A 48476-nucleotide genomic window follows, 5' to 3' on the forward strand; every position below is an offset into this window, starting at 1 on the left:
TTTTAGCTGATGCGCAGCGACTCAGTGCGCGCTGTCCTGCAGCCGCCCAGCCGCTGCCGGCACAATCGCGGTGTCGGCCAGTGCTTCTTCGGTGAGCTGTTCCTGGGTCAACTCTTCGAGCAGCGCCATGTCGCGGGCAATGACCTCGGGGAGATGCGCGCGCAGGAACTCGACCCACGTTTTTGTCTTGGCGTCGACGAATTTGCGCGACGGATACAGTGCGTAGACATTCGTCTTCTGCAACCTGTGCTGCGGCAGCACGCGGACGAGCGTCCCGTTGCGCAGTCCTTCAATGGCCGTATAGACCGGCAGCACACCAATCCCCATGCCTTCGCGTATCGCCACAGCCAGCGATTCCGCGATATTGACCTGCACCGGCCCGTCGACGTGCATCTCGATGCTGCCCTCGGGGCCTTCGAGCGTCCATTCTTGCGCAGGCAACGCGGGCGTCTTCAGGATCAGACACTCGTGATGCGGCAGATCGGCAGGCGTGCGCGGCGATCCATGCATATGCACATAAGCCGGCGACGCGCACAGGATGCTGTAGGTTGTCCCAAGCTGGTGCGAAACGAGGTCCGAATTCGGCAGCAACGACGCGGTGACCACCGATACATCGCTGCTGCCTTCGAACAAGTCGGGCATACGTTGCGAGAGCGTCAGCTCGACCGTGACCTCCGGATGCAACGCCCGGTAGCGCGAGATCGCAGGCAGTACGTATTGCTGCCCGATGCTCGCGAAACTGTGCATGCGCAGTGCGCCCGCGGGGCGCTCGTGGGCGCAGCTTGCTTCTTCTTCGGCGCTGTCGACGTCGGCGAGAATCTGCATGCAACGTTTCAGATAAAGCTCGCCCGCCGGCGTCAGCGCGAGACGGCGCGTCGAACGGTTGAGCAGCCGGGTGCGCAGATGCGCTTCCAGTTCCGACACGGCGCGCGACATGGCGCCCGTTGTCGAATCGAGCGACTGGGCTGCCGCGGTAAAGCTGCCTGCTTCCACGACGCGGGCAAACACCCGCATATTTTGTAGTGTATCCATCTAATCTTCTTGTTCGGCACGGAAACGATATTGTCCGCCTCGCAAGCCTCGTGATTGTTGAGTGATCTGGAACGGACGTTCCCCGTCCGTCCCGTTAATTCGCTGCGGTGACGCTCCTACAATCGGCGGCCTGGTAACAGACCGAGCGTAGTGCCATTCCCATGACCCGCCAGCACGCGATTCATCGAGCGTTCGACTCGCGTCGGCGCCAGGAGGCGCTCTGGCGTGCGAAAAAACAGGCAACCCGACGCGCGCTGCGCGACTGGTCCGCCACCGACGGCGCGGTCTGGCTGCATCTCTTCAAGACGGTCGCGGCCGCGTTGCTCGCGATGGGCATTGCGATGCGGCTCGACCTGCCGCAGCCACGCATTGCGATGACCACCGTGTTCGTGCTGATGCAGCCGCTCTCGGGCATGGTGTTCGCGAAGAGTGTGTACCGGATAGCCGGGACGGCGGTCGGCATGATCGCCGCGGTCGTGCTGGGTGGCGTATTCATCCAGCAGCCCGAGCTCTATCTCGCCGGGATGACGGGATGGGTGGCCGCTTGCACGGCGGCTGCCATGCGGAATCGGCATTTTCGCTGGTATGCATTCGTGCTGGCCGGCTACACCGCTGCGCTGATCGGCATTCCGCTCGTGCAGCAACCCAACGGGCTCTTCCTCGCCGCGCTCGGACGCGGTGCCGAAGTGGCAGTGGGCATACTCTGTTCGGGCATGGTGAGCGCCGTGATCGTGCCCCGGCAGACAGGCTCGCTGCTGGAGCGGACCTTACGCACACGGTTCGTGAATTTTACTGCGTTCGCCTCCGGTGTGCTGTCAGGCCGGCTGGAGCAGGGCGCGTTCGAGGGCCGCTTTGCGCGTCTTGTCGACGACGTGGCGGGCTTTGAGGCGACGCGCGCCTTCGCTTTCTTCGAAGATCCGGCGATGCGTTCGCGAAGTCCGCTTCTCGCGCGTCTGAACAGCGAATTCATGGACGTTTGCGCGCGTCTGCACGCGCTGCGTCAACTGCTCAAGCGTCTGCGCGGGAGCGATTCGGCCGTCGCGTCCCTGGCACCGTATTTCAGCGAACTGGCCGCATGGCTCGCGCAACGGCCGCGTTGCGGCGAATCCGATCGTGAATACGCACTGCGTCTCGCCGATGCCCTGGAGGCGTGGCAGCGCACGCTGCCGCGCCACGTGCGCGAGACCCGGCGACCGCTCGAAGCCGCCGCACCCGACCTGCTTCAGGACTTCGATACGTCCGCCGAGCTCGTCTGGCGCTTCACGTCGGAGGTCGTTCGATATAGCCGTACCTATGCGTCCGTGACGCAGCCGCAGCTCGTACAGGAGCGGCGCACGACCCGCTACGAGCCGCGCACGAGCTGGTATGTCGTGGCTTTCACGTTCGTGCGCACGGCAGTCGTGATGGCCGCGCTGGGCTGGTTCTGGATCGAGACCGACTGGCCGGGCGGCGGCATGGCGGTGATCGCGGCGGCGCTGGCCTGCGCGCTGACCTCGTCGACGCCGGGCGCCACGCGCATGGCCGCCCAGATGGCCGCCGGCGCGGCGTGTGCGACGCTCGCGGGCTACCTGTTCATGTGCTACGTCTACCCGAATATCGACGGGTTCCCGCTGCTCTGCGCCGTTCTCGCGCCGGTGCTGGCGCTCGGTGCCTTTCTCGCGACCCGTCCGCGCATTTCGGGCTTTGGTGTGGGCTTTTCGGTGTTCTTCTGCCTGCTGGCCGGCCCCGACAACGTGATCGCCTATGCGCCTGACCTCCTGATCAACAATGGCATTGCGGTCGTGGCGACGATGCTGGTCGCGGCGCTCGCCTTCGCGGTGGTGTTCCCGCCGCGCATGAAATGGCTCGTCGCGCATTTGTGCGCCGCGCTGCGCTACCAGGTCGTGACTGCGTGTCGCGGCGATCTGGCGGGACTCGGCGAACGCTTCCAGTCCGGCACGCACGATCTGATGCATCAGTTGCGCTTGCTGCTCAACGGCGACGCGCGGGCGCACCGGCGCGCGCTACGCTGGATGCTCGTCACGCTCGAAGTGGGCCATGCGGTCGTGGATCTGCGTCATGAGGCGCAGGCGGCCGCCTGGCTGGCCGATCTCGATGCGCGCTGGAATCCCTCGCTTGCTTGCGTGCAGGCCGACATCGCGCGGCTGTTCGAGCGGCCCGACGCGCAGCGGCTTGCGCAGGCGCTCGCTTCGGTGGGCGCGGCGATCGGGGTGGCGCAGGAAGCGCTCGATGTTGTCCACGAGGCGCGCGAGCGCCGCCATGAGGTCCAGCGGCTCCTTTCCCATCTGCATTTCATCCGCAGCGCGCTGCTGGACCGCGACGCGCCGCTTGGCACGTTTGTGCGCCACCGGGCGCGCGGTTCGGCTCGCTCTTCCGGCGGCCGCTGAACAGTGCGCGTTATCGAAGCAAAAGCAGGGGCAACAGCAGACAGGCAAGGCGATCTTGCCGCGCGCTGGAAAGATGCCTTCTACCGGAGCGCGTTAATCAAATCGGGCCCGAGCCATATAGTGAGGTCACTGCCCGGCAGTACCCGTTAGCCATGGAGAGTGAAATGGACGCCGTGAAGATCGCTGTTGTTGCCTGTTCGCTGTTCGCCGCCGCCGCTGCCTGGGCGCAGGGCGAGGCACCGGCCGGGACTGTCCCGCAGCAGGTCTCCCAGGCTGCCGTTTCTCGAGCCGACGAGGCAGGCGCCCAACACCACGTCGCGAAGCCGGGAAAGCAGGCCGAATGTGTCGGTCCCGTCGGCTTCTGCAACCTCTACTTCGGTAGCTGAGCCACGACAGAATATTTCTGGAGACACCGTGATGTACGAGGACCGTATTCGTTGTGCCGCCCTGCGCGGCAAGATCACCACGGCCGCCGAGGCGGCGCAGCTCGTGCGCAACGGCATGCGTGTCGGCGCGAGCGGCTTCACGCGAGCGGGCGACACGAAGGCCGTGCCGATCGCGCTGGCGCGCCGCGCACGCGAGGAGCAGGAGCCGCTGCGCATCACGCTGATGACGGGGGCTTCGCTCGGTCACGACGTCGATCGCGCGCTGACCGAAGCGGGCGTGCTCGAACGCCGTCTGCCGTTCCAGGTCGACACCACCTTGCGTCGCGCGATCAACCGCGGCGAGGTGATGTTCGTCGACCAGCATCTCTCCGAAACCGTCGAGATGCTGCGCGCCAACCTGCTCGGCAAGCTGGACCTCGCGATCATCGAGGCGGCCGCGATCACGGAGACGGGCGGCATCGTGCCCACCACGTCGGTGGGCAATTCCGCGAGCTTCGCGATCCTCGCCGAAAAGGTGATCGTCGAAATCAATCTCGCGCAGCCGCTCGCGCTCGAAGGCCTGCACGACGTCTGGATTCCGGGGCGCCGTCCGCATCGCGATCCGCTGCCTGTCGTGCGCCCGCAGGATCGCGTCGGCACGACGATCATCAACATTGCGCCCGAGAAGATCGCGGCCATCGTCATCACCAACGAAGCGGACAGCCCGTCCACCGTCCTGCCGGCCGACGACGAAACCGCGTGCATTGCCGGCCACCTGATCGAATTTCTCCAGCATGAAGTGGCGCACGGTCGCATGAGCGCGCAACTGCCGCCGCTGCAGGCCGGCATCGGCACGATTGCGAACGCGGTGCTTGCCGGCTTCGTGAACTCGCCGTTCGAAGCACTTACGATGTACTCCGAAGTACTCCAGGACTCGACCTTCGACCTCATCGACGCCGGCAAGATGGTGTTCGCATCGGGTGCTTCGATGACGCTCTCGGCGCAGCGCCAGGCCCAGGTGCTGGCCGAGCTCGACCGCTACCGCGACAAGCTCGTGCTGCGCCCGCAGGAGGTGAGCAACCACCCGGAAGTGATCCGGCGCCTCGGTCTGATCGCGTTGAACACGGCGCTCGAATGCGATATCTACGGCAACGTGAATTCGACGCACGTGGGCGGCACGCACATGATGAACGGCATTGGCGGTTCGGGCGATTTCGCGCGCAACGCCGCGTGCGCGATCTTCGCGACGAAGGCCATCGCGAAGGACGGCTGCATTTCGAGCATCGTGCCGATGGTGCCGCACGTGGACCATAACGAGCACGACGTCGACGTGATCGTGACCGAACAGGGCCTGGCCGACCTGCGGGGCCTCGCGCCGCGCGAGCGCGCCACGCTCATCATCGAGCGCTGCGCGCATCCGCTCTATCGCGACCTGCTGCGCGACTACTACAAGGATGCGCTGAAGCACGGCGGCCAGACGCCGCACGATCTTGCGAAGGCGTACGGGATGCATCTGCGCTTCAGCGAGACCGGTTCGATGTTGCCCGAGGGCACGGGGGGCCTCGTCGCCAACGCCTGAATTCCTGGCGGACATGAAAAAACGGGAGTGCCGGCAACGGCACTCCCGTTTGGTTCGTGTGGAACGCTCAGCCGGTTCCGTGCGTCTGCTACGCGCGTCTGAATAGCCGGATGACGAACAGCAGAATGACCGCGCCCACGACGGCCGTGATGATCGAGCTGATCCAGCCGCCGCCCACCGAGATGTGGAGGATCCCGGCCAGCCAGCCGCCGATGAACGCGCCCACGATCCCGACGATGATATCGACGATCAGCCCGAAGCCGCCGCCCTTGACGAGCACGCCGGCAAGCCAGCCTGCGATTGCGCCGATGATGAGCCAGGCGATGATGCCGTGTTCCATATTGAGCACTCCCCTTGTTGGTGTGAAAAATCCACGGTGATGTGCAGCTTAGACCAAGGGCGGGATCGCGTCCATGTTGCGCGGCCAGAATTGACACTTATTAAACGGTGCCGGGCATCGTTCAAGCATATGCAACAAAATAGAATGGCAATTGAAAGGATCGGCGTGCGCTAGCGCGTCATTCGGGGGCGACCTCGGTATCCACGGCCGTCCAGCTCACGCTCGAGACGCCTTTTTCCATGCTGAGGCGGCTCGCCATCAGTTCGAGCTTTGACTGGAATTTCGGGTGCGTGCGTAGCGTGGCCGTGACCCGCAGGCGCTCGGGCTGGTCGGGCACGTCTTCGCTCATGAGGCTCTGGAACGAGAGCGGCGTCGAATACATGGAATTGGAAAGCACGGTGCGGATGTGGATCTCGTCCTCTTCGCGGCAGACCACCGTGAGCACGTATTCGCGCACGAGATCGGCGGCGCCCACCGGCGTGGCGTTGATGATGCGGCTCACCTCGCGCAGCACGGTATTGATGAGCAGCACGGCCGCCGTGCCCGCCGCCGCCGGGCCGTAGTGGCCCGCGCCCGAGAGCACCCCGACGGCCGCCGAGCACCAGAGCGTTGCCGCCGTGTTGATGCCCTGGATCGAACCCTTGTCCCGCATGATCACGCCGCCGCCCAGGAAGCCGACGCCCGAGACCACATAGGCCGCGATCTGCGTGATGCCGGACGTGCCGTTGCCGGTGAGCACGCCGAGCGTGACGAAGAGGCACGCGCCGGTCGCGACGAGGACGATCGTGCGCAGGCCGGCCGTGCGCTGGCGAATCTGGCGCTCCAGCCCGATGGCGACGCCGCAGGAAAACGCCATGAGAAGGCGCAGAACGAATTCGAGAGTCATCGTTTTGTCATGTAAGCGCCATCGCCGGCGCCGGAAGCGTCGCGCGGCAACGCAATGCGGTACGCCGGTTGCGCCCAGGATCATACGCGGCGCGGCGCGCCCCGCCAAGCTGTCCGCGCCGTCATTTGCAGGTCAGCATCGGGCCACGGCTTCTCCTTCACACTGGCGCCATTGGCGTTTTTGCAATCGGGCAGGACGGCAGGACGAACAGGAGTCAGGGATGGATACGCTGCGCAACATGCGGATCTTCGTAAGGGTCGTGGAGTCGGGCAGCTTCACGCGCGCGGCCGCGAGCGAAGCGATGACGACGGCGCAGGTCTCGCGCGCCGTCACCGACCTCGAAGCGCGCCTGCGCGCGCGGCTTTTGAACCGCACCACGCGGCGCATGGCGTTGACCGAGGCCGGAGAGCGTTATCTCGAGAACTGCAAGCGCATTCTCGCCGACATCGAGCAGGCCGAAGCCGAGGCCGCCGCGGCCCAGGCGAACCCGTCGGGCAAGCTGCGCGTCTACGGCGGCACGAGCTTCGGCCAGCACTACGTGATGCCGCTGATCGCGCGCTACCAGCAGCATCAGCCCGAGGTCGCGGTCGATCTGACCATCGCCCAGCAGATGCCGGACATCATCGAGGAGGGCTTCGACGTGGCCGTGGTGGTGGCCGCCGAGCTCGAGGACTCCGCGCTGATTTCCCAGCATCTCGGCAGCACGGTGGCGATTCTGTGCGCCTCGCCCGAGTATCTTCATGCGCGCGGCGTGCCGCAGTCGCTCGACGAACTCGAAGGCCACACCTGCCTGCATCTCACCGATGCGAGCCTGCCGGCGGGCCAGTGGGCTTCCGTGGGGCCGCACGGCGCGACGCCGCTCCAGGTGAACAACCCCGAGGCGCTCGCCCTCGCGATCCGCGAGGGCATGGGTATCGGTCCGCTGCCGGTGCCCGTGGCGCTGCCCGGTCTCGCCGACGGGTCGCTCGTGCGCGTGCTGCCCAGGCACTGGCTGGAAGGTTTGAACATCTACGCCCTCTATGCGTCGCGCCGCTATCTGGATGCCAAGATCCGCACCTTCGTCGACTTTCTGCGCGAGAGGGTGCCGCGCATGCTCGCCGAGCAGGAAGCCGCGCTCATGGCCTATGGCGGGCAGCGGCCGCGTCGTGGTCCCTCGCAGCCGGCGCGCGCGCGCGAGCCGGCGCTCGCGCGCGACGCGGACCGGCTGCGGCTCGTCAACTGAGGTAGCGTCAAGGCCTGGCGCGCTTGATGCTGCGGCGGTTTATGCCGCGCGGAACACGGGAGACCGCGTATTTGCTGCGGTGCAGCTTCGGAGCGTGCGCAGTGCAATTCTTGCGTGTTCCGAAAATCGTTGCCGTGGATTATTTCCAGCCTGACAATTTTGCCATCCTGGCGCCAGCAACGCGCCACTGCCGTTGCCTATCATGCGGCACCGTCCCAAAAATGCGTTTCGGGTAAGCCATGCCTGCCCGTCAGCCCTATTGCTTGCCTGAAACAGTCACATGTGGATTGTCAATCTCGCGCTGAAGCGGCCTTACACGTTCATCGTGATGGCCATCCTGATCGTGCTGGCCACGCCGTTCGCCCTCATGAGGATGGCGACCGACGTGCTGCCGAACATCAATATCCCCGTGATCAGCATCATCTGGTCGTACACGGGGCTTTCCGCCAAGGACGTGGCCGACCGCATCACGTCGGTCAACGAGCGCGGCCTGACCACGACCGTCAGCAACATCGAGCATATCGAGTCGCAGTCGCTGCCGGGCATTGCCGTCATCAAGCTGTTCCTGCAGCCGGGCGCGAACCAGCAGACGGCGATCGCGCAGGCGGTGGCCTTCGAACAGGCCACGCTCAAGCAGATGCCGCCCGGCGCCACGCCGCCGCTCGTCATCAGCTACTCGGCGTCGAGCATCCCGGTGATCCAGCTCGGCCTGTCGAGCAACACGATGAGCGAGCAGGCGATCGCGGACATCGCGATGAACTTCCTGCGTCCGCAGATCATCACGATTCCGGGCGCGCAGGTTCCGTATCCTTACGGCGGCAAGACCCGCGTGATCTCCGTCGACATCGACACGCGCGCGATCATCGCGAAGGGCCTCACGCCCTCCGATATCGTCAACGCCGTCAATGCGCAGAACCTGATCCTGCCAACCGGCACCGCGAAGCTGGGGCAGACCGAGTACGAGGTGGACACCAACGCCTCGCCCGAGACGATCGCGGGCCTGAACCACATTCCCGTGCAGACGGTCAACGGCGCCACCACCTATCTCGGCGACGTGGCCCACGTGCGCGACGGTTTCTCGCCGCAGACCAACGTGGTGCGCCAGGACGGCGTGCGCGGCGTGCTGGTTTCGGTGCTCAAGAACGGCGACGCCTCCACGCTGCAGGTGGTGAGCAGTCTGAAGGCGCTGCTGCCGAGAGTGCGCGACACGCTGCCCCCCGCGCTCGTCGTCAAGCCGCTGTTCGACCAGTCGATCTTCGTGGCGGCGGCGGTGCAGGGCGTGATGCGCGAGGCGCTGATCGCGGCCGCGCTCACGGCCGTGATGATCCTGATCTTTCTCGGCAACTGGCGCAGCACGCTCATCATCGCGGTGTCGATTCCGCTCTCGATTCTCGCGTCGATCCTCGCGCTCTTCGCGCTGGGCGAAACCATCAACATCATGACGCTCGGCGGCCTCGCGCTGGCGGTGGGGATACTCGTCGACGACGCTACCGTGACGATCGAGAACATCGAACGTCACCTGCATCTCGGTGCGAACCTCCACGACGGCATCCTGGAGGGCGCGGGCGAGATCGCGGTGCCGGCGCTCGTTTCCACGATGTGTATCTGTATCGTGTTCGTGCCGATGTTCTTCCTCACCGGCGTGGCGCGCTTCCTGTTCGTGCCGCTCGCGGAAGCCGTGGTGTTCGCGATGATCGCGTCGTACATCCTCTCTCGTACCCTGGTGCCGACGCTCGCGATGCTGCTCTTCACGCACGGCGGTCCCGACGTGGGCCACGCGCACGCGGGCGCCTCGCGCTCGTGGTTCGGGCGCTTTCATGAGCGCTTCAATCACGGCTTCGAGCGTGTGCGCGCCAATTACATCGCACTGCTGAGCCTGCTGCTCGCAAGGCGGCGCGTGTTCGGCACCAGCTTCCTCGCGTTCTGCCTCGTTTCGCTCGGCCTGGTGTTCTTCCTCGGCCGCGACTTCTTCCCGACCGTCGATGCGGGCAACATCCGCCTGCACATGCGTGCGCCCACGGGCTACCGGATCGAAGAAACGGCGCGTCTTGCCGACGAAGTGGAGAAGACCATCCGCGAGGTCGTGCCGCCGGACCAGCTCGAAACGATCGTGGATAACCTCGGCCTGCCGTACAGCGGTATCAATCTCTCGTACAGCAATGCGGGGACGATGGGCACGCTCGACGGCGAAATCCAGATCGCGCTCAAGCCCGATCACGACCCCTCGCGCATCTATATCGACAAGCTGCGCGAGTTGCTGCCGCAGCGCTATCCGGGCGTGGAGTTCTTCTTCCAGCCCGCGGACATCATTACGCAGATCCTGAACTTCGGGCAGCCCGCGGCGATCGACGTGCAGGTGGTGGGCACGAATCTCGGCCAGAACATGGCGCTTGCGAGCGAGCTGCTCAAGGCGGTGCGCCAGATGCCGGGCGCCGTCGATTCGCGCATCGAGCAACGCAACGACGAGCCGGCGCTCACGCTCGCGATGAACCGCACGCGCATGCAGCAGCTCAACCTGAGCCCGGCGAACGTCGCGCAGGACGTGCTCGTCGCGCTGGCCGGCAGCACGCAAACGGCGCCGGCGTTCTGGGTGAGCCCGCAGAACGGTGTGGAGTATCCGCTTACCGTGCAGACGCCGCAGTATCGCGAAGCATCGGTGAACGAAGTGATGGGCACGCCGGTCTCGGTGCGCCCGGGCGAGCCGCTGCAGCTCGTGAGCAACCTCGTGCAGCTGCAGCCGCACGTCGGTCCCGCCATCGTCACGCACTACAACATCCGCCCCGTGATCGACCTGCTCGTGAGCGTGGAGGGCAGCGATCTCGGCAGCGTGGGCTCGCATATCGACGATCTCATCAAGTCCGTGCAGGCGCACGCGCCGCGCGGCACGACCATCACCATGCGCGGCCAGATCACCACCATGCGCACCTCGTACGTGGGGCTGGGCGTGGGCATTGCGATGGCCATCGTGCTCGTCTATCTGCTGATCGTCGTGAATTTCCAGTCGTGGGCCGACCCGCTCATCATCATCAGCGCCTTGCCGGCGGCTCTCGCGGGCATTGCGTGGATGCTGTTCATCACCGGTACGCACCTGAGCGTGCCGGCGCTCACCGGGGCTATCATGACCGTGGGCGTGGCGACGGCCAACAGTATTCTCGTCGTGGCGTTCGCGCGTCAGCGGCTGGCCGCGGGCGTGACGCCGCTCGCGGCCGCGCTCGAAGCCGGCGCGACGCGGATTCGCCCCGTGCTCATGACGGCGTTCGCGATGATGATCGGCATGGTGCCGATGGCGCTCGGTCTCGGCGAAGGCGCGGAACAGAACGCCCCGCTAGGCCGCGCCGTGATCGGCGGTCTGCTCTTTGCTACGGTATCTACATTGCTGTTCGTGCCGCTGATGTTTGCGACGGTGCATGGCCGGCTTGCGCAGCGCGCAGAGCAAAAGCGCGAACGTGAAGCACGGCGCGGCAGACATTGATTCGGACAACATGCAATCCGGTTACGCTCAATCTGGTCGATGACATGAACGAACCCCATCATCACTCATCCCTCGACATTGCCGTCGGCGGCGCCCAGCACGGCATGGATCTGCCCGCGCGCCATCAGGCGGGCCGGCGGGCGCGGCTCGCCGCGATCATCGTCGCGCTGCTGCTCGCGGCAGGCGCTGCGCGCACGATCGTCTCGAACATCGAGAACTCGCATCGTCTCGCGGAGGTCACGAAGCAGAACGCGAAGCAGTACGTGAGCGTCGTGAATCCGGTGCCGGCCGGTGCGAGCGGCAGCATCGTCCTGCCGGGCACGCTGCGCGGCTTTATCGAGTCGCCGATCTACTCGCGCGCGAACGGCTATGTGTCGCATTGGTATGTCGATATCGGCGCCCACGTGCAGCAGGGCCAGTTGCTGGCCGAGATCGACACGCCCGAGATCGATCAGGAATTCCAGCAGGCGCAGGCGCAGCGCACCCAGGCCGAAGCGACGCTCGCGCTCGCGAAGACCTCGCTCGATCGCGCGCAGGGGCTGCGCCAGCGCGATGCGGTTTCGCAGCAGGAGCTGGACGACCGCCAGGGCGCGTACAACCAGGACGTGGCGAACCTCGCGGCCGCCGAAGCGAACATGCGCAGGCTCACCGAAACGAAGGGCTTCCAGCGCATCGTCGCGCCCTTCACGGGCGTCATTACGCAGCGCAATATCGATATCGGCGACCTCGTGAATGCGGGCAACGGCGGCACGGGCCGCGCGCTCTTTGCGATCGCGCAGTCGGATCCGCTGCGGCTCTATGTGGACGTGCCGCAGACCTACGCGCAGCAGATCGTGGTGGGCGAGCCCGTGAGCGTGACACAGCAGGAAATGCCGGGCGTGACGTTCGAAGGCAAGGTGACGAATACCTCGGGCGCGATCAACACGGGCACGCGCACGCTGCAGGTGGAGATCATGATGCCGAACCACGACGGCAGGCTGCTGCCCGGCACCTACGTGCAGGCCTCGCTGAACACCGACGCGGCCGGCATGCTCACGGTGCCCGGCAATACGCTGCTGTTCCGCGCCGAGGGGCCGCGCCTTGCCGTGGTGGGTGCGGACAACAAGGTGCGACTGAAGCCCGTCGAGATCACCCAGGATCTCGGGCAGACACTCTTGATCGGTCACGGGCTCGAGCGCTCGGATCGCGTCGTGCTGAACCCGAGCGATTCGATTGCCAACGGCGACGACGTGACGGTCGTGACCCCGGGCGCGGGCGGAGCCCATGGCGCGAGCGGCGCGGGCGCGAAGCGGAGCGCGACGTGAGCATGAGGCGCAATGCGAAGCCGCGCCATGCCGCGGCGGCGCTGGCGGCGCTCGGAACCGCGTGCCTGGCGGCCTGCACGGTCGGCCCGGACTACCATGCGCCGCAAACGGCCAGCCCGGCTGCCTGGACCATGGACCCGGCCGATTCGTACTGGCACGCCGCGCAGCCCTCGCATGCAGCGCTCGATCCGCAATGGTGGAAGGTGTTCGACAACGCCGAGCTGAACGGGCTCGAAGATCAGGCGCTGGCGGAAAACCAGACGCTGCGCGTGGCCGTGGCGCACTACGAGCAGGCAAGCGCGACACTGGCTTCGGTGTCCTCGCAACAGGCGCCGCAGGTCACGCTCGACGCGAGCGCGGCGCGCGAGCGCATTTCGGCGAACCGCCCGCTGACCAACTATACGGTGCCGAACACCTCGACGGTGCAGAACGATCTCGGGATCGGCCCCGCCGTCAGCTACGAGCTGGACCTGTTCGGCCGCATCCGCCGCATGGTCGAGTCGGCGCAGGCCTCGACGGAGCAGGCCGGCGACGATCTCGCGAACGCGCGTCTCGTGCTCACGGCCCAGCTCGCGACGAGCTATTTCTCGCTGCGCGAACTCGACGACGAGATCGACGTGGTGAACCGGTCGGTCGTGCTGCAGCAGAAGGCGCTCGACTTCGTCAATTCGCAGCACGATCTCGGCGCGGTGTCGGGGCTCAACGTGGCGCAGCAGAAGGCGCAGCTCGACGCGACGAAAACCCAGGCGCAGTTGCTCGTGAACCAGCGTCAGCAGCTCCAGAATGCGATTGCGGTGCTGGTGGGCAAGCCCGCGCCCGAGTTTTCGATCGCTGCCGCCGTCACGCCGCTGCCGGTGCCGGCGCTCCCCACGGGTCTGCCGAGCGAACTGATGCAGCGCCGGCCCGACGTCGCATCGGCCGAGCGCGCGATGGCTGCCGCCAACGCGCAGATCGGCGTGGCGCGCTCGGCGTACTACCCGGACATCACGCTCTCGCCCACGCTGGGCTGGGAGTCCACGCGCTTCAGCACGCTTTTCACGGCACCGAGCCTCATGTGGTCGCTCGGTGCGGGCGCGAGCGAGGTGCTGTTCGACGGCGGCAAGCGCGCCGCCGGTGTGAAATTCGCGCAGGCGGGCTACGAGTCGGCCGAGGCTTCCTACCGGCAGACCGTGCTGACCGCGTTCCAGGAGGTGCAGAATGCGGTGACGGGCCTTTCCGTGCTGGAGCGTGCCTCGGACGAGGGCCAGGCGGCCGTGGACGACGCGCGCAACGCGTACGATCTCGCGAACGACCGCTATCAGGGCGGCCTCGTGGCGTTCCTCGACGTGCTCACCGCCGAGCAGCAGCTGCTTGCCAGCGAGCGCACGGAGGTGCAGATTCACGGTCAGCAGGTGGCGACCGTGGTCTATCTGGCGAAGGCGCTGGGCGGCGGCTGGAGCGCGGACGAGCGCGAGCTGGCCTGCAGCGCGGGCACGTGCCGCGAAATGCCGGCGGCGGGCAAGGGTTAAAATCCCGCTCGCACGAAAGGGAGAGAGAAGGGGGATGCGGGCATGAAAGTCCTGGTGATCGAAGACGAACGCAAGGTCGTGGACTACCTGCGCAGCGGGCTGACCGAGCAGGGGTGGATCGTCGACGTCGCGATGGACGGCGAAGAGGGCGCGTGGATGGCCACGGAGTACGACTTCGACGTGATCGTGCTCGACGTGATGCTGCCCAAGCTCGACGGCTTCGGCGTGCTGCGCGCGGTGCGCGCGAAGAAGGGCACGCCCGTCATCATGCTGACCGCGCGCGACCGCGTGGACGACCGCGTGCACGGCCTGCGCGACGGCGCCGACGACTATCTGACGAAGCCTTTCTCGTTCCTCGAACTGGTCGAGCGGCTGCGCGCGCTCACGCGGCGCGCCCGCGCGCAGGAATCCACGCTGATCACGGTGGGCGACCTGCAGGTGGACCTCATCAGCCGCCGCGCGACGCGCGACGGCGTGCGGCTCGATCTCACGGCCAAGGAGTTCCAGCTGCTCTCCGTGCTCGCGCGGCGGCGCGGCGAGATCCTTTCGAAGACGCTCATCACCGAGCTCGTCTGGGACGTGAACTTCGAAAGCAACGCGAACGTCGTCGAAACGGCCATCAAGCGCCTGCGCGCCAAGCTCGACGGCCCGCACGCGGCCAAGCTGCTGCACACCATCCGCGGCATGGGCTATGTGCTCGAAGTGCGCGAGGACGGGGGCCAGCCGTCATGAAACACTCGATCTCGCTGCGGCTTTCGGCCATGTTCGCGGCGGTGTCGCTCGTGGTGTTCACGCTCACCGGCACGGGGCTCTTCCTGCTGATGAAGACCCAGCTTCTCGACGACCTGCGCGCGACGGTCGACGCGCGCGCGCACATTGCCCTGCTGATCGTTTCGCACGCTTCCGACGCGCAGAAGTGGGCCCTGGTGCAGGAGAAGCTGCGCGACCTCTCGCCGGCGGACAGCAGCATGCACTACAACGTGGAAGGCCCCGACCCGCGCTTTCGCTTCGGCGCGCCCATCGTGGGCACGGTCAGCGACACGCTCGATGCGCATCACCGGCTCGTGCGCCCGCCCGGCGGCGACTACGACGTCGCCATCACCACGCTCCTCGTGCCCGCGAGCGGCGACCGCCCGGAGGTGACGCTCGTCGTCGCGAGCGACTGCAAACGCACCGAGCAGCTGCTGCAACGCTTCGGCATCGTCATTGCCGTGCTGGTTGCGGCCTCCACCATCGCGGTCGCGCTCTTGAGCCGCGCCGTCACGCGTTTCGGTCTCGCTCCGCTCACGCGCCTGTCGCGCGAGGCGGCGCAGCTGAGTCCTTCGAATCGCCGGCAGCGGCTGCACGACGACGAGCTGCCCGAGGAACTGCACGAACTGGCCACGTCGTTCAACGGCGCGCTCGAACGGCTCGACAAGGCCTACGAACGGCTCGAATCGTTCAACGCCGACGTTGCGCACGAACTGCGCACGCCGGTCAGCATCCTGATCGGCCAGACCCAGGTGGCGCTCACGCGCGATCGTTCGGTGGAGCAGCTGCGCCTGACGCTGCAATCGAATCTTGAGGAGTTCGAACGTCTGCGCGTGATCGTCAACGACATGCTGTTCCTCTCGCGCAGCGATCGCGGCGAGCGGGCGACGGACCTGACCGAAGTTTCGCTGCGCGCCGAGCTCCAGCGCATGCTGGAGTTCCTGGAGATGCCGCTCGAAGACGCGCAGTTGCGCGTCGAGATGCACGGCGAGGCGCGGGCGTGGGTCAACACGTCGCTGATCGGCCGCGCCGTGAGCAACCTTTTCGTCAACGCGATCCAGCATTCGACGGCCGGCACCACGTTGCGGGCGACGATCGCGCCGCAGGACGGCCATGTCGAGATCGCCGTCTCGAATGCGGGCGAGCCGCTCGATCCTGTGGTGCGCGAGCATATCTTCGACCGCTTCTATCGGCTTCAGGAGGCGCGCTCGAACAGCCACGAGAATCACGGCCTCGGGCTCTCGATCGTCAAGGCGGTGGCGGAGATGCACGGCGGCACGGTGTTCGTGCGCAGCGCCGGCGGCGTCAATACGTTCGGCTTTTCGGTGGCGGTCGACGGCGAGCGCGCCGGCGCCCCGGTCGTGACGGAAGCCGCGCAAACCGGCCGCGCGGGCTTGCCGCTGCACGTCTCTTCATAAGCCGCTGTCGCCGCTTTCCTTTTTCTCTCCGGTGGCGGCGCGGTCCATCTGGTCGCGCCGCAGCAGATCCCAGCAGCTGATGAACAGCGCGGCGACAAGCGGCCCGATCACGAAGCCGTTGATGCCGATGAGCGAGATGCCGCCCAGCGTCGAAATCAGCACGACCCAGTCGGGCAGCCGCGTGTCCTTGCCCACCAGCACGGGGCGCAGCACGTTGTCCACGGTGCCGATCACGACGGAGCCGAACACCGCGAGGCCGATGCCCTTGGCGAGCGCGCCGGTCGAGAGGAAGTAGACGGCCACGGGCCCCCAGACGAGTGCGGCGCCCACGGCGGGCAGGAGCGAGAGCAGCATCATCACGAAGCCCCACAGCAGCGCGCCCTGGATGCCCAGCACCGCGAGCGCGATGCCGCCGAGCGTTCCCTGAACGAAGGCCACGGCCAGATTGCCCTTGACGGTCGCGCGGATCACGGTGGTGAACTTGCGCACGAGGTGCTGCTTGTGCGCTTCGTCGAGCGGGATCGCGCTGCGGATCAGCGCCGAGATCTCGCGGCCGTCGCGCACGAGGAAGTAGAGCAGGTAGAGCATCACGCAGAAGCTGATGACGAGCTGCATGGTGATCTGGCCCACGCTCAGCGCGCGGGTCGCCACGAACTGGCTGATCTGCGCTGCGCCCGCCGAGAGGCGGGCCTGGAGCCCGGTGAGGTCCATGAGGTCGTAGCGCGCGAGCAGGTTTTGCAGCGAGGCGGGCAGCGCATGGACGATCCGGCTGAAGAACGCGCCGATGTCGAGACTGCCCGACTTGATCTGGCTATAGGCGTAGGCCACCTGCTGGATCAGCGTGCCCGCCACGAGCGTGAGCGGCAGGATCACGATCACGACACAGATCGTCAGCGTGATCAGCGCAGCGAGATTGCGGCGGCGGCCGAGCCGCGCGACGAAGTAGCGCTGCACGGGCTGGAAGATCAGCGCGAGGATGGCGGCCCACAGCACGGTGCTGAAGAACGGCGCCAGGATGAAGCAGAGCGCGACGGAAACCGCGAGCAGCAGCAGGTAGAACGCCGTCTGGTGAAGCGTCTTGTTGCCGTCCATGTTGCCTTACTCCGCGCCCACGAGCCGCACGCGCGTGATCTCCGAGGGCGCGCCGAGCCGCTTGGGCGGCCCCCAGTAGCCCGTGCCGCGGCTCGTATAGACCCACAGGCTGCCGAGCCGCGCGAGCCCCGCCGTGAACGGCTGCTGCAGCCGCACGAGGAAATTCCACGGAAAGATCTGGCCGCCGTGCGTGTGGCCGGAAAGCTGCAGCGTGTAGCCCGCGTCGGCGGCGGCGTGCGCCGTGCGCGGCTGGTGCGCGAGCAGCACGCGCGTTTCGACGTCCGCGGGCGCGCCGGCCAGGGCCGCCGCCGGGTCGCTGCGCTGGGCGGGGTCGAAATGCCCCGCGGTGTAGTCGGTCACGCCCGCGAGCACGAGGCGCGCCTCGCGATGCTCGATTACCACGTGCTGGTTCATCAGCACCGTGAGGCCGATGCGGCGGAATTCGGCCACCCAGGCGTCGGCGCCCGAATAGTACTCGTGGTTGCCCGTCACCGCGTAGACGCCGTGGCGCGCCGCCAGCGTGCCGAGCGGCGCCGTGTGGCGCGCGAGCTGCGCGACGCTGCCGTCCACCACGTCGCCCGTGATCGCCACGACGTCGGGTTCGAGCCGGTTCACGGCGCGCACGATGGCCTCGACATAGTCGTGCTTGATCGTCGGCCCGACATGGATATCGCTCAACTGGACGATCGTGAAGCCGTCGAGGGCGTCGGGCAGGCCGCGGATCGGCACGTCCACCGTGCGCACCGGCGCGCGCCGCCGCGCATTGAAGAAGCCGATGGCGCTCGAGAGCAGCGCGAGCCCGATCACGGCCGCCGCGCTGCCGGTGCGCCAGGCCGCCAGATTCACGGCGCGCGGCCAGATCGCCTCGACGGTCATCAACGAGGCCAGCACGAGATCGCGCGCGATCGTGAGCATCAGGAGCGACGAGAAGAAGCCCATGGCCAGCATGCCCACCCACGCGAGGCGGTCGGCGAGCGGCTGGCGCCGGATGGTGCGCGCGAGCATGCCGGGCGGGATCACGAGGCACGAGAGCACGAGCCACAGCGCCGCCAGCCACTTGCCGGCGGCCGGCGCCGGCAGGTCCGGGATCAGCCGGAAGCCGACATAGACGTGCAGCAGCACGCCGATGGCGATTAAGCGCACGAAAAAGGACAGTCGGGGCATGGCGGGCCAGTGAGAGCGAAGGGCAAGCCGGCAGGGGCGCGGGGCGCTTCGGCTGCGAAGCATTTTACCGGCAAGCGCTGGCAGCGTGCCGCGCGCGGATGATGCGCCCCTTTTTTGATGGGCCGCCGGCTCGTGCGCGGTCCCCTCAAGTTTTTTGCCCCGAGGCCGTAAAGCACGGGGTTGTTGCGCACTGTCGACGCATCCTTTTCAAGCCGGATATGCCGAATACCACGCCGGGTTCCGATCGGACCAAGATGCATGAAAGAGGCCTGGCCGGATTCGTGCAATGGCTGCGCGGCTCGCTGCACGCGGGCCCGAACGCGATCGTCGTGGGGGGCGTGGTCGCCGCGCTCACGCTTGCCGTGCTGTGCGCCGTCGCCCTCTACCAGAGCCGCACGGACGCGCTGGAGCACGCCCGGGAAAGCTCGCACAGCATCGCGCTCGCGGCCCAGCGCGATATCGAGCGCAATTTCGAAATCTACGCCCTGTCGCTGCGGGCGGTCGCCGACGGCATCACCCAGCCCGACATCATGGCGCTGCCCCCGCATCTGCGCCGCATGGTGCTGTTCGATCGCGCCGCCACCGCCGACTATCAGGGCGGCCTGTACGTGCTCGACGCGTCCGGCAATATCGTCGTCGATTCGGAAAGCGACGTGCCGCACAAGGAAAACTTCGCGGACCGCCCCTGGTTCACGGTGCATCGCGACCGTGCCGATGCCGGGCTGTTCATCAGCGATCCTTACGTTCCGCGCATGGGCGGGGGCTTGCGCATGGCGCTCAGCGTGCGTCTGTCGCACCCCGACGGCTCCTTTGCGGGCGTCGCCGTCATGGCGATCCGGCTCGAATACTTCCAGCGGCTTTTCGAGGGCCTCGCGGTGGGCCCGCATGGCGCGATGTCGCTCGTCGGCACGGACGGCGTCATGATCATGCGCGAGCCGTTCGAGCCGGGCATTCCGGGGCGCAGCGTCGTCGCGATCAGTACGTTCCGTCACCTCGCCAACGCGCCCGAAGGGTACTTCTCGGCGAAGTCGGTTGTCGACGGCGTGCGGCGGCATTGCTACTTCCGCCGCTTTGCGCACCTGCCGTTCATCATCGTGGTGGCCGAAGCGGACCCGGACATCTTCGGACCGTGGCGGCAGCGGGCCGACAAGCTCGCCTCGGTGATGGCGCTCTTCGCGCTCGTGCTCATCGGCCTGTCCGTTCAGCTCAGCGCGCAACTGCGTCGGCGCATGCGGGCGGAGTCGGAGCTGAGGCTGCTCGCGAGAACCGACGGGCTCACGGGACTCGCGAACCGGCGCCGGCTCGACGAAACGCTCGAGCACGAGTGGCGCCGGGCGCGGCGAACCCGGCGCAGCCTGGCGATTCTCTTCATCGACGTCGACTGCTTCAAGGCTTTTAACGACCGCTACGGCCATCAGGCCGGGGACGATGCGCTCGCCACCGTGGCCCGCTGCATTGCGGCCTGCCTGCGCCAGCCGGCCGACACGGCGGCGCGCTACGGCGGCGAGGAATTCCTCACGGTATTGCCGGAGACTTCGGAGTCCGATGCAGTGGCGCTTGCCGGGCGTATTCGCGAAGCGGTCTGGGATCTCGCCATCGAGCATGCGGCAAGCCCGTTCGGGCGTATCACGGTGAGCATCGGCATCGCCAGTTCGCAGTCCGGAGCGGTCGGGAGCCGCGACGAACTCATTCGCATGGCCGACGAAGCCCTGTACCGGGCCAAGGCCGCGGGGCGCAACGGCATCGTCGCCGGGCCGCGCGGCGGCGCATTCCGCCACGGTCTGAGCGGCGCGCGAGGCTGCGGAGAGTCGCGTGAACCACGTTCGGCTATACTGCTTCGATGGACACGAAACCGACCTCGCTGAACCTGCGTCGCTGGTGGCTCGCCTGAACCAGGCGGCCCGTTTCTCCATGCACTTTCAAAACGTGATGCCGCCAGTCCTGGCGGCATTTTCGCATCTGCGCTCGTGGCTGGTGGCATCGAACCGATGGGACGACCCACCATGACACCTGCGAATCCCCCCGTTATCCTCACCGGCGACCGGCCCACCGGCCCGCTCCATCTTGGCCACTACATCGGCTCGCTGTGCGCGCGGGTTCGATTGCAGCACGAGGCCCGGCAGTTCCTGCTGCTGGCGGACACCCAGGCGCTGACCGACAACGTGGGGCGGCACCAGCGCGTTACCGCGAACGTCATCGAGGTCGCGATCGACTACCTGGCGGTCGGCATCGATCCGGCGAAATCGACGATCTGCATCCAGTCGCAGGTGCCGGAGCTGGCCGAGCTCTCGCAGTGCCTGCTCAACCTCGTGACGGTCGCGCGCCTCGAACGCAATCCCACCATCAAGGAGGAAATCCGCCTGCGCGGCTTCGAGCGCGACATCCCGGCGGGCTTCCTGACCTATCCCGTGAGCCAGGCGGCCGACATCACGGCGTTCAAGGCCACGCACGTACCGGTTGGCGCCGACCAACTGCCGATGGTCGAGCAGACCAACGAACTCGTGCGCCGCTTCAATCTCACGGTGGAGCGGCCGGTTCTGGTCGAGTGCGAGGCGGTGCTGTCGACCGTTCCGCGGCTGCCCGGCATCGACGGCAAGGCCAAGATGAGCAAGTCGCTCGGCAATGCGATCGCGCTGGGCGCCACGCCCGACGAGATCGCGAAGGCGGTCAACGACATGTACACCGATCCGGGCCATCTCCGGGTGAGCGACCCCGGCCAGGTGGAGGGCAACGTCGTGTTCGCGTTTCTCGACGCGTTCGAGCCCGACGCCGGCAAGGTGGCCGAGCTGAAAGACCACTATCGCCGCGGCGGCCTTGGCGACGCCGTGGTCAAGCGGATGCTGAACGAGCGGCTGCAGGCGCTGCTCGGGCCGATCCGCGCGCGGCGCCGCGAACTCGAGGCGGACCGGGCCGAGGTGCTGGCGCTTCTGCGGCGCGGCACGCTGCGCGCGCGCGAGGTGGCGGGCGAGACCGTGTCCGAGGTGAAGCGCGCGCTGGGCCTCGATTACTTCGCGAGTCCGGCATGAGCGGATCTGGTGTAATAATGGCCGCCACTTTTCCCCATCGTTGAGCGCACACCCGATGTCCCGCTACGATCGCCTTTCCGTCGCGTTGCTGCGAAGCCTGCTTTGGTGCCTGTTGTGGCCGGCAAGCTTTGCCTCGGCGCATCCGCACGTGTGGATCGCGTATACGGCGAGCATCCGGATGGAAAACACCTCGATCGTCGCGCTCGACGAAACCTGGCGCTTTACGGAAGGCTTTCCCGTGCAGCTCGCCGGTATCGATCAGTTGCCGGCGAACGGTCCGCTGAATGCGGCGCAAACGCAGCAGTTTCACGATCAGGCGTTCGTCTCGCTGGCCCATGCTTTCTATTTCACGCATCTTTTCGTCGACGGCAATCCTCAGGCCTTCGGTGAGCCGACCGACTTCAAGGTGTCGGTTGCGGACGGCAAGATCACGTACGCATTCCGGCTGCCGCTCGCCGCGCCCGTGGAGATACGCGGCAAGCAGGTCGAGCTTGGCGTGTGGGACCCTTCGTACTATGTGGACTACGAAGCGCAGTCCGACGGCGCCGTGGCGTTCGCCGCCGGCGCGCCCGCGAGCTGCTCGGTGCGCACGGTCGTCGACAAGGCGCACCCGATCTTCAACGGCTTCGTCTTGCCGCATGCGAGTGCGTTGACATGTTAGCTCGCGTGTTTTTGCGCTGCCGCTGCCGCTGCCGCTGCGCGTTCGCTTCGTGGTTCGCTGCCGTGCTGACCCTCGCGCTCGTGACGGTGTGCGCCGGCGCGCAAGCCCAGACCGTGGATGTGTTCGGCCAGCCGGTGGCGGCGTCGGCTGCCGCGGCTTCTGCCCCGGCCAGCGCGGCCGGCGTGGCCGCGCCGCCGGCTTGGTGGATACGCGACATGCCGGATTTCGTTCGAACCGGCGTGGGCGCCTGGCTGCGCGTGCAGGCGGACTGGAACGCGCGAATCGAGGGCTTCCTCGCGCAGTGGCCGCATGGCGCGTCGCTGGCCGCATGGGCCACGTTGGTCGCCGTGTCGTTCGGCTACGGCGTCCTTCATGCGTTCGGCCCCGGTCACGGCAAGGTCGTGGTGGGAACGTGGCTCGCGTCTCGCCGCGCGCGCGTGACGGACGCCGTGTTGCTGGGCAGCTGGACCGCCATTGTTCAGGCGTTCAGCGCGATCGGGATCGTGCTTGGCGCCGCCGCGTTTGCGCACGCGGGCCTGATGAGTGTGATGCCGCATGCCGCGTCCATGGAAACCATCAGCTATCTGCTGCTTTGCGTCACGAGTGCCTGGGCGATCCGCTCGAGGCGGGCGCGTGACCAATGCTGCGAGGAGCCGCCGGTCGTGAGGTTTCCGCGCGCCGGAGAGGAAGCGAACAATGGCCGGCCGGCCCAGGGTGCGTATCTGCGCGAGCGTCTCGCGAGCGCGGCGCAAACGGGTGGGGGCAATATGAGTCCGGCGTTCCGCACGGCAGCGGACGTTCGCTCGTTGCAGAAGGCGCCGGCACGCTCGCGGCTCAGGCAGATCGCTCCGCTCGGGCTGGCCGCCGGCGTGCGGCCCTGCATCGGCGCCATCTTCGCGCTCGTCACCTCCATGGCGGTCGGGGCGCTCGCGGCCGGCATCGTCGCGACGTTCGCGATGGCCGCGGGCGTGGCGACGACGGTCGTGCTGACGGGGCTCGGCAGCATCGGCGCGAACCGCACGCTGGCGCGCCTCGCATTGCGTTTGCGCCTGCGCCCGGCTCGCCTGGGGCGCATCGTTTCGATCGGCGCGATTGCCGTGATCCTGCTGATCTCCGCGCTGCAGCTCGCGCTGCTGCTCGGCGGGGTGACGACGGCGTCCTTGTCGTAAGCCGCGGATCTTCGTCATGCCGTAAACGGCACGCGGCGGCCGGGCAGGGCGCCCCGGCCGCCGCGCCGACTGCGGACTAAATTAGTGCTTCAGGCAGGTATCCGCGTTCTTCCACGTGCAGGTGTCGAGCCCGGTATGGATGACCGGCTTCACCGCCTTGCCCTCGGCGAGGTCGCGCATGATCATCGCGGCCTGGTAGCCCATTTCCTCAGGCCGCTGACCCACGAGGATGTTGACCTTGTGGTCCTTCAGGGCCTGCAGCTCAGGTCCGAGCGTATCCGCCGAAACGATGACGAACTGGCCGCTCTTGATCTTGTCCATGATCGGCCCGACCACCTGCGAATAGGCTTCCGGCGCGAAGAGCGGCCAGCCGCCCTCCAGCACGAAGGCGTCGAGCCCGGTGGGATTCGCCGTGAGCGTGTCCTGCATCATCTGGTTCGCCTTGGCGGCGTCGTCGTTCACGTAGAGCGGGCAGGCGCTGATTTCATGCCAGCCGTTCTCGCCCGCGAGCTTTTCTATGCCCTTCTTGCCGGAGAGCGCATCGCGCGTGCCCTGGGCGCGCTGGTTGATGTTCTCGGCCGCGGGATTGCCCATCACGAGGCAGATATTGCCGCCCTTGGGCATCAGCAACTTGAGCTGCTCGCCCAGCTTGAAGCCCAGCTCGTAGTTGTCGGTGCCCACGTAGCTCTTGCGCAGCGCAGCGTCCTTCGGCAGCAGGTCGGCATCCGTCGTGATGACCGGGACCGAGCCGTTGTGATGTCGCAGGACTTCCGCCACGGCCGGCGCGTTCGAGGGCGAAATCGCCATCGCCGCGACGCCCTTGGTCAGCAGGTCGTCGATGATCTGCACTTCCGCGCTTTCGTCAGCCGCCGTCGCCGGGCCCGTGTAGTAGCAGTTGAAGCCTTGCTTGTGGAGCTCCTTGTTCGCCCGCTCGCACCCCTGGCGCATGAGGTCGAAGTAGGGGTTGTCGAGCCCCTTCACCACCAGCGCCAGCGTTTTGTCTGCCGAGAAGGCGGGACTACTCAGCATTGCCAGCCCGCCGATTGCAGCAAGACACCACATCCATGCCTTTCTCATTGTCGCCTCCTGTGTTGCGCCGGGTCTACGGCGCCCATGTCCCACACACCACCTCGTCAACATCGTATGAAAAGCCCGCTTTTGCCCACCTGCGCGTTCGGGCCTGCCCGCAGCGCCGCGCGATGCCGCCGGATGGCGTCCGGCCGTCGCGCGCGGTGTCCTGCGTCCCCCTTACCCACGGCGCCGTCATGGCGCCCGGATACGTTCAACCTCGCTGCCGGTCCCCGCTGAACCGGTTGAGCAGCACCGCGACGATGATGAAGCTGCCGACCACCGTGCCCTGCCAGAACGAGTCGACGCCGAGCAGGATCAGGCTGTTGCGGATGACCTCGATGAGCGCCGCGCCCACGACCGTGCCGAAGGCGCTGCCGACGCCGCCTGCGAGATTGCTGCCGCCGATCACGGTCGCCGCGATCACGCGCAGTTCGTCGCCCGTGCCGAGGCCGGTGGTCACCGCGCCGAGCCAGCCGACTTCGAGAATGGCCGCGACGCCCGCCATGAGGCCGCCCAGCACGTAGACGGAGCAGATGATGCGGCGCACCGGCACGCCCGCGAGGTTGGCCGCCTGGCGGTTGCCGCCGACCGCGAACACGTAGCGGCCCCAGCGCGACCAGCGGAAGGCGAACCAGAAGGCGATGGCGAGCACGACGAGGAACCACACGGGATTGGCGACGCCGAGCGTCTTGCCGCCGCCGAGCGCGAGCAGCTGGCTGCCGTCCGGGCCGAACTCGAAAATGGTGCGGCTGCGCGAGATCACGAGCGCGAGGCTGCGGCCGATGCTCAGCATGCCGAGCGTCACGACGAAGGGCTGCATGTCGAGATACGCGATCAGCACGCCGTTCACGAGCCCGACGAGCCCGGCGGTCAACAGCGCCATGCCGATGCCGGCCCAGATGGAGTAGCCGGCGTTCATGACCACCGAGAGCACGATGCCGCTCACACCGATCGTCGAGCCGACGGAAATGTCGATGCCGCCCGTCACGATCACGGCCATCATGCCGAGCGCGACGATGGCGACGAAGGCGAAGTTGCGCGTGACGTTGAAGAGGTTCTGCGAGGTCGCGAAGCTCGACGTCACGAACGACAGCACGACGCAGCCGATGATGGTGGCGAGCACCACCCAGAATACCTGGCTTGCGACGAGCCCGCTCCACGGCGTATGGGTCTTCGTTGCCTGCGGGTCGTCGAGCAATGTCGGCGTGGGGGTCGGCCTTCCAGGCGGCTCGTTCAATTCTTGGCTCCCGTGCATGTCCGGCTCAGGCGGCGGCGATGGCGCCGGTGATGAGGCCCGTCACTTCTTCCGGTGAGGACGCCTCCGTGCTCTTGTCCGCGACCTTGCGCCCGCGCCGCATGACGATCACGCGGTGGGCGACGGAGAAGACGTCGGGCATGCGGTGGCTGATCAGAATGACGGCGATGCCGTGATCGGACAGCCGCTTGATGAGTTCGAGCACCTCCGCCACCTGGCGCACGCTGATCGCGGCCGTCGGTTCGTCCATGATGACGAGGCGCGCCTCGGAAAGGCGCGTGCGGGCGATCGCCACCGCCTGCCGCTGGCCGCCCGACATCTGCCGCACGAGATCGTGCGGGCGTGTTTCGGATTTGAGTTCCTTGAAGAGTTCGCCGGCGCGCCGGAACATGGTTGCATGGTCGAGAACGCGAAACGGCCCGAAACCGATCCGCGGTTCGCGGCCGAGAAAGACGTTCGCGGCTGCCGTGAGGTTGTCGCAGAGCGCGAGATCCTGATAGACGACCTCGATCCCGCGGGCGCGCGCATCGACCGGTTTGCTGAAATGGACTGGCTTGCCGTCGATGAGCATTTCGCCATGCGACGGCGGGAAGTTGCCGGCGATCACCTTGGCCAGCGTGGATTTTCCGGCCCCATTGTCGCCCATGAGCCCGACCACCTGGCCCGGCTCCAGACTGAGCGTCACGTCGGTCAGGGCGTGAATGGCGCCGAAGTACCTTGAAACGCCTCTGAGCTCCAATAGACTCATGAACGGTCGCGCTCGCTCCGATAGAGGGATTCGCCGCCCCCGCAGAGCGACGAGTAGATAGTCAAACTAAATGATTTTTAGAGCACGATCGCCATTTATGCAAGGCCGTTTAGGCAGTCATTTTCATGGCCGTTTTTTACATCTGCTTTATCGGGCGCGCGGAGAGGGAAGGGCTTCGGAAGAGCGCCGTCCGAAGCGGACGCTCCATTACAATGGCCTTTTGAACGCCCTCTTCGCTACATCACCGCATCGAAAGGTCCACATCTATGACGCGCCGCAAAACGACTGAAAAAGTGACGAGAGCGGATTTGCGGGAGCTTTCGGAATTCCGTTATCGACTGCGTCGATTCTTGCGCTATTCGGAAGAAATCGTCCATGCCGAAGGCGTCACGCCGCTGCAATACATGCTGATGCTGCATACGCGCGCCTTCCCCGACCGCGACTGGGCCACGGTGGGCGAACTGGCGGAACGCCTGCAGGCGTCCTCGCACGGGACCGTCGCGCTCGTCACGCGCTGCGAGGTGGCCGGGCTCGTCAGCCGGGTGCCGGGTTTGCATGACCGGCGACAGGTCCAGGTGCACCTCACGCCCGAGGGCGAGCGGTGCCTCGCGAAACTGGCCGCGCTGCACAAGTCGGAGGTTCAGGCCTTCGGCTGGGCGTTTCGCGAGGAGCACGGCGACCGGGGACGGCAGGCCGCGGATTAAGCGCCTGCCGGTTCCCGAGGGCCCGCGTTACGGCTGCGGCTGATAAACGAGGTCGGCGCGCCGGTTCTGCGCCCACGATGCTTCGTCGTGCCCGAGGGCGACGGGCTTTTCCTTCCCCAGGCTGACCGCTTCGATCTGCGAGTCGGGCACGCCGAGCGTTTCGAGTTCGTGCAGCACGGCTTGCGAGCGGCGCTCGCCGAGCGCGAGGTTGTACTCGTCCGAACCGCGCTCGTCGGTGTTGCCCTGGATGAGCACGTGCTGGCCCGGATGGTGCCGCAGGTAGTCGGCGTGGGCGCGCAGCAGCGACTGGTAATCGCTCTTCACCGTATAGCTGTCGAAATCGAAATAGATGTTGCGCTTCGCGAGCGGGCTGTTGGGATTGTTGAGCTCGTCGACGGCGGGCGTGGTCGGCTCGCCGACCGGTTGCGAGGCCGCCGTGTTCGCCGCCGTGTTCGTGTTCGCCGTGCCGGTGGCGGGGGGCGCCGATGCCGAGTGGCATCCGGCAAGGAGCGCTGCCAGCAGCAGGGCGGCGCAGGATCGATGCAGGTTCATGACGGTTCCCGGGAAAGAGGCTGAGCGCGGGCACTCCAGTCGCACGATGCAGTCTAGCGAGCAATGCCGCACGATGCCTCGGTAATTTCCCGCGCCGTTAAAGTCCGCGAATTTAAGTTTCATTTAAGCCTGCCCGCATAAATTGGCCGACATGTCATGTCGTGATCGTTCTTTGCAACGGGCTTTCGTTCGCAGCGGGAGGCGATTGCGTGTGACCGTTGTGCCTCAGCTATGACGGACAGAACGTCCGGTTGCCGTTGACAGCGACGGCGGCAACTTTCCCTCACCCAGCGTTACTGCTGGGTTTTTTTTCGGGTGTTCGATATGCGTGTCTGCGCGCGCCGTTCGCCGAAGTGCTGCACGCCATGCGGATAGCGCGCTTTCTCGTCGGGAAGCCGGGGTCGAGGTCTACGGGGTTGAGATGAGTCTTGCAGACAAGATGGAACGGCGCCTGCTGGGCACGGCGCGCATTCTGTGTATCGTCGCGCTGGTCGCCGCAGTGATGGGCATGATAGCGGTCATGTTCGCGCTTGCGGCGCCTGCGGGGACCGGCGTGATCGCCGACCCGCCCGTCGCGGCCAGCGACGTGCTGGGCGCGATCCCGGGCTCGGAGGCGGCCAACGACGCGCTGTCGAATGGCGCGGCGCCCGCGCTCGATGTGGCGGGCGCTGCCGGACTCGTGGTGCCGGCGGCGCTTCGCGCGGTGCTGAATCAGGACACCGCAAGCCGGACCGTGCTCGACGGCTGGCTGGGAAGCGTGCCGCCCTCGGACCGGCAGCCGTTTCTGGACGAGCTATCCGACGTGATCGTGCGCGCCAACCAGCACGCGGCGGCGTGGGAATGGGACGATCGGGAGCGCTATGTGGCGGCTGCGATGAGCCAGTACGCTCATATGAAGATCGAGCGTGTCACGCTGGCCGCCAACACCATCGAGGTCGAGAACGAGAGAAGCGGGCAATTCAGGTCGTCGCTCGGCACACTGCTGGCGCTTGCGGGCTTTCTCACGGTGCTGATCCTTCTGATGGCGATCGAGCGTAACACGCGGGGTTGGCGCGAGCAGAAGCCGGGCTGAGGCATCGAACTCACCGAAATTATGCGGTTCTCCTATTGGTAAAAACCACAAGTCTTTTGCAGTGAGAGGAAAGTTGCGTCGGCATCGTTTGCCTTCGCGTGGCAACGCGTTTCCTCTGCGCCTGGCGTTGCGTTTCGCGATTTCGAGAACGTTGACGACAATGCATTCGTCGCCCATATTGTTGCGATTGCGCGAACGCGCCGGCTTCGCGGCGCGTTGAATGCACAGAACGACAACAAACTCGACCCAGGAGACACAGATGCACGGCAGGCAACTGGCGGTATGCGCGCTGTTTGCGGCGGCGGGATTGGCGGCAGGCAGCGCGGGCGCCGCAACGGACATCACGATCGCACACGTCTACGACGACAGCGGGCCGCTCTCGGTATACGGCAAGCAGACCGACACGGGGCTCATGCTGGGTATCGAGTATGAGACGCAGGGCACGATGAGCGTGAACGGTCACAAGCTCGTCGTGATTCGCAAGGATACCCAGGGAAAGCCCGATATCGCTCGCGCGCAGCTCGAGGCGGCATACAGCGACGACCACGCCGACATCGCCGTCGGTGCGACCGGCTCCGGCGAGGCGCTGGCGATGGAGCCGATTGCCCAGCAGTACCAGAAGGTCCTGCTCGTCGACTCGGCCGTGGCCGATTCGGTCACCGGCAAGAACTGGAACCGCTATGTGTTCCGCTCGGCCCGCAATTCCTCGCAGGACGCGATTGCGAATGCACGGGCGCTCGACCAGCCGGGCGTGGAAATCGCAACGCTGGCCCAGGACTATGCGTTCGGGCGTGACGGCATCAAGGCGTTCAAGGGCGCGCTGAAGAACGCCAAGGTGGTGCACGAAGAGTACCTGCCGCTGAATACGACCGACTTCACGGCCGCGGCCCAGCACCTGTTCGATGCGCTGAGGGGGCAGCCTGGCCGCAAGATCATCTTCATTCTGTGGGCCGGGCAGGGCAATCCGTTCAAGATTGCCGATCTCGATCCGCAGCGCTACGGCATCCAGATCGCGACGGGCGGCAATATCCTGCCGGCGCTCGCGGCGTACAAGCGCTTCCCGGGCATGGAAGGCGCAACGTATTACTACTACGGCATCCCGAAGAACAAGGCCAACGACTGGCTGGTCTCCACCTATCAGACGCGCTACAAGGAGCCGCCCGACTTCTTTACCGTCTGCGGCGTGGCGGCCGGCATCGCGCTCGTCGACGCCCTGAAGAAAACCGGCGGCGACCCGAATGCCGACAGGCTGATCGGCGCCATGGAAGGCATGTCGTTCGAGACGCCGAAGGGGACGATGACGTTCCGCAAGCAGGACCACCAGGCCATGCAGTCCATGTATCACTTCAAGATCGCCGTCGATCCGAAGCTGACGTGGGCCGTGCCGGAGCTCGTCAACGAGATCAAGGCCGACGACATGGACGTGCCCATCGAGAACCATCAGTGAGCTCGCCTGGGGGGACGCCCGGCAGTACGCTCGAAACGCGCGAGCTGACGATCCGCTTTGGCGGCCATGTGGCCGTTAATGCGGTGTCCTGCATGTTCAGGGCGGGCGAGCTGACGTGCATCGTCGGCCCCAATGGGGCCGGCAAGACGACCTTCTTCAACCTGATCTCGGGGCAACTGGAGCCGAGCGCGGGGCAGGTGCTGCTCGACGGTCACGACGTCACGCATCTCTCGGTGCCGGCGAAGACGCGACGCGGCATCGGCCGGGCCTTCCAGCTCACCAACCTGTTTCCGCGGCTCTCGGTGTTCGAGAACGTGCGGCTTGCCGTGCAGGCGCGCCGGCACACGGCGTTCGATCTGCTCTCGGTGTGGAGTGCGCATCGCGCGCTGCGCGAGCAGGCCGAAGCCTGCCTCGAACGCGTGGCGCTGGCGGAAAAGCGGCATCTCCCGGCGGCTTCGCTGCCGCATGGCGATCAGCGCAAGCTGGAGGTGGCGATGATGCTCGCACTCGAACCCGGCATCTTCATGTTCGACGAACCCACGGCCGGCATGAGCGTCGACGAGGTGCCGGTGATCCTCGACCTGATTCACGAGATCAAGCGTGACAGCAGCAAGATCGTGCTGCTCGTCGAGCACAAGATGGACGTGGTGCGCTCGCTGGCCGACCGCATCATCGTGCTGCACAACGGCACGCTCGTGGCCGACGGCGATCCGGCCGAGGCGATGGCCTCGCCGGTCGTGCAGCAGGCCTATCTGGGCGTCGCGTCCTGACCTGAAGGCCTGCCATGACCGAGAACCCCATCCTGCGGCTGCATGACGTCGAGACCCACATCGGCCCCTACCACATCCTGCACGGCGTGAGCTTCGAGGTGCCGCGCGGCGGCGTGACGATGCTGCTGGGCCGCAACGGCGCCGGCAAGACCACGACGCTGCGCACCATCATGGGCATGTGGCGGGCGAGCGCGGGCACCCTCGAATTCGACGGCGTGCCGATCGCGAAACAGCGCACGGCGGATATCGCGCGCGCCGGCATTGCCTACGTGCCCGAAAACATGGGCGTGTTCGCAGACCTCACCGTTGCCGAGAACATGAGGCTCGCCGCGCGCAGCGGTGATCCGGACACCGAACGGCTCGACTGGGTGTTCCGCATGTTCCCGGCGCTCAAGACGTTCTGGCGCCAGCGCGCGGGCGTGCTGTCGGGCGGCCAGAAGCAGATGCTTTCGGTGGCGCGGGCGATCATCGAGCCGCGCGAGCTGCTGATCATCGACGAGCCGACCAAGGGTCTCGCGCCCGCGATCATCCAGAACATGATCGAGGTGTTCCTCGAGCTGCGGCAGACCGCGATCTCGATCCTGCTGGTCGAACAGAATTTTCATATGGCGCGTTCGGTGGGCGACACGGTCGCGGTCATGGACGACGGGCGCGTCGTCCATCGCGGAACGATGGCCGGCCTGGCCGCGGACGAAGCGCTGCAGCAACGTCTGCTGGGGCTGTCGCTCGCGGCGCACCAGTGATCCGCAACGATTTGCGGCGGCTCGGATAAAGAGGAGACCCAAACACGTGGGCACCGTTACCCCGAAGTCTCAGGCAGGCAACGCGGCCGCGCCTGCTGCCTTGCCTCGAGCGCGGCCCGACTGGACACCGCTTGCGCTGGTGCCGCTCGTGATCGTGCTCGCGTACCCGCTCGTCGGCAGCGGCTCGACCTGGTTCACGCTGAGCGTGGCGGGACTGGCGATGGGCATGATCATCTTCGTCGTCGCCTCGGGCCTCACGCTCGTGTTCGGCCTCATGGACGTCCTCAACTTCGGCCATGGGGCTTTCGTGGCGCTCGGCGCCTATGTTGGCGCATCGGTCATGCTGCCGCTGGCCGCGTGGAGCACCGCGGACAGCATTGGCCTGAATCTCGGCGTGCTCGGTCTTGCGGCCCTCGCGGCGATGGCGGCAGGGGCCGCTATCGGCTTCGTGTTCGAGCGCCTGGCGGTGCGGCCGGTCTACGGCCAGCACCTCAAGCAGATTCTTGTCACGATGGGCGGCATGATCGTTGCGCAGGAAGCGATCAAGGTGATCTGGGGCGGACAGGACATTGCACTCGCAGTGCCGGCTCACCTCGAAGGCTCCGTTCTGCTGGGCGGCGCGGCGATCGAAAAGTACCGTCTGCTTGCCATGGCGCTGGGGCTGGCGGTATTCGTGGCGATGCTGCTCGTGCTGAGCCGCACGCGCATTGGCTTGCTGATCCGCGCGGGCGTGGAGAGCCGCGAAATGGTCGAAGCGCTCGGCTACCGGATCAATCGCGTGTTCATCGGCGTATTCGTGGTTGGCGCGGCGCTTGCCGGACTCGGCGGCGCGCTCTGGGGGCTTTACCAGCAGAATGTTTCGGTCACGATCGGCGCCCAGCTCAATGTGCTGATCTTCATGGTCGTCATCATCGGCGGGCTCGGCTCGACCACCGGCTGCTTCATCGGCGCCTTGCTGATCGGGCTGATGGAAAACTACACGAGCTTCCTCTTCCCCCAGGTGGCGATGTTCTCCGATATTGCCCTGATGATGCTGATCCTGCTCTGGCGCCCGCAGGGGCTTTACCCTGTGGCCCGGCGCTGAATGCGGAGCGTAACGTTCATGAACCGACTGCTTTCCGCCGACCTGCCTGGCAGCCGCACGCTATCCGGCCTCGTGGCGGCGCTGCTGTTTGCGCTGGCCTTCGCGCCGTTTCTGTTCTCGGGCGCGCGCGCCGTCGATACGGCGGCGAAGATCTGCATCTTCGTCGTGCTGGCGGCGAGCTACGATCTGTTGCTCGGCTACACCGGCATTGTTTCGTTCGCCCATACGATGTTCTTCGGCATCGGCAGCTATGGCGTGGCGATTGCGATGTCGCGTTTCGAGCCCGGTTGGGCGTCGCTCCTCCTCGGCACCTGTGCCGCGCTTGCCGTTTCTCTGGTGCTGGCTGTGCTGATCGCAGTGTTTTCGCTGCGGGTGCGTGCGATCTTCTTCGCGATGATCACGCTTGCGGTGGCCACGGCATTTGGCGGTCTCGTCTCGCGCCTGTCCGACTGGACCGGCGGAGAGGATGGTCTGACCTTCAGCGTGCCGAGGTGGCTCAGTCCGGCCTTTTCATTCGGCGAGAGGCGCTGGTTCGGCGTGCATCCCGATGGACGGCTGCTGGCGTATTACTTCGTGTTCGCCATCGCGCTGGTGCTGTTCCTCGTGTTGCTGCGCGTCGTCAATTCGCCGTTCGGGCGCGTTTTGCAGGCGATACGCGAGAACGCGTTCCGTGCCGAAGCGATCGGCTACCGCACCTTCGTCTATCGCGCCGTCGCCACTGTGCTCTCGGCCCTGTTCGCCACGCTGGCCGGTGCCCTGATGGCGCTCTGGCTAGGCTACAACGGTCCCGATACGTCGCTGTCGCTCAACGTCATGATCAATATCCTGCTCATGGTGGTGATAGGCGGCATGGGCACGCTGTATGGCGCGGCAGTCGGCGCAGCGCTGTTCGTCGTCACGCAGACCTATCTGCAAGACCTGATGCGCTTTGCGAGCCATGCCGTATTGGCCGTTCCGGTCCTGTCACGCCTCTTCGATCCGGAGCGCTGGCTGTTGTGGCTCGGACTGTTGTTCATTCTGTGTGTCTATTACTTTCCGCAAGGCATCGTCGGGCGCTTGCGCGAGACCCGTCGCCAGCCGCACGGTACGTAGTCCGTAGCATATCGACGATCCGCTCCCGACTCGTCGAACGCGCGAGGCAATTGGAACTGCTCCGCCGGACGCCTGGATATCATGCAAAGGCGGGGTGGGGCAGCCTCGGGGGCGCTCCGCCACTGCATGCTATAGTGCGTGGACCCTCCACCGCCAGATCAATGCCCATGACCTGCGACGCGTGCACCGGAATGCAGGAGAGTCCCGATCCGACCGGCCATGACGGGCTGGTCGAAGCGCGCAACCCGGTGCGCATGCGCCGGCTTGGACGGCCCGCCGTCATGGTGCGGCATTACCGGTGCGGCCACTGCGGTACCCGTTGGCTATCTGAAAGCGACCCGCTCGGTCCCGGCAAGGTGGAGTGGGTTTGTCTGCATCACTCCTCGAACGTTCTCTTTCCGGTGTCGGCTCTGAACCCGGGGGCGGCCCATGCGTCGAAGCAGGGCGCTGCCGGGGGTGCCTCGGCGACGTCGAACACGCCGCCGCGGCATAAATTCAGTTAGCGGCTTGCTTCGCGATAGCCAATTCAACGCCAATTCAAGGCCACTTCGGGACCATTTCAGGGCCAGTTGCTGCGGCATCTGAGCACCTTATTGTCCGGCCGGTGCTGCCTTCCTGAATTAAACATCATTGCGCTTGCGGCGCTTTCAGGCGCTTTTGTGCAAATCGCGCTAAAGAATTTATCCCGCGGATGGGATTTTGATAATCCGTGGCGCCGGCGCTTTTGTGGATTGTAATCGCTTTGATATTGTCTGATTAATTGACCGAGAAAATCTCTATTAAAACGGGAAGCGGCTTCGCGGAAGGGCTGCGGGGAGGGCGGATATCCGGCTGCACGCGCGGTGACGAGGGATCGGGATTGATGGACTATTTAATCTGGAGAATAAGACATTACCGGTCGCGGTAAGGGAATTAACAACATTTGACGCTTCGGGGGTATGTATTTGGCATTGTTTGTAGATGCGTAAAAATTATTGTCGATAGAATCGCATCTCGAAATCATCAGAAACTTGCTGTCGACGGTTCGAGTATTCGTTCGCAATTTCGATTGCTTCTTCGTCGAAATTCGCGTTTTCCGATGAGCAGGGTCAACCCGACTTGGTTAGTAGTATGAACAAATCATATAAATCGATCTGGAACGAGGCACTCGGGGCTTGGGTAGCAGCATCGGAACTCGACTCCGGCCGAGGCAAGCCGAGCAAGTCGCGGGTGCTCCACGCGGCAGTCGGCGCCGCCGTGCTCGCGGCGAGTATCGCATCGACGCCCGGCGCGCACGCGCAGTACTCGCCATCGGGCAGTAACGGTTCGGCATCGGGTGCGGGATCGATTGCGATCGGCGGCGGCAGCAGCAACGGATCGACCTACACGTCCACCGCGAGCGGCACCGACGCTGTTGCGATCGGGGCGGGCGCTGCCGCAACGGCCAATCTCGCGACGGCGATCGGCGCGTTCTCGACCGCATCGCAGGCGTCCGCGCAGGCCATTGGCTTCAACGCCGTCGCTTCCGGCAGCAGTTCGAGCGCTATCGGTATCACCGCCTACGCGGGGAGCACGGCTGCGACGGCAGTCGGCTACGGAGCCAGCGCTTCGAACACGTACACCACTTCGGTCGGCACCAAGGCAACCGCGAGCGGCAGTAATTCGGCCGCCATCGGCTATGCGGCAACGTCGTCGGCGAGCAATGCCGTGGCGATTGGCAATGGTGCCGTCGCGAGCGTGACGGGATCGATCGCGCTGGGATCCGGCGCCACGACGACCGGCACCGCGAACACGGCAACGGGCGGCACCGGCACGGTCGGCAGCAGCACCATTGGTGGCACCACGGTTGGCAGCTATGCCGGTACCAGTTCGGCCGCTGGCGTCGTTAGCGTGGGCTCGCCGGGCAACGAGCGCCGGATTCAGAACGTCGCGGCAGGCCTCGTTAGCGCGTCCAGCACCGACGCGGTCAACGGCAGCCAGCTTTATTCGGTTGCCAGCACAACCTTGTCGAGCCTTGGCAGCCTGTCGACGTCGGCATCGACCGGCATCAGCTCGTTGTCGACAGGCTTGAGCACGACCATCAGCACGGTGGGCAGTCTGTCGAGCTCGGCATCGACGGGCATTAGTTCGTTGTCGACGGGGCTGAGCTCGCTTTCGACTTCGACCTCGACGACGGCCAGCTCGCTTTCAACGGGCCTGAGCACGACCAGAAGCACGGTGAGTAGCCTGTCGAGCTCGACATCGGCCGGCATTGGCTCGCTGTCCACGGGCCTCGGCTCGCTGTCGACCGGTCTGAGCACGACGAACAGTTCGGTGGTCAGCCTGTCGACTTCGGCTTCGACGGGAATCGCCTCGCTGTCGACCTCGACGTCGACTGCGATTACCGCGGCAAAGACGCACTATTTCAGTGTCAACGACAACGGTACGCAGCAAGGCAACTACAACGATGACGGTGCGACCGGCGTCAACGCGCTTGCCGCCGGCACCAATGCGTCGGCATCCGGCAATGGCAGCGTGGCGGTTGGCGATGGCGCCGCCGTTGGCGGCAACGGTGCCGTTGCCATGGGCCAGAACGCCAGTGCCAGCGCGACCGGTGCCATGGCACTCGGCGCGGGCTCGACGGCCAACGTGGCCGGCTCCGTTGCACTCGGATCGGCTGCGGCAACGACCGGAACCGCCAACCCGGCAACTGGCGGCACTGGAATGGTCAGTAGTACTACTATTAGCGGTACTACATTCGGCACCTATGCCGGAACCAGCTCGGCGGCGGGTGTCGTCAGCGTCGGTACGCCTGGCAATGAGCGCAGGATTCAGAACGTAGCAGCCGGCCTCGTTAGCGCGACCAGCACCGATGCGGTCAACGGCAGCCAGCTCTACACCGTCGCCAGCACGACTTTGTCGGGCATCGCCAGTTTGTCGACATCGGCTTCGACCGGAATCGGCTCGCTGTCGACAGGCGTGTCGTCGCTGTCCACGGGGCTCTCTACAACCAATAGCACGGTGACGTCCCTGTCCAGTACGGTTTCGTCTGCGTCGGGCGCCATTTCTTCGCTGTCCACTTCGGCGTCGACGACGGCGAGCTCGCTGTCGACGGGTATGAGCTCGTTGTCCACGTCCACGTCGACGACGGCCAGCTCGCTGTCAACCGGCCTGAGCACGACGAACAGTACGGTAAGTAGCCTATCGACCTCAGTGTCCACGGGCCTCAGCTCGTTGTCCACGTCCACGTCCACGACGGCAAGTTCGCTCTCAACCGGTCTGAGCACGACGAATAGCGCGGTGAGCAGCTTGTCCACGTCGGCTTCGACCGGACTAGGCTCATTGTCGACCGGCCTGAGCACGACCAATAGCAAGGTAAGCAGCCTGTCCACGTCGGCCTCGACCGGCCTCAGCTCGCTCTCGACCGGCCTGAGCACCACGGGCAGCGCCGTAAGCAGCCTGTCCACCTCAACCTCGACAAGCCTCAGCTCGCTGTCCACGTCCACATCAACAACGGCAAGCTCGCTCTCAACCGGCCTGAGCACCACCAACGCGAACGTAACCAGCCTGTCGACGTCGGTATCGACCGGCATGACCTCGCTGTCGACGGGCGTGGCCAACTCGGTGCAATACGACAATGCGGCGCACACGAGCGTGACACTGGGCGGCGTCGGCTCGACCACCCCCGTGACACTCACCAACGTCGCCGCCGGCGCAAATCCGACCGATGCGGTCAACTTCGGACAACTGACCTCACTGTCCACGTCGACGGTTTCCGGCATCGCTTCGCTGTCGACAGGCCTGAGCACGACCAACAGCAATGTCGCCTCGCTTTCCACGGGACTGACCACCACCAACAGCAACGTCGCCTCCCTGTCGACGAGTCTGAATACGACCAACACCAATGTTGCTTCGCTGTCCACCGGCCTGAACACGACCGCGAGCAACGTAACCGCACTGTCGACAGGAATCGCCAACGGCACAGTCGGCCTCGTGCAGCAGGTGGGCGGGGCGCCCGGCAACGGCGCGATCACGGTCGGCGCCAGCACGGGCGGAACGACGGTCAATTTCGCCGGCACCGACGGCAACCGCCAGTTGACCGGCGTCGCCGCCGGCACCGCGGCAACGGATGCGGTGAACGTCAGCCAGTTGAATGCCGTTGCCTCGGTGGCCGGCAACGCGGTCCAGTACGACAACGCGGCGCACACGAGCGTCACGCTTGGCGGTGTCGGCGCGGCCACCGAGGTGGCGCTGACCAACGTCGCCGCGGGCGCGGTGACGGCAACCAGCACCGCGGCCATCAACGGCAGCCAGTTGTACGCCCTCGAATCGGAGATCGGCGCCATCACTGTTCAGGTATCCGGAGCAACTGGAACGACGGGCTCGGGAAGCTCGACGAGCTCGAAGTACGTGGCGGTGAATTCGACGGCAGGCGCGGCAAGTGCCACGGGCACCGAGGCGGTGGCGATAGGCGGAGCGTCGAGCGCAAGCGGCAACTACGGCGTCGCAATCGGCTCGGCGGCACAGGCGGGCGGCGTGAACTCCACGGCGATCGGTGCGAATGCGGTGGTGTCGGCCACGAACTCCGTGGCGATCGGAGCAGGTTCGGTCGCCAGCGAGGCCAATACGGTTTCGGTCGGCTCGCCGGGCAACGAGAGAACCATCTCGAACGTCGCGCCGGGCGTGAACCCGACCGATGCGGTAAACGTTGCGCAATTGCAAAGCGTTCAGCAAACTATCAACCAGGTTGCGCAGACCGCCTACTCGGGCGTCGCCATGGCGGGCGCGCTGGCCGCGCTGCCGCAGGTGGAGCAGGGCAAGTCGTTCCAGCTCGGCGCCGGCGTCGGCAACTACGGGGGATACACCGCGCTGGCCATTGGCGGTAGTGCCCGGATCACCGAGAACACGATCGTGAAGATGGGGGCCAGCACCACCAGCGGCGGCAACCATGTACTGGTTAATGCTGGCGTGGGCTACTCGTGGTAACGCGCGCTGCGGCGGCATAGCCGCGATGCGGGTAGCCGTTTGATCGACTGGTGAAGAAAGCATGCATATCGGAATTTCTGTCGTGACCCACGAGGGCCAGAATATCTGGGAAAACGGCCTCGGACAGAACATCGTTTTTCTTGCCGGCCTGTTTCAGCGGCTGCCGTTCGTGGCGTCGGTCGCGCTGATCGACGTTGGCGATCAAGGCGTCATGCCGCCTCAGGTCAACATGAATTCGCTGGACCTGCGGATCATGAGGACTGCAGAGGCAACGAACGAAGTCGACGTCATTGTCGAGATGGGCGGCGCGCTCGACATTCAGTGGCTCGACCTGATGCGCGCGCGCGGGAAGAAGGTGGTGTTCTACTGCTGCGGCCAACCGTTTGCCGGGCTCGCCGAGCCGGCGATATTCGGCAAGCCTACGCATTTTTCGCGTCCCGACCGCTGCGATGAGATTTGGGTGCTGCCCGAGTATCGGGATTTCGCGAGCTTTCAGCGGGTGCTGCATCGCTGCCCGGTGCACGTGGTTCCATATTTGTGGCATCCGCAATTCGTCGAGCAGCGCGCGCGGGAGGTGGAAGCGGTGCTGGGGGTTCCGTATGGCTACCGCCCTCGTACGCCGGGCGAGGCCGGCGTACCTCGCGGCCTGCGCGTGGCGATCTTCGAACCGAATATTTCCGTTGCGAAAACCTCGAGCATCCCGATGCTGGTCTGCGACGAGGCGTACCGTGCCGATCCGGCCGCGATAGCGAGGATGCACGTGCTCAACACGTTGCACCTCAAAGATCACGCCACCATGCTCTATTTTGCCAATTCGCTGGATCTGGTTCGTCAGCACAAGGCGACGTTTCATGGGCGGCACGATATCGTCGGCTTCATGATGCAATACGCCGACGCCGTCGTCTCGCATCAATGGCAGAACGACCAGAACTACAGCTATATGGATGCGCTGTACGGCGATTACCCTCTGATCCACAATTCCCCGTGGCTAAGGGGTGCGGGCTATTACTACTCCGACTTCGATGCGCGACAGGGCGCGGCGCAACTGCTGCGCGCGGCGGCGGAGCATGAGAGCGGCCTCGGTGACTACCGTTCGCGTGCGAGGCGAGTGTTCGCCGCCGTCGATCCGTTCGGACAGCACAATCTCGACGAGTACGCGTCGCGATTGTTGCAGCTGTGCCGCGACGCGAGATTCACCGGCCATGCCGTGAGCACGTCATGAGTGTCGAGCTACATTCGCCGTCCACGGCGCGCAAGCTACGCGTGGGCGTTTCGATATTCGTGCGCAAGGGCGAGCAGTCCATTTGGGAAAACGGGATCTATCAGAACTGCATTTTCCTGGTAATGCTGCTCATGCGTTCGCCGCTGGTCGAAACGACTTATCTGGTGGCGGGCGGCGGCGACGGCGAACCCGCCGACGCGAAGCACTTTCTCGCCGATTCGCCGGTGCCGCTCATCGACATGAACGAGGCCGCGGCGACACTGGACGTCATGATCGAAATGAGCGCCCAGCTTGCGCGCGAGTGGGTCGTGGCGTTTCGCGAGCGCGGCGGCAAGATCGTGTCGATGCGGGTTGGCAACGACTATGTGATCGATATCGAGCGCATGGTGTTCGACAAGCCGAACGGCCTGCTGATTACGGGCGCGCCCTATCACGAAGTATGGACGCTGGCGGAATACGAGAAGACCTGTGTGCCGTATTTCCGGAGCACGTTCCGTACGCCGGTGCGCGTGATGCCGCATTTGTGGAGCCCGTTCGTGCTGGAGCGCGAAGCCGCAAAGCTGCCGGAGGGCGTTCGCTTCGGCTACCGCCCCGGGCGCAGGCGCTGGCGGGCGGGCATTTTCGAGCCGAACATCTGCATGGTGAAGACGAGCTTCGTTCCGCTTCTGACCTGCGAGGCCGCGCACCGCGCCAATCCGGACCTGCTCGAACGCGTATGGGCCTACAACACGTTCCATATGAAGGAACACACGGGTTTCAGCGGTTTTGCCCGCAGCCTCGATATCGTGAAGCATGGCCTGACTTCGTTCGAAGGGCGCTTTCCGTTCTGCAGGGTCGTGGCGGCCGATGTCGACGTGGTGGTCGCGCATCATTGGGAAAACGCGCAGAACTACGTGTATTACGAGGCGCTGTATGGCGGTTATCCGCTCATCCATAATTCGCATCTGCTTGGCGATTGCGGGTACCGCTACGACGGCTTCGATTGCGAGGAAGGCGGTCGCGCCTTGCAGCGGGCCTATGCGAAACACGATGCCGATCTCGACGCGTACCGGCGAAGCGCACATGCGTTCCTCGCGCAGCTCGATCCTGTGAGCGAGGCCAATGTGCGAATTTATACGGATGCCATTGCAGCGCTGTATTCATGAATTCATTTCGTATAACGATCCGAATGCTCTACATGCTCGTGCTGGCGGGTGCCTTGCTGCTGAGCGCCGAAGCATTCGCGCAAGGGGTGCTGGTGCCGCAAGGGCAGGCCGGACCGCGTAATTCGCTGGTCGTTGCGGCGACTTCGGTTGGCGTTCGCAATTGTTTGCCGGCCCTGACGGCATTGTCGACGCTCGGTGTCCAGGGAGCCAGCAATAACGACGTGCTGTTCGACTGGGACCGTACTCGTGCGGGGAACAGTACGGTGTTCTCGCTGGTCGGGCTGGAATTTCCCAACGGCAACGCAGCGATGTCGATAACGGGCGTGCCCGAGGCAGACGGTTCGTGCTCGGTCTCGGCCGAGCGCATTTCGGTCGCGCCTCTGGGTTGCCAGGTCGTGGCGAAGAAAGAGCTGGCAGGCTATCGGGCGACCAGGCTGTTGCCCCATATGACGGTTTACACGGACGCCAGGGATCCGGGCTCGTCGGTGTCGCTCATCGATGAGCAGGTGGGCTGCCTCGTGATCCGCCGCTATGTGAAGTTTTCGGCGGGGACTCCGGGGCGAGGCGGTTGAGCAACGAGCCGGTCTGTCACACCGGGCCCTGATGCCGACTCGCGATCTTCGCGACCGCATTGCAACGAAAATGAACGCCACGGAAATCATTCGACCATGAACGGGTTGCGGATCGGCATCACGATCGGCCTGCATCACGAGGCTGAAACGCTGTGGAACAACGGCATCAAGCAAAATGCCGTTTTCCTTGCGGAAGCTCTGCGGAACTGTCCGCAGGTGGCCAGCGCCGTGCTGGTCAATACGACGCAGGTGCCGATTACGCCGGCCTTGCCCTGGGACAGGGCGCGCTATCCTACGCAGTCCTTTGAAGCGGCCAAGGATGGCATTGACGTATTGATCGAGCTGGGCGGCCAGATCGACGCGGCGCAGACCGAGTATCTCAAGCAGCGCGGCGTGCGGATCGTGTCCTATTGCTGCGGCTTCGAATATGTTCATGCGATGGAGTCGGTACTGTTCCGCAAACCGATGTGGGGCGAGAATCTGTTCGTCAACCAGCGCTATGACGCTATCTGGATCATTCCGCAGGTGGCGAATATCAGCCGCTCCTACTTCGAGGTATTGCGCCGGCAGACGGGGCGGGTCGTGCCGTTTATCTGGAGTCCGCAGTTTCTCGACGAGCGTGCGAAAGACCTGCCGGATGCCGGAAAATATCGGCCGGGAAAAGGCCCGAAGCGCCTGAGCGTGATGGAGCCGAACATCAATGTCGTGAAGTTCTGCCTGTATCCGGCGCTCATTGCGGAGCTGGCGTATCGCCGGCGGCCCGACAGCATCGCCATGCTGCAGGTGACGAACGCCGACCAGATCGCGCGTGACAGCCTCGAGTTCATCACGCTGATGAACCAGCTCGACATCGTGCGCGCGCACAAGGCTGTGTTCCTCGGGCGCCACGAAACGCCGGTCTTTCTGGCCGAAAATACCGATATCGTCGTTTCGCATCAGCTCGAAAATCCGCTCAACTATTTTTATCTGGAAGTGTGCTGGCAGGGTTACGCGTTGGTGCACAACGCGCACCTGTGTTCGGACCTCGGTTACTACTACCGCGATAACGACGCGGAAGAGGGCGCGCGCCGCTTGATCGAAGCCATCGACACGCACGACGCGCATGCCTCGTGGTATCGCGAACGCCAACGCACGGAGATCGCCCGTTATCTGCCGGACAACCGGCAACTGGTTGCCACTTATACCGCGCTGCTCGACGATTTGAGGGCGAGACCGCTCCGTTAGACAATGACCGCGCCCGAAACACCGTTCTCGCGTATCCAGCAGCGCCTCCTGGCGGGCGATCTGATCCACGCATCGCGCGAAATCGATGCGTGGCTGGCAATCGCCCCCTGCGATGCCGGCGCATTGACGGCGTATGCCTTTCTGATGCGGCTGCGCGGACGGTTTCAGCTTGCCGCCGAAACGCTGGAGCGTTCGCTTGCGCGGGCGCCCGACTATGCGCCGAGTCTGATCGAGATGGCGCGGCTCGCATGCCACGAAGGGCAGCGGGAGCGTGCGCAGGCATGGTACGAGGCGGCACATGGCCGTGCGCCCGAGGCGACGGAGTGGTTCGACGAATGGCACGATCTGCTGCAGCAAATGCAGCGCTACGCTCAGGCGACCCAGGTGGCCCGGCGTTGGTGCAACGCGCAACCGGATTCGGCAAAGGCCTGGTTCTCGCTCGGGCTTAGTCATCAGCACAACGATGCGTTTGCCGAGGCGATGGAGGCCTACCATCGCGCGATGGCACTCGACGCGCGGTATCCGATGTTGTGCAACAACCTCTCGGCATTGCATAGCTCGATCGGCGATTACGACACCGCCTTGCGCATTTGCGACGAGGCCATTCGTCTCGACCCGGGGAATGCGCTCGCCTGGACCAATGCGGCGAATATCTGGTGCAAGCTATGCATGCCCGGTAACGCGTTGATCGCGGCGGAGCGGGCCTGCGCATTGTCGCCGGGCTATACGCTGGCCTTGCTGGCCTTGAGTAACGCGCTGAAAGAGCTGCGGCGCTTCGACGAAGCGCTCGATGCCGTGATGCGGGCCGCACGCGCAGCGCCTGTCGATCCGAAAATCCAGTGGTCACTCGCCATGCTGCAATTGCTGCGCGGCGACTATGAAAACGGCCTCGTGAATCACGAGGCGCGCTGGCGCGGCTCGCCGGAACTGGCCGGCGTGCCGCATTTCCGTGAGGAGATGCGCTGGCATGGCGAAGATCTCGCCGGCAAGACTTTGTTCGTCTGGGACGAGCAGGGCCTGGGCGACGCCTTGCAGTTCGTGCGCTTCGTGCCGCGGATCGCGGAGCAGGTCCGCGAAGCGGGCGGCACGCTCGTTTACTGCTGCTTTGCAGCGCTGTTGCCGCTGTTCGAACGCAGCGTCAAGCCATATGGCGTGCCGATAGTGGCGCACAGCGCGGCCAACCTTCCGCCCTTCGACTATCACTTGCCGGTTGGCAGCCTGCCGTTAATGCTGGGTGTGCGAGCCGAAACCCTGGCGGCGCCGCAACGCTACGTCGAACCCGATCCCGCCAGCGTGGCGCGGTGGCGTGCGACGCTGCCGCAAGATGGCCGGCTCAAGGTGGGGCTCGTGTGGAGCGGCAGCCGCGGGCATCAGCGCAATTCGCTTCGCGCGGTTCCGCCTGCCTTGTATGCGCAGGCATTGAGCGGCTTGCATAACGTCGAGTTCTACAGTCTGCAGATCGATGGCAGGGAAGAGGCCGAGGCGATGGCCGCGCAGGGATTGTCCGTGGTGGATCGTACGCCGGAGCTGGCATCGTTCGACGAGACCGTCGCGCTGATCTCCCACCTCGATCTGGTGATTACGGTTTGCACGAGCGTGGCGCACCTCTCGGGTGCGCTGGGCAAGCGGACCTGGCTGCTGCTCGACGTCAATCCGCATTGGGTCTGGATGCTCGAACGCGGCGACAGCCCGTGGTATCCCACGTTGACGCTCTATCGTCAGCAGAACTATGCGGAGTGGGGGCCGGTGCTGGAGCGCGTGCGGGCCGATCTTCTGGCGCTGACGCCGTGAAACCCGGCTCGTCTGCGAGGGTGTCGTGCATGTTCCGCGGGCGTCCGTCCCTCATCCGAAGCTGTTGGCCGGCGTTACCACGTGTACCTGACCCCAACGTCTCCTTGCACCCCTTGCCGCCGCCCCCCCGCAGTATCGCCAACGGCGAATTGATAGCCAGCCTGAAGATAAGCGTCAAGCCGCTTGTCGATCCGGGTGGTCACGCCGCCCGCGAACTCAAGCCGGCTTGCCTGTTCCAGCAGCGGGATCGAATCGGCACCAAACATCGTGGTAGCGGTTCCGCCCCAGTCGTGCCAGAAGTTCACCCGCGCATACGGCTCCCACACCTCGCCGTTTGTCCCGTCGATCGACCAGCGTCCGCGCACGCCCAGCCGCCCGGTCGTACCCGAGGTAGAGCCGAGATCGACGGGGCCCAGCCCATCGTTTGCTTCGCTGAAGCTGACGTGCTGCCAGATTATCTGCATCTGCGGTTCGAGCACGAATCGCGGACCCAGCGGCAACGGAACCGGATAGCCGGCTTCCAGCGAGGACACAAAGCCATAGCCGCTGATCGGCAATCGCGCGGTTTCTGTCGTCGCATTGCCGTCGTAGTGGGTGCCCTGCAGGACCGCATCGACATACCATCCGTTCGGGCCGTAGTGCGTCCAGTAAAGGCCGCCGGAGTACGCGTCGAGATCGATCTTGCCGGTCTGGACCTGAACGTATGAGTCGAGATCCAGGTCGGTCACGAGTCCATTGACGTTCAGTGAACTGTTCGCATACGCGAAATAGGCCCCGGCCGCATCGCGTTGGCCGGGAACAAGACTGCCGCGCCAGATATCGAGGCCCGCCTGCATGCCGAGCATTTGGCCGCTCGTCTGCGGGTCGACAAATGCCCGATAACGGTTGTCGATCTGTTGCCCGAAGAAGCGGCCCCACGACGATTGGGTCCAGCCGTCCGCACCTGCGCTGGGATCGGCAAACGTATCGCCGATGCGCTCGTGCAGCGTGCCGAGCATGGCCAGGCCCATCTGCCTCGCAATCGGCTGCACCACGCTATCGGTTGCAAGTTCCGGGCCGATGATGGGCCAGGTGCCGGGCGGCAACACGGCGGGAGGCGGATCCACGCTAAGCTCCGGCGACTCCGCATCGACGGACGCACCTGGAGAAGGGGATGGCTCGCCCGGCTCGGGCACGACACTTCCGGGCGGTACAGGCTGGTTGGGAACGGCGGGGGTCACGCTCCCGCCAGGCGGCGCGGGCTGCGTGGGAATGGCGGGCTCGGTCACTTCAAACCCCGGCGGGGCAGGCTGTAACGGTACGACAGGTTTTATGCCGCTAACAACGAAGTCGGAACGCAGGAACCAGTCGTCCGGACTACTACCGTTGATGCCGCCGCGGAACAATCCGTAGTCGAATGCGCCGGCACGCGCCTCGCCGGCCAGCGCGAACGCGGTCGGTGCGGTCGCGCCGCCGTTCGCTGTCTGCACGACCAGAATCCCGTTGCTGGTTGTGCTCGCACCTTCTCCCGTGGTGTTGTGGATCACGAGGCCTGTCGTGCCGGACGCGGTGCCGCCGTCGACGATCAACCTGTCCGACGGCGAGCCGTCGGTTCCGAGATAGGTATTGAGTTCGATCGTCCCCGCTGCGCCGACGTAGTTGCCGGTGATGAGCGTCTTGTAGCTCGCAAGCTGGGTTGGGTCGCCAGTCGGCGCGGTGAAGCGGATGATGCTGTCGCTGTTCGCCAGATTCGTCATATTGGAATTGCCGGTCATCGTCCAGTCGGTGCCGTCGTGCAGCGTGACAGCCGCCGTGCCGCCGGCGCCGGTGGTGATGGCGCCGCTCAGCAGTGAGGCTCCTGCGTCAAATGTCGTCGCCGACGATCCTTGCGTTGCGAGCAGCGACCCGTCGTTGTCGGTGGCGGTCGAGCCGTTGAGCGTGATGTTTGCCACGGCGCTCTGCACGCTGAATGAGCCCGCGGTCGAACTGGCTGTCGTTCCGTTCAACGTGAGCGTATTCGCGATGCCCGCCGCACCATTGACCAGAAACGCGACGCTTCCACTGCCATTTGCCTGCACCGAGCCGCCATCAATGGCGAGCGTACCGCCGTTCTGTACCGTTCCCGCCGCCGACTGCTGCGCATTGGCGGTGATCGTAGTGCCGCTCGTGCTGAGCGTCGTGCCCGTGCCCTGCGCGATCAGCGCACTCGAACCGGTTGCTCCGTTCACCGTCACCGAACCGCCGCTTAGCGTCACGTTGCTACCGCCGGCCGCGTTGACTCCGACGATATTTCCTCCTCCGGAGACACTGATCGCCGTATCGTTCGCACTGAACGAGCTGGCGCTATCGGCAAGCACGCCGGTCACACCGCCGCCCTGCGACGTGAGGGTGACGGTGCTGTTCGCCATATCGATGGCGGCGCCTCCGGTGCTATGCACGCCGCGGTCGCCGCCGCCGGTCTGGCCCTCCAGCGTCACGCCGTCCGCCGTGATCGTGCTGCCCGCGCCGCTTGCGACCAGCCCCTGGCTGCCGCCACCGGAAGCCATGGCAATTGACGCGCCATCATTCAGCGTGATCTGGCCGCCGTTCTCGGCGAGCGCGACGGTAATGCCGCTTGCGGGCAGCTTGATCACGAGCCCGCTGGCGACAATCTGGCTGTTTGTGCCGTTGGCCAGCAGGCCGGTGATGCCACCGGACCCCGCGTATTGCTCTGAAAGCGTTGATGGACCGGCATCCGGATCGACACCGAAGAGTACCGACCCGCCGCCCTGTGCCGTCACGGCAACGCCATACGGGACAGAGATTGCGACACCGTTTGCCTGGATCGCGCCACTACCGGTAGCGGTGATGCGGGCAGCGGAAGTTCCGGGAGGAATCGAACAAGCAGCGCCGCCGTTCGTGAATTCGCCCCCATTTGACGGGCAATTGGCCGCCCACGCCGATGAAATGCCGCCGCTCGCCGCAAGGGCAACCAGTAAGCCTGGCACAAGCGGAATATTTTTCTGTCGTGTTCCGGTGGCACCTTGGCGTAAAGGTATCCTAACCAATCCTCTGCAAGATGCCATGACGTCGACTCCCGGAGGGTATTGCTTTCCTCAGTTTTATCCACGGCGGACGGACATGCAACCTCTTTGCGCAGAGGCGACCCTCACTTGCCTTCGGTGGCGCACACTGAATCTCCCTTCGCGCTTGTCGCGAGATCCGGGCGAGTCGAACGAGGCTTCAGATGTCGGCAAACGTTCGTGAACTCGCGGTGTTCGATCTCGCGATCGGCAGCAGGCTCCGAGCGCGCGATCTTGCCCGTTTGCAGGTGCAGGACTTCCATCTTCCCGCCGCCGGCTCGCGGGCAAGATGTCAATATCATGGTATTCCATAGTATCGCCAACTCGTCACCCTGACTAGTATGGCATACCATAATCTCGCAATTGAAACTTGCATCGTGTGACATGCGCAGCGGGGCGATTCAGGCTGCGCACGCGATCTCCCATCGGCAGGATGGTGGATGCGCTATTCGACAGGGCGTTACGGGGAGATGGGCGACGCCGTCTGGCGCGGCCCAGGTCAACGCCCGATTGGGGTTATTTCACGCTTTTCTTTATTAGTTGTACAAAATATTGAAGGAGAATGGCATGCGTTTCGGGAAGTGGAAGATCATGGCTCTTCCTTTGCTGGTGAGTTCGGGCGTG

General features: G+C 65.4%; 39 protein-coding genes and 3 pseudogenes. 30 read left to right on the forward strand and 12 right to left on the reverse strand.

Features of this window, described 5'->3' with window-relative positions; all coding sequences use genetic code 11:
* Positions 1–21: 21 nt before the first annotated feature.
* On the reverse strand, positions 22–1032 hold the full coding sequence (locus BAC01S_RS28595) for a LysR family transcriptional regulator (RefSeq protein ID WP_043204048.1): 1011 nt from the start codon (positions 1030–1032) through the stop codon (positions 22–24).
* A gap of 161 nt (positions 1033–1193) precedes the next feature.
* Between BAC01S_RS28595 and BAC01S_RS32995 the strand changes: the two genes are divergently transcribed.
* From BAC01S_RS32995 to BAC01S_RS28610, 3 genes are all read left to right on the forward strand, one after another.
* The gene (locus BAC01S_RS32995; RefSeq protein ID WP_043204049.1) at positions 1194–3419 is read left to right on the forward strand and encodes an FUSC family protein; all 2226 of its coding nucleotides are present in this window, start codon (positions 1194–1196) and stop codon (positions 3417–3419) included.
* Positions 3420–3583: 164 nt separating this feature from the next.
* Positions 3584–3805, forward strand: coding sequence for a hypothetical protein (locus tag BAC01S_RS28605; protein ID WP_027797832.1), 222 nt, complete (start codon positions 3584–3586; stop codon positions 3803–3805).
* Between the two features lie 31 nt (positions 3806–3836).
* A complete protein-coding gene (locus BAC01S_RS28610; protein ID WP_027797833.1) occupies positions 3837–5363 on the forward strand; it encodes an acetyl-CoA hydrolase/transferase family protein in 1527 nt (508 codons plus the stop codon).
* An 88-nt stretch (positions 5364–5451) separates the two neighbouring features.
* On the opposite strand, the gene BAC01S_RS28615 is transcribed toward BAC01S_RS28610, so the two are convergent.
* Positions 5452–5703 carry a GlsB/YeaQ/YmgE family stress response membrane protein gene (locus BAC01S_RS28615; protein ID WP_027797834.1) on the reverse strand — a complete coding sequence of 84 codons (252 nt, stop codon included), beginning with the start codon at positions 5701–5703 and terminating at the stop codon, positions 5452–5454.
* Positions 5704–5881: 178 nt separating this feature from the next.
* Entirely contained in the window at positions 5882–6589 is a 708-nt protein-coding gene (locus tag BAC01S_RS28620) for an MgtC/SapB family protein (protein WP_027797835.1), read from the reverse strand.
* Positions 6590–6809: 220 nt separating this feature from the next.
* Between BAC01S_RS28620 and BAC01S_RS33000 the strand changes: the two genes are divergently transcribed.
* The 6 genes from BAC01S_RS33000 to BAC01S_RS33010 all read left to right on the forward strand — a co-directional run bounded on the left by BAC01S_RS33000 (position 6810) and on the right by BAC01S_RS33010 (position 16263).
* Positions 6810–7811: a LysR family transcriptional regulator gene (locus BAC01S_RS33000; RefSeq protein WP_043204051.1), complete on the forward strand. Its 1002-nt coding sequence runs from the start codon at positions 6810–6812 to the stop codon at positions 7809–7811.
* Between the two features lie 280 nt (positions 7812–8091).
* Positions 8092–11283 (forward strand): efflux RND transporter permease subunit, encoded by a 3192-nt coding sequence (locus BAC01S_RS28630; protein ID WP_027797836.1) that lies wholly within the window; start codon positions 8092–8094, stop codon positions 11281–11283.
* Between the two features lie 44 nt (positions 11284–11327).
* Positions 11328–12587: an efflux RND transporter periplasmic adaptor subunit gene (locus BAC01S_RS28635; RefSeq protein WP_043204053.1), complete on the forward strand. Its 1260-nt coding sequence runs from the start codon at positions 11328–11330 to the stop codon at positions 12585–12587.
* A 2-nt stretch (positions 12588–12589) separates the two neighbouring features.
* Positions 12590–14095 (forward strand): efflux transporter outer membrane subunit, encoded by a 1506-nt coding sequence (locus BAC01S_RS33005; RefSeq protein WP_043204056.1) that lies wholly within the window; start codon positions 12590–12592, stop codon positions 14093–14095.
* A gap of 42 nt (positions 14096–14137) precedes the next feature.
* Positions 14138–14827, forward strand: a complete 690-nt coding sequence (locus BAC01S_RS28645) for a heavy metal response regulator transcription factor (RefSeq protein WP_027797838.1) — start codon at positions 14138–14140, stop codon at positions 14825–14827.
* Positions 14824–16263, forward strand: a complete 1440-nt coding sequence (locus BAC01S_RS33010) for a heavy metal sensor histidine kinase (protein WP_043204057.1) — start codon at positions 14824–14826, stop codon at positions 16261–16263. The genes BAC01S_RS28645 and BAC01S_RS33010 overlap by 4 nt, the downstream gene beginning before the upstream one ends.
* Here BAC01S_RS33010 and BAC01S_RS28655 read toward each other — a convergent pair.
* Both BAC01S_RS28655 and BAC01S_RS28660 read right to left on the reverse strand, forming a co-directional pair.
* Entirely contained in the window at positions 16258–17355 is a 1098-nt protein-coding gene (locus tag BAC01S_RS28655) for an AI-2E family transporter (protein WP_027797839.1), read from the reverse strand. The two genes, BAC01S_RS33010 and BAC01S_RS28655, sit on opposite strands and share 6 nt — an antisense overlap.
* A gap of 6 nt (positions 17356–17361) precedes the next feature.
* Entirely contained in the window at positions 17362–18519 is a 1158-nt protein-coding gene (locus tag BAC01S_RS28660; protein WP_027797840.1) for a metallophosphoesterase, read from the reverse strand.
* A 254-nt stretch (positions 18520–18773) separates the two neighbouring features.
* On the opposite strand from BAC01S_RS28660, the gene BAC01S_RS33015 reads away from it, so the two are divergent.
* The 4 genes from BAC01S_RS33015 (at position 18774) to BAC01S_RS28680 (ending at position 23375) form a co-directional block, all read left to right on the forward strand.
* Positions 18774–20384, forward strand: coding sequence for a sensor domain-containing diguanylate cyclase (locus tag BAC01S_RS33015; protein WP_043204069.1), 1611 nt, complete (start codon positions 18774–18776; stop codon positions 20382–20384).
* Between the two features lie 138 nt (positions 20385–20522).
* The gene (gene trpS / locus BAC01S_RS28670; protein ID WP_027797841.1) at positions 20523–21545 is read left to right on the forward strand and encodes a tryptophan--tRNA ligase; all 1023 of its coding nucleotides are present in this window, start codon (positions 20523–20525) and stop codon (positions 21543–21545) included.
* A 55-nt stretch (positions 21546–21600) separates the two neighbouring features.
* On the forward strand, positions 21601–22206 hold the full coding sequence (locus tag BAC01S_RS28675; RefSeq protein ID WP_043204059.1) for a DUF1007 family protein: 606 nt from the start codon (positions 21601–21603) through the stop codon (positions 22204–22206).
* Complete coding sequence (locus tag BAC01S_RS28680) at positions 22200–23375, forward strand: nickel/cobalt transporter (protein ID WP_084168962.1); 1176 nt, start codon at positions 22200–22202, stop codon at positions 23373–23375. Before BAC01S_RS28675 ends, BAC01S_RS28680 begins: the two co-directional genes overlap by 7 nt.
* An 81-nt stretch (positions 23376–23456) precedes the next feature.
* On the opposite strand, the gene BAC01S_RS28685 is transcribed toward BAC01S_RS28680, so the two are convergent.
* The 3 genes from BAC01S_RS28685 to BAC01S_RS28695 form a co-directional block, all read right to left on the reverse strand.
* A complete protein-coding gene (locus BAC01S_RS28685; protein WP_027797844.1) occupies positions 23457–24452 on the reverse strand; it encodes a sugar-binding protein in 996 nt (331 codons plus the stop codon).
* A 205-nt stretch (positions 24453–24657) separates the two neighbouring features.
* On the reverse strand, positions 24658–25683 hold the full coding sequence (locus BAC01S_RS28690) for an ABC transporter permease (protein WP_245616720.1): 1026 nt from the start codon (positions 25681–25683) through the stop codon (positions 24658–24660).
* Between the two features lie 25 nt (positions 25684–25708).
* A complete protein-coding gene (locus tag BAC01S_RS28695; protein WP_027797846.1) occupies positions 25709–26449 on the reverse strand; it encodes an ATP-binding cassette domain-containing protein in 741 nt (246 codons plus the stop codon).
* A gap of 266 nt (positions 26450–26715) precedes the next feature.
* On the opposite strand from BAC01S_RS28695, the gene BAC01S_RS33020 reads away from it, so the two are divergent.
* Positions 26716–27153 carry a MarR family winged helix-turn-helix transcriptional regulator gene (locus BAC01S_RS33020; protein WP_043204064.1) on the forward strand — a complete coding sequence of 146 codons (438 nt, stop codon included), beginning with the start codon at positions 26716–26718 and terminating at the stop codon, positions 27151–27153.
* A gap of 27 nt (positions 27154–27180) precedes the next feature.
* On the opposite strand, the gene pal is transcribed toward BAC01S_RS33020, so the two are convergent.
* Positions 27181–27705: a peptidoglycan-associated lipoprotein Pal gene (gene pal / locus BAC01S_RS28705; RefSeq protein WP_027797847.1), complete on the reverse strand. Its 525-nt coding sequence runs from the start codon at positions 27703–27705 to the stop codon at positions 27181–27183.
* Positions 27706–28126: 421 nt separating this feature from the next.
* Here pal and BAC01S_RS28710 point away from each other — a divergent pair, with 421 nt between their 5' ends.
* From BAC01S_RS28710 to BAC01S_RS35970, 8 genes and pseudogenes are all read left to right on the forward strand, one after another.
* A complete protein-coding gene (locus BAC01S_RS28710; protein WP_156954570.1) occupies positions 28127–28777 on the forward strand; it encodes a hypothetical protein in 651 nt (216 codons plus the stop codon).
* Positions 28778–29036: 259 nt separating this feature from the next.
* Positions 29037–30224 carry a substrate-binding domain-containing protein gene (locus BAC01S_RS28715; protein WP_027797849.1) on the forward strand — a complete coding sequence of 396 codons (1188 nt, stop codon included), beginning with the start codon at positions 29037–29039 and terminating at the stop codon, positions 30222–30224.
* Positions 30221–30994 (forward strand): ABC transporter ATP-binding protein, encoded by a 774-nt coding sequence (locus tag BAC01S_RS28720; protein WP_027797850.1) that lies wholly within the window; start codon positions 30221–30223, stop codon positions 30992–30994. The genes BAC01S_RS28715 and BAC01S_RS28720 overlap by 4 nt, the downstream gene beginning before the upstream one ends.
* A 14-nt stretch (positions 30995–31008) precedes the next feature.
* Positions 31009–31737: an ABC transporter ATP-binding protein gene (locus BAC01S_RS28725; RefSeq protein ID WP_027797851.1), complete on the forward strand. Its 729-nt coding sequence runs from the start codon at positions 31009–31011 to the stop codon at positions 31735–31737.
* Positions 31738–31783: 46 nt separating this feature from the next.
* A complete protein-coding gene (locus BAC01S_RS28730) occupies positions 31784–32821 on the forward strand; it encodes a branched-chain amino acid ABC transporter permease (RefSeq protein WP_027797852.1) in 1038 nt (345 codons plus the stop codon).
* 18 nt (positions 32822–32839) lie between these two features.
* The gene (locus BAC01S_RS28735; protein ID WP_027797853.1) at positions 32840–33913 is read left to right on the forward strand and encodes a branched-chain amino acid ABC transporter permease; all 1074 of its coding nucleotides are present in this window, start codon (positions 32840–32842) and stop codon (positions 33911–33913) included.
* 167 nt (positions 33914–34080) lie between these two features.
* Positions 34081–34416: a hypothetical protein gene (locus tag BAC01S_RS34930; RefSeq protein WP_156954571.1), complete on the forward strand. Its 336-nt coding sequence runs from the start codon at positions 34081–34083 to the stop codon at positions 34414–34416.
* Positions 34417–35023: 607 nt separating this feature from the next.
* Positions 35024–35332 (forward strand): annotated as a pseudogene (locus BAC01S_RS35970) (ESPR domain-containing protein); the annotation flags it as partial.
* Here the strand turns inward: BAC01S_RS35970 and BAC01S_RS35975 are convergent.
* The gene (locus BAC01S_RS35975) at positions 35275–35448 is read right to left on the reverse strand and encodes a hypothetical protein (protein ID WP_245616722.1); all 174 of its coding nucleotides are present in this window, start codon (positions 35446–35448) and stop codon (positions 35275–35277) included. The pseudogene BAC01S_RS35970 and the gene BAC01S_RS35975 overlap by 58 nt on opposite strands.
* 91 nt (positions 35449–35539) lie before the next feature.
* Here BAC01S_RS35975 and BAC01S_RS35980 point away from each other — a divergent pair.
* From BAC01S_RS35980 to BAC01S_RS28790, 7 genes and pseudogenes are all read left to right on the forward strand, one after another.
* Positions 35540–37852: pseudogene (locus tag BAC01S_RS35980) on the forward strand (beta strand repeat-containing protein); the annotation flags it as partial.
* Positions 37853–37975: 123 nt separating this feature from the next.
* Positions 37976–38857: pseudogene (locus tag BAC01S_RS35985) on the forward strand (YadA family autotransporter adhesin); the annotation flags it as partial.
* A gap of 61 nt (positions 38858–38918) precedes the next feature.
* Positions 38919–40079, forward strand: coding sequence for a DUF2827 domain-containing protein (locus BAC01S_RS33040; protein WP_043204066.1), 1161 nt, complete (start codon positions 38919–38921; stop codon positions 40077–40079).
* Positions 40076–41224, forward strand: coding sequence for a DUF2827 domain-containing protein (locus BAC01S_RS28775; RefSeq protein WP_027797854.1), 1149 nt, complete (start codon positions 40076–40078; stop codon positions 41222–41224). The genes BAC01S_RS33040 and BAC01S_RS28775 overlap by 4 nt, the downstream gene beginning before the upstream one ends.
* A gap of 23 nt (positions 41225–41247) precedes the next feature.
* Positions 41248–41796: a hypothetical protein gene (locus tag BAC01S_RS33045; protein ID WP_052408870.1), complete on the forward strand. Its 549-nt coding sequence runs from the start codon at positions 41248–41250 to the stop codon at positions 41794–41796.
* 96 nt (positions 41797–41892) lie between these two features.
* A complete protein-coding gene (locus BAC01S_RS28785; protein WP_027797855.1) occupies positions 41893–43020 on the forward strand; it encodes a DUF2827 domain-containing protein in 1128 nt (375 codons plus the stop codon).
* A gap of 3 nt (positions 43021–43023) precedes the next feature.
* Positions 43024–44811, forward strand: coding sequence for a tetratricopeptide repeat protein (locus tag BAC01S_RS28790; protein ID WP_027797856.1), 1788 nt, complete (start codon positions 43024–43026; stop codon positions 44809–44811).
* Between the two features lie 74 nt (positions 44812–44885).
* Here BAC01S_RS28790 and BAC01S_RS28795 read toward each other — a convergent pair whose 3' ends face one another.
* The gene (locus BAC01S_RS28795) at positions 44886–47570 is read right to left on the reverse strand and encodes an autotransporter family protein (protein ID WP_052408871.1); all 2685 of its coding nucleotides are present in this window, start codon (positions 47568–47570) and stop codon (positions 44886–44888) included.
* 368 nt (positions 47571–47938) lie between these two features.
* A complete protein-coding gene (locus tag BAC01S_RS34940) occupies positions 47939–48115 on the reverse strand; it encodes a hypothetical protein (RefSeq protein ID WP_156954573.1) in 177 nt (58 codons plus the stop codon).
* Between the two features lie 177 nt (positions 48116–48292).
* On the opposite strand from BAC01S_RS34940, the gene BAC01S_RS35410 reads away from it, so the two are divergent.
* Positions 48293–48476, forward strand: a 184-nt coding sequence (locus BAC01S_RS35410; protein ID WP_218001801.1) for a hypothetical protein, incomplete at its 3' end; no start/stop codon positions are given.

It is taken from the genome of Paraburkholderia acidipaludis NBRC 101816 (genome assembly GCF_000684975.1).
Lineage (GTDB): Bacteria > Pseudomonadota > Gammaproteobacteria > Burkholderiales > Burkholderiaceae > Paraburkholderia > Paraburkholderia acidipaludis.

What these genes read in the sequence shown, in the direction of transcription:
- BAC01S_RS33005 (WP_043204056.1), top strand. Translation starts at nt 12,590, where the DNA reads ATGAGGCGCAATGCGAAGCCGCGCCATGCCGCGGCGGCGCTGGCGGCG.
- BAC01S_RS28725 (WP_027797851.1), top strand. Translation starts at nt 31,009, where the DNA reads ATGACCGAGAACCCCATCCTGCGGCTGCATGACGTCGAGACCCACATC.
- BAC01S_RS28735 (WP_027797853.1), top strand. Translation starts at nt 32,840, where the DNA reads ATGAACCGACTGCTTTCCGCCGACCTGCCTGGCAGCCGCACGCTATCC.
- BAC01S_RS28605 (WP_027797832.1), top strand. Translation starts at nt 3,584, where the DNA reads ATGGACGCCGTGAAGATCGCTGTTGTTGCCTGTTCGCTGTTCGCCGCC.
- BAC01S_RS28595 (WP_043204048.1), bottom strand. Translation starts at nt 1,032, where the DNA reads ATGGATACACTACAAAATATGCGGGTGTTTGCCCGCGTCGTGGAAGCA.
- trpS (WP_027797841.1), top strand. Translation starts at nt 20,523, where the DNA reads ATGACACCTGCGAATCCCCCCGTTATCCTCACCGGCGACCGGCCCACC.
- BAC01S_RS28715 (WP_027797849.1), top strand. Translation starts at nt 29,037, where the DNA reads ATGCACGGCAGGCAACTGGCGGTATGCGCGCTGTTTGCGGCGGCGGGA.
- BAC01S_RS33010 (WP_043204057.1), top strand. Translation starts at nt 14,824, where the DNA reads ATGAAACACTCGATCTCGCTGCGGCTTTCGGCCATGTTCGCGGCGGTG.
- BAC01S_RS28620 (WP_027797835.1), bottom strand. Translation starts at nt 6,589, where the DNA reads ATGACTCTCGAATTCGTTCTGCGCCTTCTCATGGCGTTTTCCTGCGGC.
- BAC01S_RS28645 (WP_027797838.1), top strand. Translation starts at nt 14,138, where the DNA reads ATGAAAGTCCTGGTGATCGAAGACGAACGCAAGGTCGTGGACTACCTG.
- BAC01S_RS28790 (WP_027797856.1), top strand. Translation starts at nt 43,024, where the DNA reads ATGACCGCGCCCGAAACACCGTTCTCGCGTATCCAGCAGCGCCTCCTG.
- pal (WP_027797847.1), bottom strand. Translation starts at nt 27,705, where the DNA reads ATGAACCTGCATCGATCCTGCGCCGCCCTGCTGCTGGCAGCGCTCCTT.
- BAC01S_RS33000 (WP_043204051.1), top strand. Translation starts at nt 6,810, where the DNA reads ATGGATACGCTGCGCAACATGCGGATCTTCGTAAGGGTCGTGGAGTCG.
- BAC01S_RS33015 (WP_043204069.1), top strand. Translation starts at nt 18,774, where the DNA reads ATGCATGAAAGAGGCCTGGCCGGATTCGTGCAATGGCTGCGCGGCTCG.
- BAC01S_RS28695 (WP_027797846.1), bottom strand. Translation starts at nt 26,449, where the DNA reads ATGAGTCTATTGGAGCTCAGAGGCGTTTCAAGGTACTTCGGCGCCATT.
- BAC01S_RS28775 (WP_027797854.1), top strand. Translation starts at nt 40,076, where the DNA reads ATGAGTGTCGAGCTACATTCGCCGTCCACGGCGCGCAAGCTACGCGTG.
- BAC01S_RS34940 (WP_156954573.1), bottom strand. Translation starts at nt 48,115, where the DNA reads ATGGAAGTCCTGCACCTGCAAACGGGCAAGATCGCGCGCTCGGAGCCT.
- BAC01S_RS28710 (WP_156954570.1), top strand. Translation starts at nt 28,127, where the DNA reads ATGAGTCTTGCAGACAAGATGGAACGGCGCCTGCTGGGCACGGCGCGC.
- BAC01S_RS28630 (WP_027797836.1), top strand. Translation starts at nt 8,092, where the DNA reads ATGTGGATTGTCAATCTCGCGCTGAAGCGGCCTTACACGTTCATCGTG.
- BAC01S_RS32995 (WP_043204049.1), top strand. Translation starts at nt 1,194, where the DNA reads ATGACCCGCCAGCACGCGATTCATCGAGCGTTCGACTCGCGTCGGCGC.
- BAC01S_RS28655 (WP_027797839.1), bottom strand. Translation starts at nt 17,355, where the DNA reads ATGGACGGCAACAAGACGCTTCACCAGACGGCGTTCTACCTGCTGCTG.
- BAC01S_RS34930 (WP_156954571.1), top strand. Translation starts at nt 34,081, where the DNA reads ATGACCTGCGACGCGTGCACCGGAATGCAGGAGAGTCCCGATCCGACC.
- BAC01S_RS28680 (WP_084168962.1), top strand. Translation starts at nt 22,200, where the DNA reads ATGTTAGCTCGCGTGTTTTTGCGCTGCCGCTGCCGCTGCCGCTGCGCG.
- BAC01S_RS33040 (WP_043204066.1), top strand. Translation starts at nt 38,919, where the DNA reads ATGCATATCGGAATTTCTGTCGTGACCCACGAGGGCCAGAATATCTGG.
- BAC01S_RS28635 (WP_043204053.1), top strand. Translation starts at nt 11,328, where the DNA reads ATGAACGAACCCCATCATCACTCATCCCTCGACATTGCCGTCGGCGGC.
- BAC01S_RS28675 (WP_043204059.1), top strand. Translation starts at nt 21,601, where the DNA reads ATGTCCCGCTACGATCGCCTTTCCGTCGCGTTGCTGCGAAGCCTGCTT.
- BAC01S_RS28610 (WP_027797833.1), top strand. Translation starts at nt 3,837, where the DNA reads ATGTACGAGGACCGTATTCGTTGTGCCGCCCTGCGCGGCAAGATCACC.
- BAC01S_RS28785 (WP_027797855.1), top strand. Translation starts at nt 41,893, where the DNA reads ATGAACGGGTTGCGGATCGGCATCACGATCGGCCTGCATCACGAGGCT.
- BAC01S_RS33045 (WP_052408870.1), top strand. Translation starts at nt 41,248, where the DNA reads ATGCTCTACATGCTCGTGCTGGCGGGTGCCTTGCTGCTGAGCGCCGAA.
- BAC01S_RS33020 (WP_043204064.1), top strand. Translation starts at nt 26,716, where the DNA reads ATGACGCGCCGCAAAACGACTGAAAAAGTGACGAGAGCGGATTTGCGG.
- BAC01S_RS28660 (WP_027797840.1), bottom strand. Translation starts at nt 18,519, where the DNA reads ATGCCCCGACTGTCCTTTTTCGTGCGCTTAATCGCCATCGGCGTGCTG.
- BAC01S_RS28685 (WP_027797844.1), bottom strand. Translation starts at nt 24,452, where the DNA reads ATGAGAAAGGCATGGATGTGGTGTCTTGCTGCAATCGGCGGGCTGGCA.
- BAC01S_RS28615 (WP_027797834.1), bottom strand. Translation starts at nt 5,703, where the DNA reads ATGGAACACGGCATCATCGCCTGGCTCATCATCGGCGCAATCGCAGGC.